Annotated in this window: 49 protein-coding genes, 2 tRNA genes and 1 riboswitch (1 of these 52 only partly in view); of the genes, 25 read left to right on the forward strand and 26 right to left on the reverse strand. The window is 69.3% G+C overall.

Annotated elements, in window-relative coordinates; genetic code table 11:
- Both AB0O28_RS16625 and purU read left to right on the forward strand, forming a co-directional pair.
- On the forward strand, nt 1–1,597 hold the 3' portion of the coding sequence (locus tag AB0O28_RS16625; RefSeq protein ID WP_363640867.1) for a tetratricopeptide repeat protein. 317 nt of this gene lie to the left of the window's left edge; only the last 1,597 of its 1,914 coding nucleotides appear in the window; the start codon falls outside the window, past its left edge; it ends in the stop codon at nt 1,595–1,597.
- Between the two features lie 93 nt (nt 1,598–1,690).
- Entirely contained in the window at nt 1,691–2,539 is an 849-nt protein-coding gene (purU, locus tag AB0O28_RS16630; RefSeq protein WP_363640869.1) for a formyltetrahydrofolate deformylase, read from the forward strand.
- Nucleotides 2,540–2,566: 27 nt separating this feature from the next.
- On the opposite strand, the gene AB0O28_RS16635 is transcribed toward purU, so the two are convergent.
- On the reverse strand, nt 2,567–4,630 hold the full coding sequence (locus tag AB0O28_RS16635) for a prolyl oligopeptidase family serine peptidase (RefSeq protein ID WP_363640871.1): 2,064 nt from the start codon (nt 4,628–4,630) through the stop codon (nt 2,567–2,569).
- Nucleotides 4,631–4,930: 300 nt separating this feature from the next.
- Between AB0O28_RS16635 and AB0O28_RS16640 the strand changes: the two genes are divergently transcribed.
- The 3 genes from AB0O28_RS16640 to AB0O28_RS16650 all read left to right on the forward strand — a co-directional run bounded on the left by AB0O28_RS16640 (nt 4,931) and on the right by AB0O28_RS16650 (nt 6,571).
- Entirely contained in the window at nt 4,931–5,440 is a 510-nt protein-coding gene (locus AB0O28_RS16640; RefSeq protein WP_363640873.1) for an HNH endonuclease, read from the forward strand.
- Nucleotides 5,437–6,255, forward strand: a complete 819-nt coding sequence (locus tag AB0O28_RS16645) for a GNAT family N-acetyltransferase (RefSeq protein ID WP_363640875.1) — start codon at nt 5,437–5,439, stop codon at nt 6,253–6,255. The genes AB0O28_RS16640 and AB0O28_RS16645 overlap by 4 nt, the downstream gene beginning before the upstream one ends.
- Nucleotides 6,256–6,346: 91 nt before the next feature.
- Nucleotides 6,347–6,571, forward strand: coding sequence for a zinc ribbon domain-containing protein (locus AB0O28_RS16650; RefSeq protein ID WP_030509608.1), 225 nt, complete (start codon nt 6,347–6,349; stop codon nt 6,569–6,571).
- 52 nt (nt 6,572–6,623) lie between these two features.
- Here the strand turns inward: AB0O28_RS16650 and AB0O28_RS16655 are convergent, their stop codons facing one another.
- Entirely contained in the window at nt 6,624–7,118 is a 495-nt protein-coding gene (locus tag AB0O28_RS16655) for a WYL domain-containing protein (RefSeq protein ID WP_363640877.1), read from the reverse strand.
- Nucleotides 7,119–7,476: 358 nt separating this feature from the next.
- Between AB0O28_RS16655 and AB0O28_RS16660 the strand changes: the two genes are divergently transcribed.
- Together AB0O28_RS16660 and AB0O28_RS16665 are read left to right on the forward strand one after the other, a co-directional pair.
- Nucleotides 7,477–9,147, forward strand: coding sequence for an alpha/beta hydrolase domain-containing protein (locus AB0O28_RS16660; RefSeq protein ID WP_363640879.1), 1,671 nt, complete (start codon nt 7,477–7,479; stop codon nt 9,145–9,147).
- Nucleotides 9,148–9,591: 444 nt separating this feature from the next.
- Nucleotides 9,592–10,065 (forward strand): hypothetical protein, encoded by a 474-nt coding sequence (locus AB0O28_RS16665; protein WP_363640881.1) that lies wholly within the window; start codon nt 9,592–9,594, stop codon nt 10,063–10,065.
- A 195-nt stretch (nt 10,066–10,260) separates the two neighbouring features.
- On the opposite strand, the gene ilvD is transcribed toward AB0O28_RS16665, so the two are convergent.
- Nucleotides 10,261–12,099, reverse strand: coding sequence for a dihydroxy-acid dehydratase (gene ilvD, locus AB0O28_RS16670; RefSeq protein WP_363640883.1), 1,839 nt, complete (start codon nt 12,097–12,099; stop codon nt 10,261–10,263).
- A 98-nt stretch (nt 12,100–12,197) separates the two neighbouring features.
- A complete protein-coding gene (locus tag AB0O28_RS16675) occupies nt 12,198–13,028 on the reverse strand; it encodes a nuclease-related domain-containing protein (RefSeq protein WP_363640885.1) in 831 nt (276 codons plus the stop codon).
- A gap of 144 nt (nt 13,029–13,172) precedes the next feature.
- Between AB0O28_RS16675 and AB0O28_RS16680 the strand changes: the two genes are divergently transcribed.
- A complete protein-coding gene (locus AB0O28_RS16680; protein WP_363640887.1) occupies nt 13,173–14,600 on the forward strand; it encodes an amidase in 1,428 nt (475 codons plus the stop codon).
- A 3-nt stretch (nt 14,601–14,603) separates the two neighbouring features.
- On the opposite strand, the gene AB0O28_RS16685 is transcribed toward AB0O28_RS16680, so the two are convergent.
- Both AB0O28_RS16685 and pepN read right to left on the reverse strand, forming a co-directional pair.
- Entirely contained in the window at nt 14,604–15,572 is a 969-nt protein-coding gene (locus AB0O28_RS16685; RefSeq protein WP_363640889.1) for a hypothetical protein, read from the reverse strand.
- 202 nt (nt 15,573–15,774) lie between these two features.
- Nucleotides 15,775–18,339: an aminopeptidase N gene (gene pepN, locus AB0O28_RS16690; RefSeq protein ID WP_363640891.1), complete on the reverse strand. Its 2,565-nt coding sequence runs from the start codon at nt 18,337–18,339 to the stop codon at nt 15,775–15,777.
- Between the two features lie 180 nt (nt 18,340–18,519).
- Between pepN and AB0O28_RS16695 the strand changes: the two genes are divergently transcribed.
- Together AB0O28_RS16695 and AB0O28_RS16700 are read left to right on the forward strand one after the other, a co-directional pair.
- Nucleotides 18,520–19,128 (forward strand): DsbA family protein, encoded by a 609-nt coding sequence (locus AB0O28_RS16695; RefSeq protein ID WP_363640893.1) that lies wholly within the window; start codon nt 18,520–18,522, stop codon nt 19,126–19,128.
- A 95-nt stretch (nt 19,129–19,223) separates the two neighbouring features.
- Nucleotides 19,224–20,630 (forward strand): aldehyde dehydrogenase family protein, encoded by a 1,407-nt coding sequence (locus AB0O28_RS16700; RefSeq protein WP_363640895.1) that lies wholly within the window; start codon nt 19,224–19,226, stop codon nt 20,628–20,630.
- A 6-nt stretch (nt 20,631–20,636) separates the two neighbouring features.
- Here the strand turns inward: AB0O28_RS16700 and def are convergent, their stop codons facing one another.
- A complete protein-coding gene (gene def, locus AB0O28_RS16705; RefSeq protein WP_363640897.1) occupies nt 20,637–21,125 on the reverse strand; it encodes a peptide deformylase in 489 nt (162 codons plus the stop codon).
- Nucleotides 21,126–21,233: 108 nt separating this feature from the next.
- Here def and AB0O28_RS16710 point away from each other — a divergent pair, with 108 nt between their 5' ends.
- Nucleotides 21,234–21,704: a ribose-5-phosphate isomerase gene (locus tag AB0O28_RS16710; RefSeq protein WP_363640899.1), complete on the forward strand. Its 471-nt coding sequence runs from the start codon at nt 21,234–21,236 to the stop codon at nt 21,702–21,704.
- A 43-nt stretch (nt 21,705–21,747) separates the two neighbouring features.
- On the opposite strand, the gene AB0O28_RS16715 is transcribed toward AB0O28_RS16710, so the two are convergent.
- Both AB0O28_RS16715 and AB0O28_RS16720 read right to left on the reverse strand, forming a co-directional pair.
- Nucleotides 21,748–21,921, reverse strand: a complete 174-nt coding sequence (locus tag AB0O28_RS16715; RefSeq protein WP_363640901.1) for a hypothetical protein — start codon at nt 21,919–21,921, stop codon at nt 21,748–21,750.
- A gap of 90 nt (nt 21,922–22,011) precedes the next feature.
- Nucleotides 22,012–23,247 carry a GNAT family N-acetyltransferase gene (locus AB0O28_RS16720; RefSeq protein ID WP_363640903.1) on the reverse strand — a complete coding sequence of 412 codons (1,236 nt, stop codon included), beginning with the start codon at nt 23,245–23,247 and terminating at the stop codon, nt 22,012–22,014.
- 117 nt (nt 23,248–23,364) lie between these two features.
- Between AB0O28_RS16720 and AB0O28_RS16725 the strand changes: the two genes are divergently transcribed.
- The gene (locus AB0O28_RS16725; protein ID WP_363640905.1) at nt 23,365–24,477 is read left to right on the forward strand and encodes a PP2C family protein-serine/threonine phosphatase; all 1,113 of its coding nucleotides are present in this window, start codon (nt 23,365–23,367) and stop codon (nt 24,475–24,477) included.
- A 53-nt stretch (nt 24,478–24,530) separates the two neighbouring features.
- Here the strand turns inward: AB0O28_RS16725 and AB0O28_RS16730 are convergent, their stop codons facing one another.
- Entirely contained in the window at nt 24,531–25,136 is a 606-nt protein-coding gene (locus AB0O28_RS16730; RefSeq protein ID WP_363640907.1) for a response regulator transcription factor, read from the reverse strand.
- 190 nt (nt 25,137–25,326) lie between these two features.
- Here AB0O28_RS16730 and AB0O28_RS16735 point away from each other — a divergent pair, with 190 nt between their 5' ends.
- Complete coding sequence (locus tag AB0O28_RS16735) at nt 25,327–26,631, forward strand: site-2 protease family protein (protein ID WP_363640909.1); 1,305 nt, start codon at nt 25,327–25,329, stop codon at nt 26,629–26,631.
- A 37-nt stretch (nt 26,632–26,668) separates the two neighbouring features.
- Here AB0O28_RS16735 and AB0O28_RS16740 read toward each other — a convergent pair whose 3' ends face one another.
- Both AB0O28_RS16740 and AB0O28_RS16745 read right to left on the reverse strand, forming a co-directional pair.
- Nucleotides 26,669–27,181 (reverse strand): DinB family protein, encoded by a 513-nt coding sequence (locus AB0O28_RS16740; protein WP_363640911.1) that lies wholly within the window; start codon nt 27,179–27,181, stop codon nt 26,669–26,671.
- 161 nt (nt 27,182–27,342) lie between these two features.
- Nucleotides 27,343–27,969: a histidine phosphatase family protein gene (locus tag AB0O28_RS16745; RefSeq protein ID WP_363640913.1), complete on the reverse strand. Its 627-nt coding sequence runs from the start codon at nt 27,967–27,969 to the stop codon at nt 27,343–27,345.
- A gap of 310 nt (nt 27,970–28,279) precedes the next feature.
- Between AB0O28_RS16745 and AB0O28_RS16750 the strand changes: the two genes are divergently transcribed.
- Nucleotides 28,280–28,708 carry a hypothetical protein gene (locus AB0O28_RS16750; RefSeq protein ID WP_363640915.1) on the forward strand — a complete coding sequence of 143 codons (429 nt, stop codon included), beginning with the start codon at nt 28,280–28,282 and terminating at the stop codon, nt 28,706–28,708.
- A gap of 307 nt (nt 28,709–29,015) precedes the next feature.
- Here AB0O28_RS16750 and AB0O28_RS16755 read toward each other — a convergent pair whose 3' ends face one another.
- Together AB0O28_RS16755 and AB0O28_RS16760 are read right to left on the reverse strand one after the other, a co-directional pair.
- Entirely contained in the window at nt 29,016–29,627 is a 612-nt protein-coding gene (locus AB0O28_RS16755) for a hypothetical protein (RefSeq protein WP_363640917.1), read from the reverse strand.
- A 741-nt stretch (nt 29,628–30,368) separates the two neighbouring features.
- Entirely contained in the window at nt 30,369–30,890 is a 522-nt protein-coding gene (locus AB0O28_RS16760; RefSeq protein ID WP_363640919.1) for a DUF5958 family protein, read from the reverse strand.
- 342 nt (nt 30,891–31,232) lie between these two features.
- Between AB0O28_RS16760 and AB0O28_RS16765 the strand changes: the two genes are divergently transcribed.
- Both AB0O28_RS16765 and AB0O28_RS16770 read left to right on the forward strand, forming a co-directional pair.
- Nucleotides 31,233–31,550, forward strand: coding sequence for a hypothetical protein (locus tag AB0O28_RS16765; protein WP_363640921.1), 318 nt, complete (start codon nt 31,233–31,235; stop codon nt 31,548–31,550).
- Entirely contained in the window at nt 31,547–31,846 is a 300-nt protein-coding gene (locus tag AB0O28_RS16770; RefSeq protein ID WP_363640923.1) for a tyrosine-type recombinase/integrase, read from the forward strand. The genes AB0O28_RS16765 and AB0O28_RS16770 overlap by 4 nt, the downstream gene beginning before the upstream one ends.
- Before the next feature lie 44 nt (nt 31,847–31,890).
- On the opposite strand, the gene AB0O28_RS16775 is transcribed toward AB0O28_RS16770, so the two are convergent.
- The 7 genes from AB0O28_RS16775 to AB0O28_RS16805 form a co-directional block, all read right to left on the reverse strand.
- Entirely contained in the window at nt 31,891–32,802 is a 912-nt protein-coding gene (locus AB0O28_RS16775; RefSeq protein WP_363640926.1) for a hypothetical protein, read from the reverse strand.
- A gap of 34 nt (nt 32,803–32,836) precedes the next feature.
- A riboswitch (cyclic di-AMP (ydaO/yuaA leader) is annotated at nt 32,837–32,975 on the reverse strand.
- Nucleotides 32,976–33,045: 70 nt separating this feature from the next.
- Nucleotides 33,046–34,104, reverse strand: coding sequence for a galactose-1-phosphate uridylyltransferase (gene galT / locus AB0O28_RS16780; protein ID WP_363640928.1), 1,059 nt, complete (start codon nt 34,102–34,104; stop codon nt 33,046–33,048).
- Between the two features lie 109 nt (nt 34,105–34,213).
- A complete protein-coding gene (locus tag AB0O28_RS16785) occupies nt 34,214–35,044 on the reverse strand; it encodes a DeoR/GlpR family DNA-binding transcription regulator (protein ID WP_363640930.1) in 831 nt (276 codons plus the stop codon).
- A 303-nt stretch (nt 35,045–35,347) separates the two neighbouring features.
- Complete coding sequence (locus tag AB0O28_RS16790; RefSeq protein ID WP_363640932.1) at nt 35,348–35,914, reverse strand: TIGR03086 family metal-binding protein; 567 nt, start codon at nt 35,912–35,914, stop codon at nt 35,348–35,350.
- An 87-nt stretch (nt 35,915–36,001) separates the two neighbouring features.
- Nucleotides 36,002–37,735: a SpoIIE family protein phosphatase gene (locus AB0O28_RS16795; protein WP_363640934.1), complete on the reverse strand. Its 1,734-nt coding sequence runs from the start codon at nt 37,733–37,735 to the stop codon at nt 36,002–36,004.
- A 161-nt stretch (nt 37,736–37,896) separates the two neighbouring features.
- Entirely contained in the window at nt 37,897–39,255 is a 1,359-nt protein-coding gene (locus AB0O28_RS16800; RefSeq protein WP_363640936.1) for a TrpB-like pyridoxal phosphate-dependent enzyme, read from the reverse strand.
- 64 nt (nt 39,256–39,319) lie between these two features.
- On the reverse strand, nt 39,320–39,817 hold the full coding sequence (locus AB0O28_RS16805; RefSeq protein ID WP_363640938.1) for a DUF2087 domain-containing protein: 498 nt from the start codon (nt 39,815–39,817) through the stop codon (nt 39,320–39,322).
- Nucleotides 39,818–39,837: 20 nt separating this feature from the next.
- On the opposite strand from AB0O28_RS16805, the gene AB0O28_RS16810 reads away from it, so the two are divergent.
- Entirely contained in the window at nt 39,838–40,260 is a 423-nt protein-coding gene (locus tag AB0O28_RS16810) for a VOC family protein (protein WP_363640940.1), read from the forward strand.
- Between the two features lie 232 nt (nt 40,261–40,492).
- Here AB0O28_RS16810 and AB0O28_RS16815 read toward each other — a convergent pair.
- Nucleotides 40,493–40,569, reverse strand: a tRNA-Pro gene (locus AB0O28_RS16815).
- 90 nt (nt 40,570–40,659) lie between these two features.
- On the opposite strand from AB0O28_RS16815, the gene AB0O28_RS16820 reads away from it, so the two are divergent.
- A tRNA-Gly gene (locus tag AB0O28_RS16820) sits at nt 40,660–40,730 on the forward strand.
- A gap of 95 nt (nt 40,731–40,825) precedes the next feature.
- On the opposite strand, the gene AB0O28_RS16825 is transcribed toward AB0O28_RS16820, so the two are convergent.
- Complete coding sequence (locus tag AB0O28_RS16825) at nt 40,826–41,002, reverse strand: hypothetical protein (RefSeq protein WP_363640942.1); 177 nt, start codon at nt 41,000–41,002, stop codon at nt 40,826–40,828.
- Nucleotides 41,003–41,017: 15 nt separating this feature from the next.
- Nucleotides 41,018–41,281, reverse strand: coding sequence for a hypothetical protein (locus AB0O28_RS16830; RefSeq protein ID WP_363640944.1), 264 nt, complete (start codon nt 41,279–41,281; stop codon nt 41,018–41,020).
- A gap of 627 nt (nt 41,282–41,908) precedes the next feature.
- On the opposite strand from AB0O28_RS16830, the gene AB0O28_RS16835 reads away from it, so the two are divergent.
- On the forward strand, nt 41,909–42,583 hold the full coding sequence (locus AB0O28_RS16835; RefSeq protein ID WP_363640946.1) for a hypothetical protein: 675 nt from the start codon (nt 41,909–41,911) through the stop codon (nt 42,581–42,583).
- Between the two features lie 54 nt (nt 42,584–42,637).
- Here the strand turns inward: AB0O28_RS16835 and AB0O28_RS16840 are convergent, their stop codons facing one another.
- Complete coding sequence (locus tag AB0O28_RS16840) at nt 42,638–43,000, reverse strand: hypothetical protein (RefSeq protein WP_363640948.1); 363 nt, start codon at nt 42,998–43,000, stop codon at nt 42,638–42,640.
- Nucleotides 43,001–43,212: 212 nt separating this feature from the next.
- Nucleotides 43,213–43,692, reverse strand: coding sequence for an ATP-binding protein (locus AB0O28_RS16845; protein ID WP_363640950.1), 480 nt, complete (start codon nt 43,690–43,692; stop codon nt 43,213–43,215).
- Nucleotides 43,693–43,967: 275 nt separating this feature from the next.
- Here AB0O28_RS16845 and AB0O28_RS16850 point away from each other — a divergent pair, with 275 nt between their 5' ends.
- From AB0O28_RS16850 to AB0O28_RS16875, 6 genes are all read left to right on the forward strand, one after another.
- Nucleotides 43,968–44,834 carry a helix-turn-helix transcriptional regulator gene (locus tag AB0O28_RS16850; RefSeq protein WP_363640952.1) on the forward strand — a complete coding sequence of 289 codons (867 nt, stop codon included), beginning with the start codon at nt 43,968–43,970 and terminating at the stop codon, nt 44,832–44,834.
- 201 nt (nt 44,835–45,035) lie between these two features.
- Nucleotides 45,036–46,430 (forward strand): trigger factor, encoded by a 1,395-nt coding sequence (gene tig / locus AB0O28_RS16855; RefSeq protein WP_363640954.1) that lies wholly within the window; start codon nt 45,036–45,038, stop codon nt 46,428–46,430.
- A 355-nt stretch (nt 46,431–46,785) separates the two neighbouring features.
- Nucleotides 46,786–47,430 carry an ATP-dependent Clp protease proteolytic subunit gene (locus AB0O28_RS16860; protein WP_363640956.1) on the forward strand — a complete coding sequence of 215 codons (645 nt, stop codon included), beginning with the start codon at nt 46,786–46,788 and terminating at the stop codon, nt 47,428–47,430.
- 14 nt (nt 47,431–47,444) lie between these two features.
- The gene (locus tag AB0O28_RS16865; RefSeq protein WP_363640958.1) at nt 47,445–48,092 is read left to right on the forward strand and encodes an ATP-dependent Clp protease proteolytic subunit; all 648 of its coding nucleotides are present in this window, start codon (nt 47,445–47,447) and stop codon (nt 48,090–48,092) included.
- A gap of 222 nt (nt 48,093–48,314) precedes the next feature.
- The gene (gene clpX / locus AB0O28_RS16870; protein ID WP_150935092.1) at nt 48,315–49,598 is read left to right on the forward strand and encodes an ATP-dependent Clp protease ATP-binding subunit ClpX; all 1,284 of its coding nucleotides are present in this window, start codon (nt 48,315–48,317) and stop codon (nt 49,596–49,598) included.
- An 82-nt stretch (nt 49,599–49,680) separates the two neighbouring features.
- Complete coding sequence (locus tag AB0O28_RS16875) at nt 49,681–52,260, forward strand: valine--tRNA ligase (RefSeq protein ID WP_363640961.1); 2,580 nt, start codon at nt 49,681–49,683, stop codon at nt 52,258–52,260.
- Nucleotides 52,261–52,736: the final 476 nt, after the last annotated feature.

Consider the following 52,736-nt stretch of genomic DNA (forward strand, 5'->3'; position numbering starts at 1 on the left):
GCACGAGGCGGATCCGGCCGATCGCGAACTGCTGCGCGTCCTCGCGCGCCGGGTGCCGGATCTGACCCTGGCCCTGGGATCCCCGCGATCCCCTTGGGAGGGGATGCGGCCGGTGGAGGCGCCGGCCCTGGGCGGCCCGCCCGACGACTACGTCGCCTCGGACTGCACCTCCGACGACCCGCGGGCCTACCGGGCGTACCTGTCGCTGCCGACGGAGGAACGGGCGCGCCGGCACGACCGGCGCGCCGCCGAGTTGCTGGCCGACGCCGAGTCGGCGGAGCACGCTTTGGGCGCGGTGCCGTACCACCTGGAGCACGGCGCGGACCTGGACGCCGCGGCGCGGGCGCTGTGGACGGCGGTGGACCACTGCGTCACCGAGGGGTTCCTGCACGCGGTCGTGGAGTTGGGCTCGCGCGGGCTGCGGCTGGTGAAGCCGGGTTCCGACCTGTGGTGGCGCTTCACGCAGCGCACCGCGACGGCCCTGGCCGGCCTGGGCCGCCGCGCGGACGCGCAGGAGCTGTACGACCAGGCCCGGAGGGTCAGCGTCGATCCGGCCGTCCATGCCGCCGCCGCGTACGGCACGGCGATGCTCGACGCGCGCGACCGCGATCCCGCCCGGCGTGACCTGGTCAGGGCCAGAGCCTGGATCAACGAGGCGATAGCCATCTCCACGCTGCTGCCCGACCGGCGGACGCGAGCCTTCAAGCTCGGGTTCGACCAGAACGGCCGTGCGTTGATCGAGCTGCGGGAGGGACGGGCCGACGAGGCGCTCGGCCTGGTGCAGTCGGCCATCGACCTGGCCGAACGCGACCTCGAGCCGGACGCCCACCCCGTGCACCGGATGGTGCTGTTCGCCAACCGCGCGCAGCTTCTCGCGCGCCTGGGCCGCACGGAGGAGGCGCTGGCCGACTTCGACCGGGCCATCGCGATCGACCCCGGCTTTCCCGACCATTACCTCGACCGGGGCAACCTGCTGTTCGAGATGGGACGGGCGGACGAGGCGCTGGCCGACTACGAGACCGCGATGCGGGTGAGCCCGCCCCTGCCGGAGGCGTACTACAACCGGGCGGAGCTTCGCCTGGCCGCGGGGGACCTGGACGGCGCCCGGGCCGACCTCGACCACGTGCTCGACCTCGACCCCGGCTATCTCGACGCGTACGTCAACCGGGCCGGCGTGCTGGAGATGCTCGGCGAGCACGAGGCCGCCAGGCGCGATGTCGAGGCGGGGCTCGCCCTGGACCCCGGCAACGCGCACCTGCACGGCGTGCTGGGACAGCTGGAGACGGAGGCCGGCCGCCACACGGAGGCCGCCCTGGCCTTCGACGCCGCGCTGGCCGCCGACCCTCGCCTGGCCTCCGCCTGGGCGAACCGCGCGACCCTGCGGTTCGAGACCCGCGACGCGAGCGGCGCGGTCGACGACCTGACGAGGGCGCTCGAACTGGGCGAGGACGCGGCCCTGTACTTCAACCGGGCCACCGCCCTCAACGCGCTCGGCCGCGGCCGGGAGGCATTGGCCGACCTGCGTCGCGCGCTGGCCATGGCCCCCGGCGACCCCGACGTACGCGCGGCGTTGGAGCGGCACGAGAAGGAGGGGTGAGGGGAGGGCGGTGGACGCCGCCGCCTGCCCTCACCTTTCCACTCTCTGGCCCTACCCTTGAACCCGACACCGTCACCCGACGAGGATTCGAGCATGAGCGCTGAATTTGTGCTGACCCTGTCCTGCCCGGACCGGCCCGGAGTGGTCGCGGCCGTCTCCGGCCTGCTGGCCGGGAAGGGCTGCAACATCATTGAGAGCCAGCAGTTCGGCGACCCGGTCGAGGAACGGTTCTTCCTGCGCGTGCAGTTCTCCGGCGGGAGCGCCGCCGACGAGCTGCGGGCGGAGTTCGCCTCGCTCGCGGCGGAGTACGCCATGGACTTCCAGCTCTTCGACCTCGCGGTGCGGACCCGGGTGCTGGTGCTCGTCAGCCGGTTCGACCACTGTCTCAACGATCTGCTCTACCGGGTGCGCTCGGGGCTGCTGCCGATCGAGATCGTGGCCGTCGCGTCCAACCACCCCGACTTGCGCCCACTCACCCAGTCGTACGGTGTGGACTACCATCACCTGCCGGTCACCGCGGAGACCAAGCCGCGGCAGGAGGCGGAGATCCTCACGCTGGTCGACCACTACCAGGCCGACCTCGTCGTGCTGGCGCGGTACATGCAGGTGCTCTCGGAGGAGATGTGCGCCAAGCTCGCCGGGCGCGTGATCAACATCCACCACTCGTTCCTGCCGTCGTTCAAGGGCGCCAAGCCGTACCACCAGGCGTACTCCCGGGGCGTGAAGCTGATCGGCGCGACGGCGCACTACGTGACGCCCGACCTCGACGAGGGGCCGATCATCGAGCAGGAGGTCGCGCGGGTGAACCACACCCACTCGCCGGAGGACCTCGCCGCGATCGGCCGTGACCTCGAATGTCAGGCGCTGGCCCGGGCCGTCCGCTGGCACGCCGAGCACCGCGTGCTGCTGGACGGCCACAAGACCGTCATCTTCCCGCGCTGATCTGCGCCTCAGCCGAATCTGCGCGCCTCAGCCGACCTTCAGGCCGGTGTGCCGGGCCAGGAACGCGAGCTGGTCGGCCGAGAGCTCGACCGACCGGCTCACGGCCCGGGCGCCGTGCCCCACCTCACTCTCGTTGCGCAGCAGGATCGGGCGGTCGCCCGCCTGGGCGTGCTGCAGGGCCGCGGCCATCTTCCACGCGTGCAGCGGGTGGACGCGGGTGTCGGAGGCGAACACCGCGAACAGCGTGGCCGGGTACGACACCCCCTCACGGACGTGGTGGTACGGCGAGTATCCCCACAGCCAGGCGAACTCCTCCGGCACGTCGGCGGAGCCGTATTCCACGTTCCACGTCGCGCCGAGACCGAACTTCTCGTACCGGACCATGTCGAGCAGCGGGGCCGAGCACACGACGGCCGCGTACAGGTCGGGACGCTGGGTGAGCGCCGCGCCGACGAGCAGGCCGCCGTTGGAGCCGCCGGAGATGGCGAGCCGGTCCGGGGTCGTGACGCCGGTGGCGATGAGGTGCTCGGCCGCGGCGTGCAGGTCGTCGAAGACGTTCTGCTTGTTCCCGAGCATGCCGGCCCGGTGCCACTGCTCGCCCTCCTCGCCGCCGCCGCGAAGCTGGGCGACCACGTAGACGCCGCCCGCCTCGACCCACGCCAGCGTGGTGGCGGAGAACCCCGGGTTCATCGGGACCCCGAAACCGCCGTAGCCGTACAGGATGGTGGGGCGGGGCCCGGAGCCGGGGCGCGAGGTGATCAGCATGCGCACCTCGGTGCCGTCCTTGGACCGGTAGACCACCTGCTCGGTCGTCGCCTCGGGCACCTCCACCGCGCCGGGAGGGGCCTCCCAGAGCGTGGTCTCACCGGTGAGCGCGTCGTAGTGGTACACCGCGGTCGGGGTGATGCCGTCGGTGTAGCTGAACCAGGCCTCGTGCCCGCCCTCCGGGCGCTCGAAGATCCCCCCGATCGAACCCAGCCCCGGCAGCGGGACCTCGCCGATCCGCTCGCCGGACTCCAGGGCGTGGACGGAGATCTCGCCGATCGCGTGCCGGGTCCAGCCGACGAGCAGGACCGGCTCGGCCATGCCGTCGAGGATCGCGAAATCGGACAGCACCGCCTCGGCGTCCTCGGGGATCAGGTCGCGCCAGTGCTCGGGGCCGGGTGTCTCCGGCGAGGTGACGCAGACCCGCCCGCGCGAGGCGTCGAGGTCGGTGAAGACGTAGAGCCGCCCGTCGCGGCCGAAGTGGAGCCCGGTCTGGGCGTCGACGTCCTGCTGCACGGTGATCAGTTCCGGCGCCTCCGGCGACGAGGCGACCAGGTCGGCCATCCACAGGTCGTTGCGCGGGGCCGTTCCCCGTGAGGCGGAGACCGACAGCCACCTGCCGTCGAGGGAGACCGACACCCCGTAGTAGTTGGTCTTCTCCAGGCCCTCGCCGAAGATCAGCACGTCGTCGTCGGGAGAGGTGCCGAGACGGTGCAGGTAGACGCGACGGTGGAACTGCTCCTCGCCGGCCGGGAGCAGCGAGGGCGCCAGCCTGCGTACGTAGTAGAACGCCTCGCCGCCGGGCAGCCAGGCCACGGGGGAGTAGCGGCAGCGGTCGATCGGCCCGTCGACGATCTCTCCGGTCGCCACGTCGACGACGTACAGGCGTGACTCCTCGTCGCCGCCGACGGAGATCTGGTACGCCAGCCGGTTGCCCTCCTTGTCCGGCTGGTAGGAGTCGAGCGTGGTCAGGCCCGAGGGGTCCAGGGCGGTGGGGTCGAGCAGCACGCGCTCGCCGCCCCCGTCCGCGACGTACAGGACCGGGTGCTCCTGATCGGGCGCGCGGCGGGTGAAGAAGCGGCGCTCGCCGCGCCAGGAGGGCGTCCCGACCGACCCGGAGCGCAGCAGTTCGGCGACGCGCTCGCGGAAGCGGTCGCGCCCCTCGAGCTCGGCGGACCTGAACAGGATTTCCTGCGCGTCCAGCCACTCCTTCGTCGCCGGATCGTCCGGGTCCTCCAGCCACCGGTAGGGGTCGGGGACGGGCGTTCCGTGGAGATCGTCGACGATGTCGTCACGGCGGGCTGGCGGGTACGGCACTCGGCTCATGCAGGCACTTTAAAACAGCCGGACGACTGCCATGGTCCATCGTCCGTACCCGGCCAAGACGGGAATAAAGGGATGATCGGCTGGGCATAGAAGCAGCAGGCGTTCCCGTCGTTCACCTCCACGACCCTTTTATGGGTGGCGAAGGGGGCGCCGAAAAGGCCACACTTTTGCTGGAGGGCGGTGCCGTGGTGACGATCCGCTGGGCCGTCCGGCGGAGGTCCCTGTGACGGAAGCACCAGGGTCCCAACAAACGGGGCCACAACCCAGGCGCACAGCCGAGACCGCTGTGGAGGCCGGCTGATGCGCCAAGTCCTGCTACTGAACGCCACATACGAGCCACTGACCACACTCTCCCTGCACCGGGCCGTCATCCTGGTGCTGAGAGAGAAGGCGGACGTCGTCCACCGGGACGGTCGGGGCGCGGTCCTGCGCTCGGCCACCCGCACGCTCGACGTCCCGTCGGTGATCAGGCTCCGGCGCTACGTCCGCATCCCCTACCGGACGCGCATCCCGCTCACCCGGGCGGCGCTGATGCGCCGGGACAACTTCCGCTGCGCCTACTGCGGCCAGCGGGCCGAGACCATCGACCACGTCATCCCGAGGTCCAAGGGAGGCCCTCACACCTGGGAGAACTGCGTCGCCTCGTGCATGCCGTGCAACCACCGCAAGGCCGACAGGCTGCTGGAGGAGCTGGGGTGGGCGCTGCCTGTGGCTCCCGCGGTGCCGCACGGCGCGCACTGGCGGCTCATCGGCGCCCAACTCGACGGTGATCCGCAGTGGGCTCCCTACCTGTCGGAGACCGCGGCGTGATCTGGTCGTTGACCGCCGACGCCGCGGAGTTCGCGGCGTCGGCGGAGTCCTGGCTGCTCCGGGATCCGGTGCGCAACACGGTCATGCTGACCGTGCTGCGCCGGCTGCGGAGCGGCCAGTTCGCCGAGGACCCGCTGTTCGGCTGGGCGACCACCGGCGACGGTGCGGTCGTGGGGGCGTTCTGCCACACTCCGCCGTACCCGCTGACCCTGGGCGAGGTCCCGCCCGGGGCGATCGCCCCGCTGGTCCGGGAGCTCATCGAGGCCGACCGGCGGCTGACGGCGGTGCGCGGACCGGTGAGCGCCGTCGAGGCCTTCGCCGCCGCCTGGTGGCGGCCGGAGAGCGGGCGGCGCGCCGAGCGCCTCTATCTGCTCGATACGCTGCGGCCTGCTCCGGCGCCGGGAAAACCCCGGATCGCCGGGCCCGGCGACATGGATCAGGCCGCCCGGTGGTTTCGGGAGTTCGAGGCGGAGGCGCACATCGAACGCGCCGTCGACGTCACTCCGCTCGTCTCCGCGCGGATCAACCGCGAGGAACTGGTCTGGTGGGAGGACGAGGGGCGGCCGGTGTCACTGGCCGGCGTCTCCGCGCCCATCAGTGGCATGTCGCGGATCGGCCCGGTTTACACCCCGCCCGCCCTCCGCGGGCGCGGGTACGGCAGTGCCGTCACGCACGCGGCCACCAGGAAGGCGCTCGACGACGGCGCCACCGAGGTGTTGCTGTTCACCGACCTGAGCAACCCCACGTCGAACTCCGTCTACCAGCGGCTCGGCTACCGCCCCATCGCGGATCACGCCACGGTTCATTTCGCCTGACCACGTGTGGCGCCCGGCCTCGGGGCGACGCGCAGCAGGGCCATGACTCGCCGGGCAGACCCAGGTCGCCGCGGAGTCGTAATCTGGACGCATGCCTCGCTATGACTACCGTTGCCGCGCATGCGGATCGACGTTCGAGCTCAACCGTCCCATGGCCGAGGCCGGAGACCGGGCGGTGTGCCCCTCCGGCCACGACGACACCGTGAAGCTGCTGTCCACCGTGGCCGTCACGGGGAGGGCGTCCGGAGCTCCCGCCGCCCGTCCGTCGGGTGGCGCGGGCGGCGGTTGCTGCGGCGGTGGCTGCTGCGGCGGCTGAGCCGATCTGATCGGTGTCCGGCCCCGGACGGGCGTACGAACGAGGGCAGAGGTCAGGCGGCCGACGGACGCCTGACCCGGGACCGGCGCTGGAACGGCAGATAACGCTGCGGCAGGTGGGGACGGGCCGGCAGGTCGGTCGGCTCGACCGCCAGGATCCGGTCGAAGCGGAAGGCCCTGATCGACCGGCGCATTCGGCACCAGCCGACCAGGTACCAGAACTCGCCGTGGACCAGACAGGTCACCGGCTCGACGTCGCGGACGGTCACCCGGCCGGCGGCGTCGTGATACTGGATGCGGATCACCAGGCGCGCGGTGATCGCGTTGGCCACCGCCCGCGCCCGGCGGGCGACGTCGGTGGGCAGCGGGGTGGTGAGGGTGGTCAGGGTCGTGGCGATGACGTCGTCGTCCAGATCGAGGTGCTCGAAAGCGTGGCGCAGGCCGCGCCGGGCGGTGACCGACTGAGGGCCGGCACCGAGGTGAGCGAGCGACAGGGCGAGGGCGGCGAGTTCCTCGGCGGTCAGCGAGTGCCGAATGACGTTGGCCATACCTCGACAATAATGACGAGGACTGACATTTTTCCGAACGCTCGCTCGGATGGTCACCCTGATGTGGCTATCATGTCAGCCATCACTTCCCTGTTCGGTGGCCGCGGGCGGTTGCCGGGGCTTCGACGCGCCCGCTCGGTGACGCCTCAGCCTTTCGCCGTTTATGGCGAAAGTTCGGCGCTTACGACACTATCTTTCGCCTGAGTTGGCAGTTAGTCTCTGCGGCAGAGACAGCGCGCTGATCCGGACGATTCCTCCCACCCCCCGGCCTTTCGCAGCGAGGTGAAGCTTGCCCGCCCTCCTTCCGTCTCTCCGGAATGTTCACAGAAAACTCGTCGCGTTCGGTCTCGCCGGCACGTTGACCGTTCCCCTCTGGTTCGCCGCTCCCGCGAACGCGTCCGGACCCGCCCGGGCCGAGGCCACGCCCCGCCCGTCCACCGCGACCGGCGCCGGCGTCGCGAACCCCGCGCTCACGGGACCGATCGCCCGCACCACGCCCGTCGGGGATCCCGCGCACGGCTACCCGTTCCTCGCCACCGACGTCGACCTCAAGGCGGCGGGCTATGTCGAGCAGGAGTTCTTCATCTCCGGCACGGCGACGGGCTACGCGACCCGCGGCACGGACACCGCGGCGGTCGTGAGCACCGGCAGCCCTTACACCACGCGCATCGTCGTGCGCCGCCCGGTCTCGGCCCGCACGTTCAACGGGGTCGTGATCGCCGAGTGGTACAACGTCAGCAACCAGTGGGACCAGGAGGTCGACTGGTTCCAGTCGCACGAGCACCTGATCCGCGAGGGGTACGCGTGGGTCGGCGTCTCCGCCCAGCGCGCCGGAGTGCACTCCGCGACCGGGCTCAAGGCGTGGAGCCCGGACCGCTACGGAGCCCTTGACGTGACCGCGGGTGGGACGATCAACGACGACAGCCTGTCCTACGACATCTTCAGCCAGGCGGTGAAGGCCGTCCGCGCTCCGGCGGGCACCGATCCGCTCGGCGAGCTTCCCCCGCCCCGGTACGTGATCGCCACCGGCCACTCGCAGTCGGCCGGTCGCCTCGCGAACTACTACAACGGCGTCCAGCCGCTCGCGAACGTCCTCGACGCGGTCGTCCTGCACGGCGGCGGCGGCGTGCTGCGCACCGACCTGACGACGCCGGTGTTCCGGATCAACTCCGAGGGCGACGTGAGCAACGGCATCCTCTCGGCGGCGGCTCGTGCTCAGGCCGACTCGGCCGTTCTGACCAGCTGGGAGGTCGCCGGCGCGTCACACGGCGACTGGAAACTCATCCGAGACTACGGTCCGTTGCGCAAGCGCGACATCGGCACGTACCCCGGAGGCTATCCGGGCGAGCCGCAGACGTGCACGCTGCCCTCCTTGTCCCACATTCCTCAGCACATGGTGCAGAACGCCGTCTACGACCACACTGTCGCCTGGGTCGCCTACGGCGTGCGTCCTCCGGCGGCTCCCAAGATCCGGATGACGGACACGACTCCACCGCAGGTCGCGCGTGACGACCTCGGTGTGGCGCTCGGTGGCATCAGGCTCGCCCAGCAGGAGGCGCCACTGCGCGTCAACAGCGGCAGCAACACCGGCCCCGGCTTCTGCTTCCTCGACGGAAGCTCGGTGCCGCTGGCCGACGCGCAGCTCGCGAAGCTCTATCCGACCGTCCGCTCGTACGCGGACAAGGTCGTCGCGACGACGCTGGCCGATGCCGAGGCGGGGTACATCCCCCGGTCGTTCACCCGCGACCCCGCCTGGTACTCCGGCATCCGCGACCTCATCGGCGAATACGTCGCCGCCGGTCGTATCGCCGAACCTGTGGCGTCTGCTCTGGAGGACCGTCTTCAGCACGCCGAACGGTCCGGTCTCGCAGGAAACGAGCCTCCCGCGATCGCCCACCTGCGGCAACTCGCCGAGCGGGCGGACGGACGCATTCGGGACGATGCGGCCAGGGCCGGGGTGCTGCGGGTGACCCAGGCGCTCATCGCGCTCCTCACCGAGGCGCAGAAGACGGAGCACAAGGGCCGCTAGCGGGGCATCCACGAGACCTTGGGCGGGTCGGTCACCACACCGGAGGAACTTCGGTCCTCGCTCCCTTCCGCTCCGCTCCCTCGACCCCGGTGAACATGAGCGGAACCGCAGGCGTGTCGCACGCGCCTGCGGTTTCGCGCACCCGTGCCGGGTGCTGAATCTTTCACCGAGCCGGTTCTGCTTTAAATCCCGCCGGGTTTCGCATTCGCGGTATTTCGGCGTAGCGCCGGCATGGACGTCGCGATTTCCGCTGCGTAGGGAATCGCGACGACCGGGCCCGGCCGTTTCCGGGTTTCCGGCCCCCGGTGGTGTGCGGTTTTCGCCTGCCGGGAGGCCCGGCCTTCCGGTCCCGCCGAAAACGCCGGTCATTGACGGCGTCCTGGTGAGGTGATGCATTCGCTGTGGCCGGTGTCGGAGGCGGGAGAGGGGATACCCATGTTCGCGGTGAATTCAGCCAGACGGGTGCTCGCGATCGGTGCGACGCTCGTTACGACCGGCGTGCTGAGCATGGCGCTCGCGCCCAGCCCCGCCGCGGCCGACGCCGTCACGCTGCACGCCACCGTGGATTGCTCCAACTACAACTCTTTCGGAGACACCAGGGACTGGTACCCCATCGGCCCGAGCGTCGGCGCCTCGCCGTACGGGGGAGGGGGAGCGGTGTCCTACGCCAACATGACCGCGGTCCCGGCCACGCACTCGTGGCAGTTCACGCAGACGCTCCCCAGCGGGACGACGTCCGTCAGCGTCTCCGCCAAGTGCAGCGAGGGCCATCAGTACGACCTCTCCGGCTCGGCCGGCGGCGTCACCGTCCCCGCGGGCACCACCACGGTGACGGCCACCTGGAGTTGCTACACGGCCCCGGTCTACCCCGGCCCGTGGATGACCGACTGCAGCGTGCAGTCGGTCTCGTACAGCTGATCGCTCGTCCGCCGGTAGGCCAAATCACTGTAGTTTCTCCGGTGTGCATCCCCCCATCGAGCCCTACAACAGGGCCGGGCGAGCGGGCGGCGACCGCGCCGTACACCCCCGGAGAGCCTCCGGCTCCGTAGGGCCGCGAAAACGCCTGACGGGCCGCCGCGCCGGGTGTGGCCGCGGCGGCCCGTCATGAACCGATCATCGCGAGAGCTGGGAGAGATCCCGCGAGGCGCCGGTCGAGGCCGAGGTGGTCAGCGCGGCGTACGCCTGCAGGGCGGCCGACACCGGGCGGTGCCGGTCACGCGGCCGGTAGCCGCCGAGGTCGGCCAGCAACCGCTCGCGGCGGGCGGCCAGCACGTCCTCGGCCACCTTGAGCTCGATCGAACGGCCGGGGATGTCGATCTCGATGATGTCGCCGTCCTCGATCAGGGCCATCGTGCCGCCCTCGGCGGCCTCGGGAGAGGCGTGGCCGATGGACAGGCCCGACGTGCCGCCCGAGAAGCGGCCGTCGGTGATCAGCGCGCACGCCTTGCCCAGGCCCTTGCCCTTGAGGAAGCTCGTCGGGTAGAGCATCTCCTGCATGCCCGGGCCGCCCTTGGGGCCCTCGTAGCGGATGACGACCACGTCGCCGGCCTTGACCTTGCCGCCGAGGATGCCCTCGGAGGCCTCCTCCTGCGACTCGAACACGACCGCCGGGCCGGAGAAGCGCCAGATCGACTCGTCCACGCCGGCCGTCTTGACCACGCAGCCGTCCTGCGCGATGTTCCCGTACAGCACGGCGAGGCCGCCGTCCTTCGTGTACGCGTGATCGAGGTCGCGGATGCAGCCCTCGGCGCGGTCGAGGTCGAGCGACTCCCAGCGCGCGTCCTGGGAGTACGCCTTGACGGTGCGCACGTTGCCGGGCGCCGCGTGCCACAGTTCGACGGCCTCGTCGGTGACCTCGGGCGACTTGGGGTCCCACTTGGCGATGTATTCGGCGATGGACGCGGAGTGAACGGTCGGCAGGTCGCGGTGGAGCAGGCCGGCCCGGTCCAGCTCACCGAGGATGCCGGGGATGCCGCCCGCCCGGTGCACGTCCTCGACGTGGTACTTCATCGTCGCGGGGGCGACCTTGCACAGGCACGGCACCCGCAGCGAGATCTCGTTGATCTCCTTGAGCCCGAAGTCGACGCCCGCCTCGCGCGCGGCGGCCAGGATGTGGAGGATCGTGTTGGTCGAGCCGCCCATCGCGACGTCGAGCGCCATCGCGTTCTCGAACGCCTCGCGGGTGGCGATGCTCCGGGGCAGGACGGACCCGTCGTCCTCCTCGTAGTAGCGCCGGGCGAGGTCGACGATCTGCCGTCCCGCGTCCTCGAACAGGGCCTTGCGGGCCTTGTGGGTCGCCAGTGTGGTGCCGTTGCCGGGCAGCGCCAGGCCGATCGCCTCGGCGAGGCAGTTCATGGAGTTGGCGGTGAACATCCCGCTGCACGAGCCGCAGGTCGGGCAGGCGTTCTCCTCCATCTCCAGGAGGTCGGCGTCCGACACGCTCGCGTCGGCGGAGGCGATCATCGGGTCGATCAGGTCGAGCTTGCGGCCCGGGATCTTGCCGGCCTCCATCGGCCCGCCGGACACGAAGATCGTGGGAATGTTGAGCCGCATCGCGGCGAGCAGCATGCCCGGCGTGATCTTGTCGCAGTTCGAGACGCAGACCAGCGCGTCCGCGCAGTGGGCGTTGACCATGTACTCGACCGCGTCGGCGATCAGCTCCCGGGACGGCAGCGAGTAGAGCATGCCGCCGTGGCCCATCGCGATGCCGTCGTCCACGGCGATCGTGTTGAACTCCCGCGGGATGGCCCCCGCCTCGCGGACGGCGCCGGCCACCACCTCGGCGACCTCGCGCAGGTGCACGTGGCCGGGCACGAACTGGGTGAAGCTGTTGGCGATGGCGACGATCGGCTTGCCGAAGTCGCTGCCCGCTACGCCCGTGGCCCGAAGCAGCGCACGGGCGCCGGCCATGTTTCTGCCGTGAGTGACAGTGCGGGACCTGAGAGCGGGCATCGAGGGACCCCCATCCGGAGACTACTGAGTCTTCAAATGGTACGGCCAGTGCCCGGCTGCCGAGACCCGCTGTCCACGTCTCGGGACGGCGCGTCGCTCTACTCGGGGTACCGCGCCGGCAGGACGCGTTCGGCGGCCCGGTAGATCGCGTCGATCTCGGCCGTGGTGAGCGACCTCTCCCGCTTGGTGATCCACTTGCGCACCAGTCCGCCGGAGAAGACGTCGACCTCGCGGATGTTGAGGATGCGCCAGGGGATCGGCGGGCCGTAGATGGCCAGGGACGGCACCACGGTGATCTCCCGGCCGAGCGCCTTGCTGATCAGGTCGCTGGCCTGCGCCGCCTCCCACCGGGCCTCGTCGAGCCGCGGCTTCTGGTTGAAGGGGCCGTGGAAGAGCTTGCGGTGCGACTGGACACGTACGGGCAGCCGCTTGTCCCACTTCTCCGAGTCCACCGCGTACACGCCGGTGGGCCCGACCACCAGGTGGTCGATCTGGGCCTCGCTGCCGGGGATGGCCCGGGCGTGGAGCGTCTTGTAGCCGTTCCGCTCCAGCTTCTTGAGCTGGGCCTCCGTCTGGCGCTCCGCCGCGGAGGCGCGCCGCCACGCGGGGATGGTGGAGACCGTCCTCGCCCGGTAGACGGCGTCGGCGACGCATGCGAGGATCGCCGCGGTGAGCCCGAGCCGCCAGCTGCCGAAGACCACGCCGAACACCACGCCCGCGACGACCGCGATCACGGCCCGGCGGCGCAGGTGGCGGTATCGCGTGTCCTGCCACAGGCTGCTCAGCGACGTGCGCTGGACCGGAGCGTACGTGGGAGACGCCGGCGCCTCAGGGGGCGCCGAAGGGCGTTCCGCCTGCTCCGATGATTGGTCACCGACCCAGATGGGTGACGTATCGTGACCGTCTTCTGGCGCTAGACCGGTATCCACATCACTCACGGTAGTTGAGCCGTCAGCGGCTTGCCTAGTGTTGGATGGTTCATACTTTTGTGGCCTGCTTGCGCTGATTCGTTGCGCGGAAGTGGGGGTATCTTCTCTAGATATCCGCGGTCCGGGGGCCTACCGTTCGGTAGCGTGGCGCACATTCACGATCTTACCGCCCTCGAGCAGGCGGCAGCCGTACGTACGGGTGAACTTTCTCCCGTCGAGATCACCGAGCACTACCTGGAGCGCATCGAGCGGCTCGGCTCCGGCCTGGGGGCGTTCGTCACTGTGACGGCCGAGCGGGCACTCGGCCAGGCCCGCGAGCAGGAGGCCCGGATCGCCGCGGGCGACACGGAGGACCTGCCCCCGCTGCTGGGAGTGCCCGTCCCGATCAAGGATCTCAACCTCGTCAAGGACGTGCCGACTTACTTCGGCTCGGCCACGTACGAGGGGTTCGTCGCGCCCGCGGACGACAGCGTGGTCGAGCGGTTGCGGGACGCGGGCACGATCATGCTGGGCAAGACCTCCACCCCGGAGTTCGGCCTGCCCTGCTACACCGAGACCTACCTGCACGAGCCGGCCCGTACGCCGTGGGACACCACGAGGTCGGCCGGCGGGTCGAGTGGGGGAGCGGCGGCCGCCGTCGCGGCCGGCCTCGCGCCGGTCGCGCAGGGCAGCGACGGCGCGGGCTCGATCCGCATCCCCTCATCCGTTTGCGGCCTGTACGGCATCAAGCCCAGCCGCGGCCGGATCTCGTTCGCCCCCATCGTCCCGGATCTGGCGGGTCTGTCGACCAACGGGCCGATCGCGCGGAACGTGGCGGACGCGGCGGCGCTGCTCGACGCGATGGCCCACAACAACCCCGGTGACATGTACTGGGCCCCGCCGCCCGCGCTCGGGTCGTTCTCGGCCTACGCCGGCCGGGAGCCCGGCCGCCTGCGGATCGCCAGGTTCGCCACGCCCGCCGTGCCCGGCGCGGAGGTCCACCCCGAGGTGCTCGCGGCGTACGAGAGCGCCTCAGCGGTGCTGGAGTCGCTCGGCCACGAGGTGGAGGAGATCGCGCCGCCCTTCGGCCCCGACGTCGTGCCCGAATTCGTCAAACTGTGGTTCAGCTTCGCCTGCATGCACCCGGTGGCCAAGGAACTCGAGCCGAAGATGCGCCCGCTCACCGCCTGGCTGCGTGAGCGGGGTCATGCCGTGTCGGCCCCCGAGTTCCTGCAGGCGCAGTCGGCGCTCCAGCTCGCCACGCGGTTCGCGCTCCTCGTCACCGACGCCTATGACGCGGTGCTGTCGCCGACCGTCACGCAGCCGCCGGTGCCGGTCGGCTGGTTCGAGGACGCCGAATCGCCCGAGGAGACGTTCGAGCGCATGATGCGTTTCGCACCCTTCGCGGCCATCTACAACGTGAGCGGCCAGCCCGCGGTGAACCTCCCGCTCCACTGGACGCCAGAAGGCCTGCCCATCGGAGTGATGCTGGCGGGCAGGTTCGGCGACGAGGGGACGCTCATCTCGCTGTCGTCCCAGGTGGAGGCGTCCGTCGGCGGCTTCTGGGGCGACCGCAGGCCGGCCATGTGGTGACGCCTACCGCATCAGTTCCACGACGTGCGCGGCGACGTCGGCGAGCAGCGTGGCCGGTGCCAGCGGCGCCGCCGCCACGGCGGAGAACAGGGCGGGCAGGCCCGGCAACGGGAAGCCGTCGTCCGCGGTGACCGCGGCGGCCGCCTCGTGCTTGGACAGCGCGGCGCGGCTGCGGTCCCACGCCTCCAGCACCTCCTCGGGTGACGGCACGCCGAAGCCGTGCCCGACGGGAGCGGCGTGACGCAGCCGTACGAGCGGGGTCTCGGCGAACGCCAGCGCGACCCGGCAGCGGGCGGACAGGTCGTCGAGGTCCGGCACCCAGGCGAGGGCCTGGCAGGGGGTGCGGCACCGGCCCGCGCAGGTGGCGAGGGCCCCCGCCACCTGGCTGTGCTGCCGGTCGAAGTAGGCCCGCCAGCCCGGCGGCGGCTCCACGGCCACCCGCAGGGTCCGCTGGGCCGCCGACCGCTCCGCCCTCGTGTGGTCGCACTCCCGGTCGGGCATGACCCCGAACCGGCTGCCGGGGGCGCGCAGGCCCTCGGGCCAGCGGACCGGGTCGCCCGCGTGGCCGAGCGCGGGCTCGAAGGCCAGCAGCGGGAGATACTCGCTGCAGATGTGGACGGCCGCGATCATCGGGCTGAGCTCGCGCCGCCGCCAGCGGACCTCGATCACCTCGAGGAGCAGCGCGTACGCCGGCCGCAGTGTGTCGAGTGCTCCTCGCGGCTGCTCCTTGGGTGTCTGCGGCATGTGGCACGCGCGGGCTCGCCTGCGCAGGTCGCCGGGCACCGTCTGGGCGTCGATCTCGGCGGCGAAGTCCTCCGCGTCGAGCGTGAGCAGCCGCTGGCCGAACTCGCAGACCGACGCCACCCGCGCCGCGTGCGCGCCCTCCCCGAGCACGTCGGGCGCCAGCGCGCCGACGTCGCCGAACGAGTACCTCCGGGCCAGGGCGATCAACAGGTCTCGGGCTGAGTGCACCCGACGACCTTACTGACCCGGGCGGGCGGCGGTCGTGCGGGCGAGCTCGATCAGCGGGGCGGGCGGCGACGGGCCCGGCGCCCGGGCACGATCCGTACCCCGCCGAGATTCCGTGAACGCCGCGGGCTTCCGCGAAACGCCCGAGGGCCCCGGCGGTGTGCCGGGGCCCTCGGGATCGTGCGTGGTGCGGCCGGGAGGCGGATCAGGCGGAGGCGTCGCGGGCGCGGGCGCGCAGGGCCCGGCTGACGCCGTCCGCGCCCTCCAGCAGCAGGCGCCGCAGCGCGTGCGGCGGCTGCCTGTCGCTGATGTGGTCCTGCGTGCGGGCCACGGTCTCCGGACGGATCAGCAGCGCGGGGTAGCAGCCGATGGCGAAGTTCTGCGCCATGTCGGAGGTCCACTCGCTCCAGATCCGCCCGACCTCCTCGAAGTACCGGTCGCCGTACGGCTCGAGCAGTTCGGGGTGGTGCGGGTCCACGAAGCCGAGGATCGTGGAGCGCAGGAGCGCGCCGCTGAGCTTTCCGCCCACGATCGTCGTCCAGGTCTCGGCCTTGGCCTCCGGAGTGGGGATCGCGGCCCGGCTGGTCGCGGCCGAGCGCTCGCCGGTCGCCGTGGCGTCCCTGGCCAGCTCCGCGTCGATGTCGGCGGCGCCGAGGACGCCACCGGAGACGAGCGCGTGGATGAGCGTCCAGCGCAGGTCGGTGTCGACGGCCAGGCCCCCGGGCGCCTCGGTGCCGTCGAGGATGCCCTTGAGGAACGCCAGGTCCTCGGCCGAGGTGGCGGTCGCGGCGAAGGCGTTGACGTAGGCGAGCTGGTGATCCGAGCCCGGCTCCGCCGCCGTGATGAGGCGGCGCAGGGCGCCGGCCAGCTCGGCCAGGCCGGTGGCCCGCCACGTGGGGTCGGCGTACTGCTGCACGGCCTGGCGGGCCTGGCGCAGCACGGTCTGCAGGACGGTGATGTCGCGCACCGAGTCGATGCCGGAGACGACCAGCCTGACGTAGTCGCGGGTGGCCATCTCGGCGTCCCGCGTCATGTCCCAGGCGGCCGACCAGCACAGGGCGCGGGGCAGGGACTCGGCGAACGCGGTGATCCCGCCGCCGACGAGGGTGCGCAGCGACCGCTCGTCGAGCCGGATCTTCGCGTAGGTGAGGTCGTCGTCGTTCACCAGCACGAGGTCGGGCTGCACCTCGCCGACCAGCTGGGGCACGGCCGTACGCGCCCCGACGACGTCGAGCTCGACCCGCTTGGTCCTGGTCAGCACGCCGTCGCGCAGGGAGTACAGACCGATGGCCACCCGGTGCGAGCGCAGCGTCGGGTGCTCCTGCGTGGCCTCCTGCAGCACGTCGAAGCTCGCGAACCGGCCCTCGTCGTCGACGGTGAACGACGGCCGCAGCGTGTTGACGCCGGAGGTCTCCAGCCACTCCTTCGACCAGGAGGACAGCTCGCGCCCGGAGGTGCGCTCCAGCGCCGACAGCAGGTCCTGGAGGGTGGTGTTCTTCCAGGCGTGCTCGTTGAAGTAGTCGCGCACCCCGGCGAGGAAGTTGTCGAGCCCCACGTACGCGACGAGCTGCTTGAGCACCGAGGCGCCCTTGGCGTACGTGATGCCGTCGAAGTTGACCTCGACGGCCTGCATGTCCGGGATGTCGGCGGCGATGGGGTGGGTGGAGGGCAGCTGGTCCTGCCGGTAGGCCCAGGCCTTCTCGACGTTGGCGAACGTCGTCCACGCGCCCTGGCCCCACCGGGTGGCCTCGGCCTGGCACAGGACGGACATGTAGGTGGCGAACGACTCGTTCAGCCACAGGTCGTCCCACCAGCGCATGGTGACCAGGTCACCGAACCACATGTGCGCCATCTCGTGCAGGATCGTCTCGGCCCGGCGCTCGATGATCGCGTCGGTGACGCGGGAGCGGAAGACGTAGTCCTCCAGGAACGTCACCGCGCCGGCGTTCTCCATGGCGCCCGCGTTGAACTCGGGCACGAACAGCTGGTCGTACTTGCCGAACGGGTAGCGCAGGCCGAAGACGCGGTGGAAGAAGTCGAAGCCCTGCTTGGTGACCTCGAAGATGTTGTCGGCGTCGAGGTACTGCGCGAGCGAGCGCCGTACGTAGATGCCCAGCGGGATCCCGTCGTGCTCGTCCCGTACGACCGCGTACGGCCCCGCGATGAGCGCTGTGATGTACGTCGACATGACGGGGGTCGGCGGGAAGTGCCAGCGCCTGGCGGCCTGCAGCGTGCCGTGCCGCCCGCGGTGCTCCTCGAGCGCCTCGACCGCGTCCGGGGCGGCGTTGGACACCACCTCCCAGTCGGCGGGGGCGAGGACGGTCAGCTCGAAGGTCGCCTTGAGGTCCGGCTGGTCGAAGCAGGCGTACATGCGGTGCGCGTCGGCCGTCTCGAACTGGCTGTGCAGGTAGACCTGCTGGTCGACGGGGTCGACGAAGCGGTGCAGGCCCTCGCCGGTGCGCATGTAGGAGCAGTCGGCGTCCACGCGCAGCTCGTTCTGCTCGGCCAGCCCGTGCAGCGGGATGCGGCCCTTCTCGGCGTCATAGGTGCTGACGTCGAGCTCCCTGCCGTTGAGAACGACCTTCCGCACGTGCGCGCCGTGCAGGTCGATGAACGTGTCCGCCCCCTCGCGGTCCGATCTGAAATGGACCGTCGTGATGCTTTCGAACCGTTCCTCGCCCTCCGTCAGATCGAGCTCGACCTGGTAGGACTGGACGGAGAGCAGCCGAGCGCGCTCCCGAGCCTCGTCCCGTGTCAGATTCCCTGCCACACCCGCTCCTCATCGCATGATCAAGCCCCCGATCCCCGCCGCCCCGTCGCGTCAGGGATGCATGAATCCTGCCACGCCGCGACGACATGGCGGATTCGGGACCGCTCCTATCTGGAATAGCAGCTTTCCTGTCCGGGTTGAGGACCGAGGGAACCATAGTTCGTTCGAGAGGGTGCCACAGTGTCCGATCGCAAGCTTGCCGATTTCTGGTTCGACCCCGCCTGTCCGTGGGCGTGGATCACCTCACGGTGGATTCACGAGGTGGCGGCGCTCCGCCCGATCGACGTGCGCTGGCACATCATGAGCCTGGCGGTGCTGAACGAGGACAAGGACATCTCCGACGACTACCGCGAGCGGACGAGGCGCACCCTCGGCGCCGTACGGGTGCTGGCGGCCGCCTCGGCCAAGTACGGCGAAGAGGTCCTCGGCGACCTCTACACCGAGATCGGCAGGCGGTTCCACGACGAGGGGCGCGACCGCGACCAGGCCACCATCGCCGAGGCCCTCACCGCGGCCGGACTCGACCCAGCGCTGGTCGCCGCGCACGACTCGGACGAGTACGACGAGGCGATCCGGCGCTCGCACGGCGAGGGCATCGAGCTGGTCGGCCAGGAGGTCGGCACGCCGATCATCGCCGTCGAGGGCACCGCGTTCTTCGGCCCCGTCGTCTCGCCCATCCCCAGGGGCGAGGCCGCCGCGCGGCTGTGGGACGGAGTCCTGCTCGTCGCCGGCACCGACGGCTTCTTCGAGCTGAAGCGGTCCCGGACCCGCGATCCGATTTTCGGCTGACACTTCACAGGCTCCTTCACTCTCCCGCGAATTGAGCGGAAAGGTTTCGGCCGGAAGGCTCGCCATCTGACAGCCGAGACGCAAGGATGAGTGACATGCGTCACCTCTACGTGAACGGAGCCTGGGTCCCCTCCTCCTCCCGTGAAGCCGTCGACGTCGTCAATCCCGCGACGGAGGAGGTCGTCGACCGGGTGCCCGCCGGGTCGCCGGCCGACGTCGAGGCCGCCGTCGCCGCCGCCCGCGCCGCCTTCCCCTCCTGGGCGGCCCTGGAGCCGGCCGAACGCGCAGAGTTCCTTGGGGCGGCGGCCGGGCTGCTCAAGGAGCGCGCCCAGGACATCGCGGCGACGATCGCCACCGACATGGGCGCGCCGCTCACGCTCGCGTTGAAGGTGCAGACGCTGATGCCCGCCGAGGTGCTGGCCTCCTACGCCGATCTCGCCAGGCGGTACGAGTTCGACGCCGGCCGCGTGGGCAACTCGCTCATCGTGCGGGAGCCCGTCGGCGTGGTCGGCGCGATCACGCCGTGGAACTACCCGCTCCACCAGGTCGTGTGCAAGGTGGCCCCGGCCCTGGCGGCCGGTTGCACGGTCGTGCTCAAGCCGAGCGAGGTCGCGCCGCTCGCCGCGTACGCGCTGGCCGGCATCCTGCACGAGGTCGGCCTTCCGCCCGGCGTGTTCAACATGGTCAGCGGCCACGGGCCGGTGGTCGGCGAGGCCGTCGCCGCCCATCCCGGCGTGGACCTGGTGTCGTTCACCGGCTCCACGAGGGCCGGGCGCCGGGTCGCCGCGCTCGCCGCCGAGACGGTCAAGCGGGTGGCCCTGGAGCTGGGCGGCAAGTCGGCGAACATCATCCTGCCCGACGCCGACCTGGAGGCGGCGGTGAAGAACGGCGTGGCCGGCGCCTACCTCAACTCGGGACAGACCTGCTCGGCGCTGACGCGGATGCTCGTCCACTGGGACCAGTACGACGACGCGGTACGGCTCGCCGTGAAGGCCGCGGAGAAGTACGTCCCCGGCGATCCGTTCGCCGAGGGCACGAGGCTCGGGCCGCTGGTGTCCGCCGCCCAGCGCGACCGGGTCGTGAGATACATCAACCGCGGTCAGGAAGAGGGCGCCCGCCTCGTGCTCGGCGGAACCGACAACCCCATGGATCGGGGCTACTACGTCGAGCCCGCGATCTTCGCCGGTGTCTCGCCCGGCATGTCCATCGAGCAGGAGGAGATCTTCGGCCCGGTTCTGTCGATCATCCCGTTCGCGTCGGAGAACGAGGCCGTCGAGATCGCCAACGGCACGCCGTACGGGCTTTCGGGGGCGGTGTGGGCGGGCACCGAGGACAAGGCGCTCGCGGTGGCGCGCCGCCTGCGCACCGGGCAGGTGGCCGTCAACGGCGGCCGGTTCAACATGATGGCGCCGTTCGGCGGCTACAAGCACTCCGGGGTCGGCCGCGAGCTCGGCGAGTTCGGCCTGGAGGAGTTTCTGGAGGTCAAGGCCATCCAGCTGTGAACGGGGTCAGGGCGCCTGCAGGAGGATCCTGCGGCGCTCGTCCTTGCCCAGCCGGTCGACGTACAGCGTGCCGTCGAGATGGTCGAACTCGTGCTGGAAGCACCGGGCGAGCATGCCCCTGGCCTTGACGGTGACGGGCCGGCCGAGCTTGTCGACGCCGCGCACGGTCACTCCGGCGGCGCGGGCGGTCGGGGCGTACAGCGGCTTGCCGGTCTCCTTGCCCGGCACCGACAGGCAGCCCTCCTCCTCGACGACCTGCTCGGGGTCGTCGATCGTGAGCTCGGGGTTGATCAGGTGACCCTTGCGGTTGCTGATGTCGTAGACGAACAGCCGCCGGCCCACGCCGATCTGCGGCCCGGCCAGCCCCACGCCGTCGGCCTGATACATGATCGCGAACATCTCGTCGACCAGGCGGCGCAGCTCGCGGTCGAAGTCCGTCACCGGTTCCGCGGGGGTACGAAGGATCGGGTCGCCCACGTAACGAAGCTCGCGCATGACACTCCTGTCAGGTCGGAGGGTGTAAGGGACGCGGACCCCTTTCGCTTATTACCTTAGTGGAGCCCGGGGTCGTCTCCGCCAGAGGCCTTCTGGGAAACTTGTGCCGTGCGTGTCTACATCGGTGCCGACCATGCCGGCTACGAGCTGAAGAACTACCTGGTCTCCTGGCTGAAGGAGCAGGGCCATGAGGTGGAGGACTGCGGCCCCCACGTCTACGACGCGGAGGACGACTACCCGCCGTTCGTGCTGCGCGCCGCGCAGGGCGTGGCCGGCGACGCCGGCAGCCTCGGAGTGGTGATCGGCGGTTCTGGGAACGGCGAGCAGATCGCCGCCAACAAGGTGCGGGGGGTGCGCGCGGCCCTCGCCTGGAACGAGGACACGGCGAAGCTGGCCCGCGAGCACAACGACGCCAACGTGATCAGCCTGGGCGCCCGGCAGCACACGCCGGAGGAGGCCGCCCGGTTCGTCGGGCTCTTCCTGGCCACGCCGTTCTCGGGGGCCGAGCGGCACGCCCGGCGGATCCGCCAGCTCGCCGACTTCGAGACCACCGGCGAACTGCCGCCGCTGCCCGCCTAGTCCAGCCCGCCCAGTCCAGTCCGCCCAGCCCAGCCCAGCCCGCCTAGGTCTGCGCTCGGCGGTTGTCCTTGTCGCGTCCCCGGCGGGGCTCCCGCCGGGGCGCCTCGTCGCGCAGCGGCCGCTGGTCGGCCGCCTCCTGCTGCTCGGACGTCGGCCGGGACACGTCGCGGGCCCGCATGGCCGTGATCGCGGTGATCTGCAAGCTCTGCAGCGCCATGCCTGCAGCCTACGCGCCGATCACCGATCGCGGAGCGCCGAACGTGGCGGAACCGGGCGGCAGGGGGCTCCGGCAATGGCCGGCGCCTGCTCAGAAGATCCGGCAGCTCCAGGGCGCCGGATCCCACATCATGGCGGCCGACAGCTCGCGCAGGGCCCCCGGCCGATGCTCGCGCACCAGTCCGGCGTCCGCCGCGGCCCGCATGGGCCGCCCGCCGAGAAACGCCGCGCCCAGCACGCCGACCGGCAGGGTGAGGTCGGCGGGCGCCTCGCTCCGCTCGCACGACGACTCCCCGCCGGTCGTCCTCAGCCGCCAGCGGCCGGCGTTCCACGGGCAGAGCTCGTCGTCCACCTCGACGACCAGGTCGGCGGGGGCCGCGTACGCGCGGGAGACCAGGGCCCGGTCCACGTCCACCAGGCGGACCCACAGATCGTCGATCCAGACGGCGTTGAGCTGGCGGGGTTCGGCCAGCAGGTGCATGATCGGGTCGTCCATCGGCCGCCGCTCGGCGTGGACGACCGCGCACAGGTCCCGGTCGAGGACGCCGCGCCAGACCAGTGCGTACGCCGCCGGGTCGGAGGCGAACAACTCCAGGAGCCGGACCTGCCCGTCCGGCACGCCGTGCTCGTTCCAGCCGGACTTCGCCCGGAACAGCGCGTAGCCGCGGGGGCCCGCCGCGTCCTCCGCGATCAGGCAGCGCAGCGGTCCCATCCCGCCCCGATCGTGCTCGGTGTCCGGGAGGATCTCGGCCCGCCAGTACGTCTCGGACCTTCCATACAGGCCGGGACGGCTGGGCTGTACGGCGTCGTAGACGTGCCGAAGGCCGGCGAGCGCGTCGGCGGGGGTGGCCACGCGCAGGCGCAGCGCCGGATCGACGGGGGCCGAGCGTGTGAAGGCCGATCCGTGTGTGGGGATACGGAAGTTCAGAGTGTCGGCGGCCCTGCCGTATCCGAAACGCCCGTAGATGCCGGCCTGGCTGGCGGAGAGCGCGGCGACGGCCTCACCCCCGTTCTCGTGCAGGTCGTGCAGCTGACGGGTCATCAGTGCCGTCAGCACGCCGCGGCGGCGATGCGAGGGGAGCACGCCCACCGCGGTGACGCCGGCCACGGGGATCGGCCCGCCGGGGACCGTCATCTCGAAGGACAGCGCCGCGGCGCAACCGACCATCAAGTCGTCGTCGAAGGCGGAAATCTGGCGGTCGATCTCCAAGACCTCACGCCACCGGTCGGCGATCTCCACGGGGAAGGTGTCGCTGAACGCCTCGTAGTCGACGGCGACGAAGTCCGGCCACTCGGATTCCTTGATGGGACGCACGGTGATGCTCATCGAGCCACCGTAGAAGTGGGCCGCTGCGCGGGGCGACCCAATATCCGTGCCGGGTGATCTAGACGTTGGTCAAGCAGGTGCCGCCACCTGGGATGTCCGGATACAGTCGAGGCCATCATGACTTCCCGTCCGGCGCCGCTGATCCCTCCTCGGCTGCGCGCGCTCCTGGCGCGCGTGCCGTTCCTGGTGCCGTTGGTCCGTTTTGTTCGGAAAGTGTGGTCGAAGGACCGATACCTCCTCATCGCTCTCGTCATGGTCACCATCGTGATCGGCGTGCTCGACGCGGAGGTGTCGGCGTACTGGTTCTCGCCCTCGTTGCTGATCCTCTTCACGCTTATCGGCGGCCTCCAGCTCCGGCTGCGCAGCCTCGCCATCCTGCTGTGCGTGGTCGTGGCCTCCCTGGCGTACATGGGACCGATCGCGGACGTGCCCAGCGTCGGACCCGGTCTGCTGATCACGATGGCCTTCACCGCCGCGCTGGCCTGGACGATGGCGCGGACGCGGGGCAAGCTCGGCGTCCAGGGCCTGCGCGGCGACGCGATGCTGCTGGAGTTGCGCGACCGGCTGAAACGGCAGAGCGAGCTGCCGCCGCTGCCCAAGGACTGGGGCGGCAAGGTGGTGCTCAAGCAGGCCGGGGGATCCTCGTTCGGCGGCGACTTCGTCGTCTCGATGCGGGAGGGCGACCGGGTTCGGGTGGCGGTCGTCGACGTGTCCGGCAAGGGAGTGGACGCGGGAACCCGTGCGCTCATGCTGTCGGGCACCTTCGGCGGGCTGCTCGGCTCGGTGGACGACTTCCTCGTCGCATGCAACTCCTACCTGCACCGTCAGCTCGGCGACGAGGGGTTCGTCACCGCCGTCCACGTGGAGCTCGACCTGTCGACGGGGGCGTACACCATCACCTCGGCCGGGCACCCTCCCGTGGTGCGGTTCGACTCCGGGTCGGGCACGTGGCGGGTGTCCACGGCGAAGGGCGTCGTGCTCGGCGTGGTGCCGGACCTGGCCTGCGAGACCGACAGCGGGATCCTGCGCAAGGGCGACGCGCTCATGCTGTTCACCGACGGGCTGATCGAGCAGCCCGGCCGGGACATCGACGCCGGGCTCGACCGGTTGCTGGGGGAGGCCGAGCGGCTGCTGCCGTCGGGCTTCCGGGACAAGGCCCGGCAGCTCGTGCAGTCGATGTCCTCCGGCCACAACGACGACTGCGCGCTCGTCCTGATCTGGCGCCCGTAGGCCGTGTCCGGCCGATCACGCCCTGCGGCGTGTGGGGCCGGCTACTCCCGAGCTCACAACCAGCCGGAGTCCGTGGCGATTCTGACGGCGTCGACCCGGTTGCGCGCCCCGGTCTTGACCAGGATGCGCGACAGGTGATTGCGCACCGTGCCGACGGACAGGCCCAGCTCGGCGGCGATCTCCTTCGGGCGCGCGCCTCCCGCCGCGAGCCGCAGCACCTCGTGCTCCCTCGGCGTCAGCGGGCAGTCGGCGGCCTCCAGCGCGGCGACCGCCAGCTCGGAATCGACGACCCGGCGCCCGGCCGTGATCCGGCGGATGCCGTCGGCGAGCTGCTCGGGGCCCACCTCGATGCTCAGGTAACCCAGGACGCCCGCCGCGAAGGCCCGCTTGACGTGACCCGGGCTGGGCTGCGCCGACAGCAGCATCACCCGGCATCGCGGGACCTTCTCGCCGAGCCGTGCCGCGGCGCTGAGCCCGTCCACCCCGGGCAGGTCCGCGTCGATGACTGCGGCGTCCGGCCGCACGTCCAGGGCCGCGGGCACGATGTCCTCGCCCGAACCGACGTCCGCGACCACCCGCAGGTCGCCCTCTCCGTCGAGGGACGCGACCAGGCCTCGCCGTACCAACGGAAGGTGTTCGGCCACCAGGATCCGGATCAAGATGCTCCCCTCTGGACGTCTCTCAAAGGGTGATCGACCAATTGCGTACTGTCAACGAAGTGTCCCCAATCGGTCACAGGCGGGCAAGCCGAACCCGCGCCGGAAAAGTCTTCGCTCTCGTGCGGGTGGGCTACGCTCGAAAGGTGCTTCATCTGCCAGAGCACCTTCTCCGACTCGGGGGTACGCGCTGATGAGCTGGCTCTCTGTGGCCGGGTTCGTGATTTTCTTCGTCGGTTTGCTGCTCTCGATCGCGCTTCACGAGATCGGGCACCTCGTGCCCGCCAAGCTTTTCGGCGTCCGCGTGACCCAGTACATGGTCGGCTTCGGGCCCACCATGTGGTCGCGCAGGCGGGGCGAGACCGAGTACGGCGTGAAGTGGATCCCCCTCGGCGGCTACATCCGCATGATCGGCATGCTCCCGCCGCGTCCCTCCGACGAGCCCGGCAAGCTGCGCAGCGTCTCCACCGGTCCCTGGCAGGGCCTCATCGAGAACGCGCGGGCGGTCGCCTCGGAGGAGATCCGGCCGGGTGACGACAACCGGGTCTTCTACCGCAAGCCCTGGTGGCAGAAGGTCATCATCATGACCGGCGGCCCGGCGATGAACTTCGTGCTGGCGTTCGCGCTGTTCGCGGTCGTGATGATGGGGTTCGGGGTACGTGAGCAGACCCCGGTCGTGTCCTCGGTGTCCAAGTGCGCCATCCCGGCCGCCGAGGCGGAGCACCGCGACTGCCGGGACAGCGATCCGCTGACGCCCGCCGCCAAGGCCGGGCTGCGGCCCGGCGACCACATCGTCGCCATCGGCGGCGCGCCGGTCACCAACTGGGCGACGGCGCAGCGGCTGATCCGGGAGCACGGCGCGGGGGTGACGACGCTCGGCATCGAGCGGGGCGGGCGGCGGGCCGACGTGCGGGTCGACCTGATCGCGCAGGACATGCCCTCGCTCACCGACCCGGGCAAGGTCGAGAAGAACGTCGGCTTCCTCGGCGTGAGCCCGACCACCGTCGTCGAGAAGAAGGGCCCCGGCTACGTCGTCGGGCAGATGTGGGACCTGACCGAGCGCACCGCCATCGCGATGGTCAACATCCCCAAGAAGATGGTCGGCGTGTGGAACGCCGCGTTCTCGGGGGACAAACGCGACCCGAACGGGCCGATCGGCATCGTCGGGGCGGGCCGCATCGGCGGTGAGATCGCCGCCTCGGACCTCTCCGTCGAGAACAAGATCGAAATCTTCATCAGCCTGCTGGCCGGGATCAACCTCGCGGTGGGCATGTTCAACCTGATCCCGCTGCTGCCGCTGGACGGCGGTCACATCGCCGGCGGGCTGTGGGAAGGCGTCAAGCGGGCTTTCGCGCGGGTGCGCCGCCGACCCGTCCCCAGCTATGTGGACGTCGCCAAGGCGCTCCCGCTGACGTACGTCGTGGCGGCCCTGCTGGTCGTGATGGGCGGCCTTCTCATCTACGCCGACCTCGTCAACCCGGTCCGCCTGTCCGGCTGAGCCGCGCCTGTCCGGCTGGGCTCCGCCGGCAGCCGGGCTACTCGCCGGTCACGCCGTCGACGCGCTCACGCAGCAGGTCGGCGTGTCCGTTGTGGCGGGCGTACTCCTCGATCATGTGGCACATGATCCAGCGCAGCGAGTTGTGGCGGCCGTCGCGGGTCGGGGTCCGCGCGATCACGTCCAGGTCGGCGCAGGCCGCTTCGGCCGCCCGTGCGTGCTTGATCTCCTCGCGCCAGGTCGCGAAGGCCTCCTCCGCGGACGCGGTGTCCACGTTGTCGAACTCGCCGTCGGGGTCGTCGTCGCTGTAGTAGATGCCGTCCAGGTCCTCGCCGTTCAGCCGCCGCCGGAACCAGGCTCGCTCGACGTCGGCCATGTGCCGTACGAGGCCGAGCAGCGACATGCTGGAGGGCGGCACCGAACGCAGCCGGAGCTGTTCCTCCGTGAGGCCCTCACACTTCACCGCGAGGGTCTCGCGATGCCAGTCCAACCAGGCGCGCAGCATGGTGCGCTCGTCCGCGGCGACAGGGGGATCGATACGTGTGTCGGTCATCAGGGCATCCTGCCCGGCCGGTGGCGCGTAGTCACCTCAATTAGAACTCGCCGGCCAGGAGGTTCCCGGCCGTGATTCGAGCAGGACGAGGCGCGAGACGAGGACCCCGGCCGGTTCGAGCCCGGCCTGCCGAGCATGCGGCTGTCCGCGCGTCGCGAAGATCACATATCGGTGAAGGGAACCAGGCGGGTGCCGGGCCAGGCCGGGCAGTGCCAGTCTTCGCCGTCCCAGCCGACGGCGAAGGGGACGGCGTGTGGGAGGGGAGCGCCCCAGACGTCCGCTCCGAGGCGGCACAGAGTCGTCAGGGCCGCGGTGAGGCTGGCGACGTGACCGACGACCGCGACGGTCTCTCCCGGATGCGCTCGCGCGATCACCCGGAACGCCGCGGTCATGCGGCCCACGACCTCATGACCCGTTTCGCCGTCCGCGACCTTCCGCTCAAGGTCATGGTCCACGACCCAGGCACGCAGCACTTCCGCTGTCAGGTCGTGGACGGCGGGATCGGTCGTCCCCTCGTGCCTGCCGATGCCGACCTCGGCCAACTCGGGCATCTCGACAATGGTGACGCCCGGCGTGAAGGTGAGGATTTCCGCGGTCTGCCGGGCCCGTAGCGCCGTGCTGCAATAAACGCCGGTGATCGGCTCGCCGGCGAGAACCCGGGCCGCCACGGCCGCCTGCTCACGCCCGCGTGCCGTCAGAGGCGCCGCAGGAACAGCCCCGGCAAGACCGGCGGTGACGTTCTCGGATTCGGCATGGCGCAGACACCAGACGCGCACCCCATCGCTCATCACCGCACGGGCCCGATCACGAGAATTCCCGCCTCTGCTCTCCTCGCGTGCCGGCGCTCAATCGAACGACGCCCGGCCCGTCGGTCGGCTGCCGGTGAGAGATCACCGTTCACGTAAGGACAATAGCTCGATCCGTACGAGCGCCGAGAACAAGTTGACCGGGTTCATTGGTGAAGGGCGGAACGTGACCGGATTGACTCGAATATGTACGAATTTCCTACTTGGACTTGTTCATAAGTGGCAAGCGAGTAAGAATCAGTTCACCCTTCAACTACTTGGTCGGAGGGTCACTGCACGGATGAGGAGAGGCATGAAGCGCACCATCCCCGTTCTCGCCGTCGCCGCCGGCGTCCTCGGCGCCACGCTCACCGGCATCGGTCCCGCGTCCGCAACCCCCGCAGTCGACTGCTCCACCGGCGGGTACACGCGGGTTGTGAATAGTTACGTCCCCACCAACGTCGAGCGGCCGGCGGTGGACGGTCACAGCTACAACATCGGCGGTCCGTTGGCGTACACGTACGAGGTCTGCCTCGACATCCCGGACACCTCGACATTCACGATCGAGGTGCGGATCTGGAATAACGGAACGCAGAGCGTGTTCGTGGACGACCGGCCCGGGGACAAGGTCTTCCGCTACTCGATCGGCGCCAACAGCTTCTGGCAGGTCTACGGCACGATGACCGGGCCCGGCAGCACGTACATCTACTACACGTGGAACGAGAAGCAGCTCCCGGCCTGACCCGGAACGGGCCGGCCGCCTCGCTCGGCGAGGGGGCCGGCCCAGAAGCGGCTGAGAAGTCCGGCAGAGGCCTGGAACCGGCGGTTCGGTACATCGAGACCTGATCCGTCCCCCTGAGCCTTCCGTGCCTGCCGGCGCATCACCCATGAGGGCCTGCGTGCGATCGGGAGCCGGACACTATGGGGGCAACTCCGCGGCCTGCTCGGGCGTGTGCTGGTGGGTGCCGGTGTGAAGGGCTGTGAGGTCCTGTTGCTGCGCTTCGCTGCCGTACCTCACGTACCCGAAGCTCGGCGGAGGCGATGCCGGGTCAGGACAACACAACTCTGGCGTCCGGCGGCAGGCCGAAAGTTCTGCGCGCCTCAGGGTAGATGCTGTTTTCCATGTCCCACCCGGCGCCGGCCAGCTCTATTGCCCGGGGTGCGCCCTCCGGGGAAAACAGAGCGCGCGTCGAAGACGCGTACTCGGCGCCGTCTGCCGGCTCATCGACGTGCCGCACGGCGAAGCGCCCGTTCACCGACTCCATCGTCAACAGCAGCGGCACGCCGTAGCCGGTGCCGCTGACGAGCTTGTCACCTGATCGGGCCAACTCCTCGCACCGGGCCACAAGTCCGACCAGAAGGCGAGCATCTTTCCGGCGAACCTCGATGAGATCCTCCTCGCAGAACATACGGGGATGCAAGGCCGACTGAGCAGCGGCCAGATAGTTGCCTTCGTTGCGGACGGAGTCTGTCTCCAGAAAGTGGTCGGCCGTTGCCATGAGCGCCGTACGCGTCGAAGAATCGACCGAGATGACCTGTTCTGAGGCGGTGCCCGGCAAATCCGGCCCGGACAGCCGCGGGATCAACACGACGCCTCCGGCGACCGCGACAACCAGTACGAGGATCGCCCACGCAAGCGGTCGTCTGCTCAGGCGCGTCACGGGCCTCTCTCACGATCATCAAGCTGAAACACCGGAATCGTAGCTCCTTGACGGTTCTGTCCGCCTACATCACCCACAATGATCCCTGCTCTCGTTCGTTGTCGTAGCGTGCCGGCGTTCCCACCGTCATGTGCCTCCAAAGTGTCCCGGCCCGCACATACAATCCGGACGTGTCGGACCCCCGCATTCGCCGCCGCGCTTTGATGCGTCTCGCTCTGTGGTGGGCTGCTGGTTACGTCGCCACAGCGGGAGCGCACCTCCTCGCCGACAAGGCGTCCCTCGCGGACTCCTTACTGACGAGCACGGGTACGTTGATCTTCGCCGTTCCATTCGGCATCGTCATATGGTGGCCCGAATTACGCGGCCGAGAGCTTGATGAAAAAGGCCGTTCCTCCGGCGGAGACGGTGAAGATCACACGTCGTAGGTCTGATCCGCCCTGCTGACCTGCGGCGGCTGATCCGCACGCGCGTTGAGCTGCCCTCGGAGTGCTCGCCGGTTCTCATCGTCGCGTTGCTTCTCGCGTTCATGTGCCCTGGCTGTGCCCTGGAGCCTCCCGGTACCCGCCCGCGTCTGCTGGCGCGTCACCCGTGACCGCCTGCTTGCAAACGGGAGCCGAGTCACGACGTAGAGGGCTCGTCGCTCTGCTGAAGAGGCAGTTACGGGGCCGGTGGTGTGTGGTCGAGTGAGGCGGCGTTGCTGTGGCGGTTGCTGTACGCAGCACCAGGCCGACCAGGTTCATCTCATTCAGGGGTCGTCACCCCTTCATGATGCAGTGGCCGTTCCGTTTCGCGCCGGGTCCTCAGTTGGTGCCATTCGTGGCTGCATCCGCCGACGCAGTAACGCTCACGTCGGCGCCCGTCCGCGACAGCCAGAAGCGCGATCAAAAGACGGAATGCCTTGGCGCGCTCGTTTTGTGGCAGATTGATAATCTTCGCCAGTTGCCCAGCCAGTCGCCCCCGCGTTATCAGTACCGCCGGAGTGTGGGTGAGCCGTATCCCCGCCAAGAGGACACTCTCCGGCCCATCCTCGACGACGGCACCAGCCTGAATGCAGTAGTTGGCGAGATTGCGTAGCACGACCAACTGGTCCTCAGCTGTTAGCCCCTCGAACCAGGCGACACCCCACGACACCGGACGAAGGTCCTGTGCCAATTCATTCAGAATGACCGTATGCTCGTGCACATCACCCTGACTATCATGACCAGCCCGATCGCTGTACGCGGCCCCCTCACTGAGCACCGGTTTGGGCACGCAGTTGGTCACGCATCCGAGGTAGGCGGAGCGCGGTGATGCGGACCAGTCGGTCTGTAGGCCGGGTTCAGATTTCGCACGCTCCCTACCTGCGGCGAATCGCTCCGCACCAGAAGCTACCTGCGGGAACGCTTCCGTTCGTTGCCATCGCTTGCCAGCGATTTCGGAGTGCGTGTGCCCCCGATTTGCCCCCAGCCGGGCGCGCCTTCGAGCTTCAAGCTCTTGCGAGTGAAGGTGGGCGAGTCGCCGCCCGCTCCGGGCTCGGTCAGCCATTCAGCCTACGGCTCAACTAACCTGTAATCAGAAAATGTCACGCCCCACTTATCGGGCTTTACGTCACCCTCGTAGAGGGCCGTGGCCGACGCGATCACTCCCCGATATGAGGCCCTGGTGCTCACTGCTGCGGGACTGGGCATCAGGCGGGGGGAGGCGTTCGGCCTGGCCGTTGAGGACATCGACTTCCTGCGGGGGATCGTCCATGTCCGTCGTCAGGTGAAGGTGTTCGGCGGGCCCAAGCTCGTCTTCGCTCCTCCGCAGGGCGGCAGGCTGCGGGATGTGCCGTTGGCTGAGTCCGTTGCCCTTCGGCTCTCGGCCCACCTGGCGGCCTACCCGGCGGTTGAGGCGGATCTGCCGTGGACGACGCCTGACGGACCGCCGCACTCTGAACCGTGATCGTCCGCAATGAGTTCAACCGCTTCGCGTGGAAGACGGCCCTAGAGAAGGCGGGCATCCCGACTGCGCGGGAGAACGGCTTCCACATGTTGCGGCATCACTTCGCCTCGGTGCTTCACGAAGACGGCGTGTCGATCAAGGCGGTCGCCGAATTCCTTGGCCACGCCGACCCCGGCTTCACCCTGCGGACGTACGCGCACCTGATGCCCTCCAGCGAGGACCGGATGCGCGCGGCCATCGAGAGCGCCTGGGCCAAGGGGCCGGCAGACGGTTCAAGTGCCCTCGATGTGCCCTGAGCCGTCCTGCCAGGACTGAACATGCAGGTAGACGGCTTGCGGGCTCAGTACATCGAGATGTGGACGTGGTCGTAATGGTTGGCGGTGATGCCGCCGCGATCGGACATGGTCCGCCAGCCCGGATGGCCGAGGTTGTAGATGCGCTGCTGCCAGATCACGTACATGACGCCGAGTTTCGGTCCGTTCTTGATGGCCCAGGCGGCGAGGCTGTCGCCGAGCGCCTTCATCTCGGGGGAGGGCATGGCGCCGCCCGAGCTCATCATGAAGTCGCAGGCGCGCCCCAGGGGATGCTCGCCGCTGTCCTCGGCGCGGTAGCAGCCGACCGGGAACCGCAGATCGAAGTACTTGCCGACCTCGGTACGCATGAGCCGCATCCGGGGCGTGATGTTGTCGGAGCCGCCGGGCAGTTCCGGCGCCCACGAACCACCCGACCGCTTGCCCGGGGCGACGGGGATCAGGGCGTCGAGCTTGTCCTTGATCTCGTCGATGAGATCCTCGGCGTCCTCGCGCTGTCCGGCGACCTCGGCGGCCTGCGACTTGAGCTGTTCGGTCAGCGTCTCGGCGGCCTCGGCGGCCCGTTGCCGTTCGGCGCGCACCTGGTCGAAGCGCGTGAGCCTGGCGGCCTGCTCCTCCTTGAGCTGGTAGTTCAGTGCGGCGGTGTTCATGTCGGGCAGCACCATCGCGCTCTCGGCCTGGTAGCGCAGCCCCGCCATCTGCCGCACGGCGTCCCTGGCGGCGCTGTAGTCGGCCTCCGCCTTGGCCAGCCGGCCGCGCGCCGCCTTCTCCTCGACGCGGGCCTTGGCGAGTGCGACACGTTTGGCGTTGTAGTCGCCGATCAGCCGGTCGACCTTCTTCCGCAGGTCCGACAGCTCTTTCTTGAGCTGCTTCTCCGTCGGTCTGGGATCGGCGGCGCCCGGAGCGGCCGCGCCGAACATGAAGACGGCGGCGCTGAGCACGCCGGCAGCCAGGGGGAACGCGCGGGGCAGAGCCCACTCCTCTCCATCCGCCGACCGGGTTAGCTGACGGGTTCGGGCTGGAGGAGCCCGGGCAGGCGACTGCCTTGACCCCAGGTGCGTGGTTGGGTCCCCGGTTCCCGGGCGGGGCGCCCGGGATTAGGCCTACCGGCTGTGACAACCGGTGCCAGGGATACTAGTGGTAAAGAAACAGCGCTTGCCACCCAAGTCGCAACCATCCGGAGATCAAGCCGTTACCACCTCACGGAGCATCCGGGCGGCCTCCTCCGGGAGCACGTCGTTGACGAAGGCGCCCATGGCGCTCTCCGACCCGGCGAGATACTTCAGCTTGTTCGGCGCGCGCCGGATCGTGAAGAGCTGGAGGTGGAGGTAGGCCATGTCGCGCCGGAAGACGACCGGCGCCTGGTGCCAGGCCGCGACGTACGGCATGACGACGCCGAACAGCCCGTCCAGGCGGCGCAGCACCTCGATGTAGAGCGGAGCGAAGGCCGAGCGTTCCTCCGGCGACAGGGCGGGGATGTCGGGCACCTGACGGTGCGGGTAGAGGTGCACCTCGAACGGGTAGCGCGCGGCGGCAGGGACGAAGGCGGTCCAGTGCTCGTTGGCGGCCACCACCCGCGGTCCTCTCCGCTCCGCGGCCAGGACGTCCGCGAACAGGTTGCCGCCCTGGTGGCGGGCGGCGGCGTCCAGCATCTGGCGCGTGCGCGGCGTGACGTACGGATAGGCGTAGATCTGGCCGTGGGGGTGCGGCAGCGTGATGCCGATCTCGGCGCCGCGGTTCTCGAAGCAGAAGACCTGCTCCACGCCGGGCAGCGAGGACAGCTCGGCCGTGCGGTCGGCCCACGCCTCGACGACCAGCTCGGCCTGCTCGTAGCTCAGGGAGCTGAACGACGCGTCGTGGTCGGAGGTGAAGCAGACCACCTCACAACGCCCGATTCCCGGCCGCACCTCGCTGAGGCCGCCCACCTGCTCGTACGCGCCCGTGTTGAAGCTGAACGACGGGAAACGGTTCTCGAACACCGCCACCTCGTACGGCGAGGGGATCTCCGAGCCGGGATGACCCGGGCAGAGCGGGCATTCGTCGGCGGACGGCAGATGGGTGCGGGTCTGGCGGTGGCGGGCGACGGCCACCCACTCGTCCATCAGCGGGTCGTAGCGCAGTTCGGAGGCGAGCGGACGCGGCGGCAGGTCCCGGGGGTCGGCGGCGCTGTGATCGGCGTCGTCACGCCGGTCGAAGTAGATCAGCTCACGGCCGTCGGCGAGATGGGTGATGGTGCGCTTCAAGAGCGGTCTCCAGCTTCACGGTGCGGTGTCGGTGTCCCGATGGTGTTGGTGTCGCAACCTGCTGCCGGGCGTCCGGTGAGCGTGTCCGGTGTCGTGGTTCGGCCCGGTGTCACAGTGCGGTCTCCAGCTCGGTTCCCCCGGTCTCACCGGTCTCCCCGATTTCGCCGGACGGATCGGCGAGGAGGAGCTCGCCGGCGTTCTCCGACAACGCGGTGCGTGCCTCCTCGGGCAGGCTCACGTCGCTCACGACCACGTTGGCCTCGCCGAGAGCGGCGATCGTGCTGATGCCGATCGTTCCCCACTTGGTGTGGTCGGCCAGGACCACGAGCTGCTGGGCGGCCGCGACCAGGGCGCGGTCGGTCTCCGCCTCCAGCAGGTTGGGCGTGGTGTAGCCGGCCCGGACGCTCATCCCGTGCACTCCGAGCATGAGCGTGTCGACGTTCAGGGAACGGACCGCCGCCACGGCCACCGGGCCGACCAGGGCGTCGGACGGGGTACGGACGCCTCCCACGAGCACCACGGTCTGGTCGGGCCGGCCGGCGCGGTGGAAGACGTCGGCCACCTGGACGGAGTTGGTGATAACGGTCAGTTCGGGCACGTCCACCAGGTGGTGGGCCAGTGTCCAAGTGGTGGTCCCGGCCGACAGGGCGACGGAGCTGCCCGGCCGTACGAGCATGGCGGCCCTGCGGGCGATGGCCTCCTTCTCGGCCTGCTGCCGGACCGACTTGACCGCGAAACCCGGCTCCTCCGTCGAGCCGGTGCCGGTGGCGGTCGCCCCGCCGTGCACCTTGACGATCAGGCCGCGCTCCGCGAGGACCTCCAGGTCGCGGCGGATCGTCATGTCCGAGACCCCGAGGTCGCGTACGAGCTGCGCGACGCGCACCCCGCCGGTTCTGCGCACCCTCTCCAGGATCGCCTGCTGCCGTTGCTGGGCCAGCATCCACCACTCCTGTCAACAGATTCAAACAAATTATGCCCCAGGCGCGTGGGGACATGTTGAGTTGGGGTCCCGGTAACCAGTGGGGCCGTTTTTCGGCCTCGCGATACATCCGCCCGGCCGAGGGCTCGCGCGGCAAATGATCACGAGGCATCCCTTGCCGCTCGCGGCGCGGGGGAGGACAGTGAGCGAAAGCCGTACTCGACGGAAGGCGGTCGTCATGGGCAGACGCGCACGCAAGTCGAAGGCACGCAAGAAGAAGAAGGCCAACCACGGCAGGCGGCCCACGGGACGGTAGACCCGTTCCTAGGGGTTCCTCCCCCATGCGGCGAGCAGTTGAGTCTGCTGATCGGCGCCGGCCGGAACGCCTCGTTCGTCCCCGATAACCCCTGCCTCGCGGTAGTCCTCCCGCGCCTTCTCGAACCATTCGGAGCAGGAGGCGACCAGCTCGGGGTCGAGCCGTTCCGGTCCGCCGATGGCACGCGCCAGGTCCCAGGTGTGGATCAGCGCGTCGGCGAACAGTTCGGTGATGTACTCCTCGCCCGGCACGTCGCCGAAGGACAGGTGGGCGACGCTGGTCAGGGCGCCCTCGGCGTACACCGCCTGGACGGCGCCCTGCGCGGACGCCTCGAACGCCTTGAGCGGGTCCTCGCCGAGCACGTCACCCTCGAAGGCGTCCCCCACCTCGGCGACCGTACGGCCGGACAGCAGTTCGGGGGCCCACAGGTTTTCGGCCACGACGTGGTTGACGAGCCCCCGGACGTCCCAGTCGACACAGGGGGTCGGCAGCTCCCACTGTCCGCGGCGGACGAGATGGAGGCGGTCCCCGAAACCGTCCAGCGCCCTGCGGTACGCGTCACGGATGTCGATCATGTCCCCTCCTCGCCACGAACTCCCCACTCGAACGTAACTCTTCTCAACGATCAGTCATACACGCTCGCATGGGAGGAAACACCCGGGTCAAGGGAGGTGCTGCTCGACCCAGACGATCTTCCCGTACGAGGTGGGCCGGGTGCCCCAGCGGTAGGCGAAGCGTTTGATCAGCTGGAGACCGCGGCCGGTGTCCTCGTCGGGGGTGGCGGTGCGCGGGGTGGGGGTGGCGGGGGACCCGTCGGCCACCTCGACCACCAGCGTGTGGCCGCGCAGCAGCCGCATCTCGATCGGCGGCCAGCCGTGCTTGAGCGCGTTGGTGACGAGTTCGCTCACGATGAGCTGCGTGCTGTCCACGAGACCGTCCAGGCCCCACCTGTGCAGGGTGCCGCGGACGAATCGCCGCGCGTGCGAGACGAACCGCGGATCGGCCGGCAGCGGGCAGGTCGCGACCTCGTCCGGATCGAGGTCGCGCACCCGGGCGAGCAGCAGGGCGATGTCGTCACGCTCGTGGCTCGACCGCTGGCTGCTGATGATCACATCGCACTTGTCCTCCATGTCCTCCACCGGACCGGCGAGCAGGCGGCGCAATCCCATGATCCCCGCGTCCAGGTCCCGCTCGCGGCTCTCCACGAGGCCGTCGGTGTAGAGGGCGAGCAGGGTCCCGGTCGGCAGGACCAGCTCACGCGACTCCAGCGGGTCGCTGCCGATGCCGAGCGGCAGTCCGGAGGGCAGCTCGATGATCTCCGTGGACCGGTCGGGGTGCAGCAGGACCGGCGGCACGTGCCCGGCCCGGGCGAGCGAGCAACTGCGCGTGACCGGGTCGTAGACGGCGTAGATGCACGTCGCGATCTGGCTCGGGTCGAGGTCCTGGCTCATCAGGTTGAGCCGGAACAGCACCTCGTCGGGCGGCAGGTCGAGGCTCGCCAGCGTACGCGCGGCCGTGCGAAGCTGGCCCATGGTCGCCGCGGCCCTGGTCCCGTGCCCCATGACGTCGCCCACCACCAGCGCCGTACGGCAGCCGGGCAGGGCGATCACGTCGTACCAGTCGCCCCCGACGCCCATGAGGTCGCTCGCCGGCAGATAGCGCGAGGCGATGTCCATGCCGAGGGGCTGCGGCAGTTCGACGGGCAGCAGGCTGCTCTGCAGGGTCAGCGCGGTCCTGCGCTCCCTGGTGTAGAGCCGCGCGTTGTCGATGCACAGGGCGGTGCGGGCGGCCAGGTCCTCGGCGACCACCACGTCCTGCTCCTCGAACGGCAGGCTGCCGGGGCGCCTGACGAAGACCACGCAGCCGAGCACCCGTCCCCGCGCCCGCAGGGGCACCGCGAGGAACGAGGAGTCGGTCAGGAGCGAGGCGACCGCCTCCTCCCGGTCCAGGCTGGCGCCGATCATCCGGGCGCTCTCCTTGTCCAGCTCCGGATACATCAGCGGCTTCCCGCCCGCCATGCACTGGGCCTGCGGAAGGATCGCCGGGTAGACCGTCGTCTCGTCGACGGGGAACGCCTTCACCCACGCGTCCGGGTCGGCGCCGGCCACGCCCAGGGCCACCCGGCGTACGAGGGTCGTCCCGTCCACCGGCCGTGACGACAACTCGCCGTCGGCCATGAGGCGGTCCTGCACCATCACGCCCGCCGCGTCGGCGAAGCGGGGGACCGCGACGTCCACGAGCTCCCGGCTCGTCTCGGCCAGGTCGAGAGTGCTGCCGATCCGCCGGCTCGCCTCGTTCAGGAAAGCCAGCCGCTCGTGCGCGGACGCGGCGCTGCTGCGGCGCCACTGCGCCCGGTTTCCCGGCGCGGGATCCTTGATGACGCAGTTCCGGTTCAACGAAATCTCCGGAGAGAGCGGATGGTGTTCCAGCATCGTATGGAGCTGAACCGCGCATTTCAGCCGTTTGACATGAGTGCTCCGGTCGGTATGACGGCGCGATGGCGCAGCCGTACCCGCCGGTCAAAGGACGAAACGGATATCAATGGGCAGGCGTCGCATCAGACGGCGGGCAGGTGCGCGAGGGCCGCGTCGATTCGCTCCTGCGGGAGCGTGAAATCCTCCAGGCGACCGGCGAGACGGCTCTCGTAGGCGGGCAGGTCGAAGTGGCCGTGCCCGCACAGGGACATCACGATGACCTTCTCCTCGCCGGACTCCGCGCACCGCAGCGCCTCCGCGATCGTCGCGGCCACCGCGTGAGCGGGTTCGGGGGCCGGCACGATCCCCTCGGTCCTGGCGAAGCGGATCCCCGCGTCGAAGCACTCGGTCTGCGTGACGGCCTCCGCCTCCACCAGCCCCAGCGCGTACACGTGCGAGAGCAGCGGTGACATGCCGTGGTAGCGCAGCCCGCCGGCGTGGATCGGGTCGGGTACGAACGTGTGCCCCAGTGTGTGCATCTTCATCAGCGGAGTGAACCCCGCCGTGTCGCCGAAGTCGTACGCGTAGGTGCCCCGGGTCAGCGACGGGCAGGCGGCGGGCTCCACGCTCCGCAGCACCGGGTTCATCCGCCCCGCCAGCTTCTCCCGCAGAAACGGGAAGGCCAGCCCGGCGAAGTTGGAGCCGCCGCCGGTGCAGCCGATCACCACGTCGGGGGTCTCGCCGAGGGCGGCCAGCTGCTCCAGCGCCTCCTCGCCGATCACGGTCTGGTGCAGCAGGACGTGGTTGAGCACCGAGCCCAGGGCGTACCGCGTGTCGTCGTGCTGCCCGGCGACCTCGACGGCCTCGCTGATCGCGATGCCCAGCGACCCGGTGCAGTGCGGATCCTCCGCCAGGATCCTGCTGCCCGCCGTGGTCACCGCCGACGGGCTGGCGTGCAGGGTGGCGCCGTAGATTCTCATCAGCGTGCGCCGGTACGGCTTCTGCTCGTACGACGCCCTGACCATCCAGACCTCGCAGGCCAGGCCGTACTGGGCGCTGGCGAAAGCCAGGGCGGAGCCCCACTGGCCCGCGCCGGTCTCGGTGGTCAGCCTGCGTACGCCCTCTTGCGCGTTGTAGTACGCCTGGGGGACCGCCGTGTTCGGCTTGTGGGAGCCGGACGGACTGCCGCCCTCGTACTTGTAGTAGATCCGCGCGGGCGTGCCGAGGGCGCGCTCCAGGCGCCGGGCGCGAACGAGGGGCGTAGGCCGCCAGAGGCGGTAGACGTCGAGGACTCCGTCGGGGATCGGGACGAACCGCTCGCCCGACACCTCCTGCCCGATCAGCGCCGCCGGGAAGAGCGGGGCGAGGTCGTCGGGGCCGACCGGCCGCAGCGTCGCCGGATGGAGCACCGGTGGGGGAGGCGCGGGCAGATCGGGGACGATGTTGTACCAGTTCCGGGGGATCCGGGACTCGTCGAGAAGCACCCTGGTCGGCTCGCCCATAACTCCCAGTGTCCGCGCTGGCGGCCCATCGGGAAAGGGTGTCCGCCGAGATGGCCGGACCCGGTCAGACCGTGCCTCCGGAGCGCCAGTAGACGTTGGCCTCCCGGCTGAGGAATCCCTCGTCGACCAGGTAGCGGCGCAGCGCGGCGTAGTCGTCGTGGAACGCCCGCAGCGCCACGTCGACCTCCTTCTCCGGGTAGCGCACGCCCACCTCGAAGACCTGCACGATGTAATCGAGCACCATCAGCCGTTTGGCCCTCTTGGCCGGAAGGGAGACGAGCCGCCCGTCCACCAGGAACGCGTCCATCGGGTCCGCAGGCGTGGAGGGGAGCGCGCGCAGCAGGTCGCGAAAGGTCTCGGGCCGCGCCCGCCAGTCGTCCCCCTCCCGTACGGCGAGGCCGCCCCTGGACAGCCGCTCCAGGGCCTTGGCCGCCGTCTCAGGGTCGAGCCCGGTGACCTTGTCGAGCGGCTCACCGGGACGCAGGACCAGCGCGGCGAGGACGCGAAGCGTGGCGTCCTGCCCGAGCAGCCCGAGCACGCGGGCGATGTGCTTGTCGATCACCCGTCCACGGTATTGGGTGGGTGAAGACCGTAGGAAACCTGGAGGGCGCCGTGCCCGCTCAACTGGACCACACGATCGTGCACAGCAGCGACCGATTCGAGTCCGCCCGGTTCCTGACCGGGTTGCTCGGCGAGCCCGAGCCCGGCACGTTCGGGCCGTTCGCCACGGTCCGGGTCGCCAACGGCGTGACGATCGACTACGCCGACTCGATCGTCGACAGGGACCGGATCGTCATGCAGCACCTCGCGTTCCTCGTCTCGGAGGACGAGTTCGACGCGATCTTCGCCCGCATCGCCGAGCGGGGCCTGCCGTACTGGGGCGGCCCCCACCATCAGGAGCCGCAGCGGATCAACCACCGCCACCACGGCCGCGGGGTGTACGTGGACGACCCCGACGGCCACGCCATCGAGTTCCTCACCCATCCGTACGTCGAGGAGGAGTGACTCAGCGGTTCCGCCTCCGGCCCCGGCCCGGCACCGCGCGCCTGCGGGCACCTGCGTCCCGGCCGGGCTGGGCATGCCGAGGCAGGGACCGTTGCCTGTTGGAAGGCCCCGGCCGCGGTGGCGATCGACCGCTTCATCTCCGCTCGCCGGCGTACCACGTCGGCGTATACGGCACGAGGAACGGACAAGGCCTCTCCGGTGATCGGGGGCGGCCTCCGCGATGTACGTACGCTGGTCGGGGCGACAGGATTTGAACCTGCGACTTCTTGCTCCCAAAGCAAGCGCGCTACCAAGCTGCGCCACGCCCCGTCTCGTCGGGTACGCGAGCGGTCCGAGACTCCGGTACGCTTACGCCCTGACGACCGGATGAAGTCTAGACCAGATGGACACCGGGCGCGCGCGGACGTAGCTCAATGGTAGAGCCCCAGTCTTCCAAACTGGCTACGCGGGTTCGATTCCCGTCGTCCGCTCTCACCGCGAAAGGCCAGGTCACCCCGCACGGGGAGCCTGGCCTTCGTGATCTCAGGATGATGTTTCCGATTTTCCGTGCCGCACACGTGCCACTTCAGTTCTCGATCTTCGTTCCGGCCGCCGTCACGAGCGCCTGCCTGAGCGCTTTGGCGATCGCCTGATCACGGTCCTGCGTGGGGTGCAGGTAGATCAGCGCTGTGGGATCGCGACGGGTCGACGGCAGACGAGAGATCAGGACAGGGCGCGCCTGTGGGCCATGAACGAGAATCAAGGGTGAGACTGTCACTCAATCCCAGTAGTTGAAGAGCAGCTCGCCGAGGGTTTGAGGCTTCCAATAAGCGATCTGGTCGCGTTCTGCCCTGTCGAGGTTTGACATATCGATCAAGCCGATAGGGGTGTTCAGCTCGGCCGAGGTCAGAACCCGGAAAGCTCCCAGGGTTTGTAACGCTACTTCGATGGCATCACAGCTCTCGCCAATGATCACGCCGTCAGCCAAAACCTGAGCGCTCGCAAGGACCGGTAGGTGCAGGTGACCGAGTACTGCGGCCATGGACTCGCCGTGCCGAATCACTGCTGTGCGGAAGTTGGGCGTGACCGTCGGCTGCCTGATCTCTAGAACCCTGCCGCGCACAAGCCGAGCAGCCTCGTAACAGACTGAGGCGAAAACCCGCGCATCTGTCAAGGGCGGCGGCTCGGATCTGCAATTTCGGAACCCCGTCGCACCTCGCGGCAAGGGACTCAGATCGAGACCTCTCTCAGCCGCCATCGACGCTCCCGCTTGCCTGACTGGTGTAGTCCCTCATCGTAGGTACAACCCACGGCGTGCTCGTGTACAGCTGTCCCGTACAGCCTCACATGATCACCCGCCGCCTGCCCGTAACTACCTACTCAGCAGGGTGAGGAGCCCTCTACGGCGTCACTGGCTCCTGTTTGCAAGCAGGAAGTCAGAGGTTCGAAGGCAGGCGAGAGATCAGGACAAGGCCAGGCCGGATGTTCCGGCGGGGAGCTCGCTTGCAGCGGTACCTCGAAGCAAAGCGATGTGAGCGATGCGGCACCGCACAGTCATTGACGGTTCGCGTAACCGGTGGACGAGTTCTCCCTCTCTCTCATATTCGGTCCCCGGCCACAGCGGAAACAAGACTGTGATTACGCGCGATACCTCAGGACACTTGTGCGCATGATGTCTCCCTTTGCCGCGACGGGCAGCGATAGGACGCTCATCGAGCAGCTGGCGCACGTACGGTGGATCGCCGGAGGAACAGGGACCGGCAAGAGCACCGTGGCCGAGGCGCTGGCGCGTCGGCATGATGTCCGGACCTACAACGGTGATCGGGCGGAACACGACTGGTTGGCACGGAGCACTCGGCGGCGGCATCCTCACCTGCACGCCTTGTCGGGCGCCGCCCCCGGGCAGGCCTGGGCGGGACGGTCGGCGCAGGAGACCTTCCAGTCGATGGCCGGTCTGCACGGAGAGACGATCGATTTCCTCGTCGAGGACCTTCTCGCCCTTCCTGATGACCGGATCGTCCTGGTCGACTACTTCGGCGTCCTGCCCCGGGACATCGCGCCACTGCTCGCCGGTCCTCATCAGGTGGTGTTCTTGCTGCCTTCTCCGGAGTTCCGCCGGCGTGTTCTGACCGCGCGCTATGCCGACCCCCTCCGAGCACGCGCCACATGGGGATCCCATGCACTTGAGGAGGTGCTGCACAAACGCCTCGCCCGAGACGCGCTATGGGATGAGGAGATCCGCCGTCAAGCGGCCGTCCGCGGGCTGCGCACGGTCGCGGTGGACGGCTCCCGTCCCGTCGAGGACCTCGTCACCGAGGTGGCCGCCCATCTCCGCCTGTCGTGACGCCCGGGCTGTTCCGGCACTCGCGACGGCCGCCTCGTGGCTGTGGCGGAGGGCCTACCGCCGCAGCCACCGCAGAGCCGCATCGGCGCAGTCTTCGGGGCTGCTGTTGAAGGCGATGGCCGCGTCGGGCGCGTGCCGCCGGACCAGGTTGACCACCTTCTCGAAGAGTTCGAGCAACGGCTCATGCGTGCGGATGCCGCCCCCGATCACCACGCAGGCGTAGTCACCGCGCGTCAACGCATCCGCGATCACTTTTTCGGGGTTCTCGCCGGGTGCCACCAGGCACCAGTCGGCCTCGACACCGTGATCCTCGAAACGGGCCCGGCCGCGTGCCAGCGCCGCCTGAACCGGCTCCGGGTCCCAGCCCTCAATCTTGGCGGGATCGAGACCGACCACGAGCACCTGTGCCTCTGTCATGCGTCCTCCTCGCAGAACGTGTCCACCCGGCGTGGCGGTCGAGGGTGACGCTTGAAGTCCATCGGACCCGATGCGGCGTCGCAACTCGGCCACGACGTCTCCGGGCCCGGGTGAATCGGCGGCGGGCGAGGCCGTTCCGACAAGGCGTCGAAGCACTTCGCGTCACGCGCGCCCGTGTCCCGGCCCGTAGCGGCAGCGCCAGACGCGACGTGTCAGTCGCCGGTGCCGAAGAGGGCCCAGACCGCCTTGCCGCCTTCGTCGAGCGCGTCCCAGCCCCAGGCCTGGCTGTAGGTCTCCACGATGTAGAGGCCGCGCCCGTGCTCGGAGACGAAATCAGGCTGCACGGGCAACGGCGCCTCGTCACTCGGATCCGAGACGGCGAGCAGCACGTGCGGTGCGAGGCGCAGGAGCGTCAGCGTTATCGGGTGGCCTCCGGCGCCGCTCGCGGGACACAGAGCGTAACGGACCGCGTTCGTCACCAACTCGCTCACGACCAGTGCCGCGTCGTCGCCCAGTTCCGACAGCCCCCACCGTCGCAGAGTCGTCCGGGTGACATCTCGTGCGGTCTTGACCGAGTCGGCCTGCGGGGCCAGGGGGCACATCGTCGTATCGGACGCGTCTGCCGCCCTCCGGAACCAGCCGAATCCCACGTCGCGGGTCAGCTGGCCGCCGGATTTGGGCTCGTCCGACATGGTTGCCCATACCTCCCGCTGGCCTGGATCGAGGACTGGTGCACATTTGGCCCAATATGCACCTAGACATGATGGAACAGTGGCTCCTGCTGCTGCAAGACCCAAATGCACGTGCAATTGTCATGTGCAGACGCACAAGGCGGGAGTGCTAGCCCTCAGGGACACGTAGATCAGACCTTGTCATCAGAGCCCGAAGTGGTGACACTGTGTGGGCTGGGGGTGTCGTGCGGGTCGTCCCTTGGCGGCACACAGGGCCGAGGTGAGAGGGAGGCGCCGTGATACAGATCCAGGCTGGATCGGGTCCGACGGCTCTGCGCATCCTTCTCGGTTCCCAGCTCCGCAAGCTCCGTGAGAGCAAGGGCATCAGCCGTGACGAGGCCGGCCAGTGCATCCGGGCGTCCGAGTCGAAGATCAGCCGGATGGAGCTGGGCCGGGTCGGATTCAAGGAGCGCGACGTCGCCGACCTTCTCGTTCTCTACGGAGTGGAGGACGAGGAGACGCGCGATGTCGTGATGAACCTGGTCGAGAGGGCCAACGAGCCCGGGTGGTGGCACAGGTTCAACGACCTGCTGCCCTCATGGTTCCAGGCGTACGTCGGCCTGGAGGAGGCCGCCGAGCGCATCCGTACCTACGAGGTGCAGTTCGTTCCCGGTCTGCTGCAGACCAAGGAGTACGCGCGGGCCGTCATCATGGCGGGCGCGGTCGGTGCGGCGCCCGAGGAGATCGCCAGGCGCGTGGATCTGCGGCTGGAGCGTCAGCGCATCCTCGACGGCGAGAACAGTCCCAAGTTCTGGGCTGTTATCGACGAGGCCGCGTTGCGCCGTCCGATCGGTGGCGTCGAGGTGATGAGGGGTCAGATTCAGCACCTCATCGACCTGATGAACCAGCCCAATGTGACGATTCAGGTCATCCCGTTCAGTTACGGTGGACACGCCGCCGAGGGCGGTGCCTTCAGCATCCTGCGGTTCGCCGACCCCGACCTGCCCGACATCGTGTACGTCGAGCAGCTCGCGAGCGCTCTCTACCTGGACAAACGGGAAGAGGTCGACCGTTACAGCGAGGTCATGGAACGCCTCTGCGCGGTGAGCACCACCCCGACGGAGACGGTGGACCTGCTGCGGCAGATCATGGCCGACCTCTGATCAGTCGCTACCGGGCCTCATCTGCTCTAGACTGCCCTTGGCGTTGGACACCCGCCACAGTCGAGCATGCCCGGACAGGTCGCGTGCAGGCGAGACGGTGATCCTGCGCCTCTCACGTGGGCGCGGCGCGCGTTACTGTGCCGCGGTTGCCGTGCACGACGTGCCCGCGATCACCAGATGCTGGATCAAGGAGACCACCCCGTGAAGACCGCTGTCGAGGAGCTCAGCCCTACCCGGGTCAAGCTCACCGTCGAGGTGCCGTTCAAGGAGCTCGAGCCGAGCCTGCAGGCCGCGTACAAGAAGGTCGCGCAGCAGGTGCGCGTGCCCGGCTTCCGTCCTGGCAAGGTGCCGGCCCGGATCATCGAGCAGCGCTTCGGCCGCGCGGTGGTTCTCGAGGAGACCCTGAACGACGCGCTGCCCAAGCTGTACGGCCAGGCCGTTGACGAGACCGAGGTCTTTCCGGTCAGCCAGCCGGAGATCGAGGTCACCAAGATCGAGGACGGCGAGCAGGTCGAGTTCACCGCCGAGGTGGACATTCGCCCCGCCTTCGACATCCCGGACTATCAGGGTGCCGAGATCGTCGTCGACTCCGCCGAGGTGACCGACGAGGACGTCACCGCCCAGCTCGAGTCGCTGCGCCAGCGCTTCGCGACGCTCACCGGGGTGGAGCGGCCGGCTCAGAACGGCGACTACGTCGTGATGGACCTGCGTGCCGAGATCGACGGCCGCAACCTCGAGGAGCAGCAGGCCGCCGACGTGTCGTACGAGGTCGGCGCGGGCTCGGTCCTGGAGGGCCTGGACGACGCGCTGCAGGGCATGGCCGCCGGCGACGAGAAGACCTTCCGCACCACGCTCGTCGGCGGCGAGAACGCCGGCGAGGAGGCTGACGTGATCATCAACGTCAAGTCGGTGAAGGAGAAGGTGCTGCCCGAGCTGGACGACGAGTTCGCGCAGCTCGCCAGCGAGTTCGACACGCTCGACGAGCTCAAGGACAGCATCCGCCAGCAGGTCCGCCGCAACAAGCTGGTGGACCAGGTCATGCAGAGCCGTGAGAAGGCCCTCGACGCGCTGCTCGAGAAGATCGACATTCCGCTGCCCGAGAGTGCGCTCCAGGCGGAGATCGACGCGCGCAAGCACAACCTCGAGCACCAGGTCGCCGAGAGCGGCCTGAGCCGCGAGGCGTACCTCCGCCTCCAGCAGACCACCGAGGAGGAGCTGTTCGCCGACTACGAGGCGACCTCGGCCAAGGCGTTGAAGTCCGGCTTCGTGCTCGACAAGATCGTCAAGGCGGAGGAGATCGGCGTCAGCGAGCAGGAGCTGACCGACTTCGTGGTGCGCCGCGCCATGCAGATGGGCGTCGCGCCGAACACGCTGGCCCAGCACCTCGCCGACAACAACCAGCTCCCGCTGGCGATGATGGAGATCGTGCGGGAGAAGGCCAAGACGGTCCTCGGTGACGCGGCCAAGGTGACCGACAGCGAGGGCAACGAGGTGGACATCAAGGCCATCTACGCCGAGCTCAACCCCGAGCAGGAGGCCGTGGGCGTGGAGGAGGCGGGCGCGGGGGAGCCTGCCAACGAGGCCGAGGAGAGCTGATTCCCGGCGCTCTCGCCTGACTTCTGCCGCCGGTCGGCCGGGTGGTCCGGCCGGTGCGGCGGTGACGACGAAACCCCCGTCGCACTCGGGTGCGGCGGGGGTTTTGGTTATATTCGGGCAAATCACTGCAAATTTGTTTGTCGCCGCATGCGGGGGAGTAGCCGTACCGCTGAGATCCGCGCGTCCCCGGCCTCACACCATGGGCGGCGAACACGGGCGATACGCCGCCCGGGGTCAGTCGCGGCCGGGCATGCGCCGTCAGCGAACAGTACGGCGCACGGGCATGACCTGTCTGCGTCGCGCGTTAAGGTCACAAGCAAAGCCAATCGATTACGACGCATCGGAAGGTGACGCTGTGACCAGCCCGCCGACCTTCTTCCCGACCGGTGGTTCCGGCTTCGAGGCCCGGAGCCCGGAGGGTGGCCCCTCTCGCCTCGAGGACCAGCTCTACCAGCGCCTGCTGCGCGAGCGGATCGTGGTGCTCGGCACCCAGGTGAACGACGAGGTGGCCAACCGGCTGTGCGCTGAGCTCCTGCTCCTCGCCGCCGATGACCCCGAGCGCGACATCTGGATGTACATCAACTCCCCCGGTGGCTCGGTGACCGCCGGCATGGCGATTTACGACATGATGGAGTACGTGCCGAACAACGTCTGCACGGTCGCCATGGGCCTGGCCGCCTCCATGGGGCAGTTCCTGCTCTGTGCCGGCGCTCGTGGCAAGCGGTACGCGCTTCCACACGCCCGGATCATGATGCACCAGCCGTCCGGCGGCATCGGCGGCACGGCGGCCGACATCGCGATCCAGGCCGAGCAGATGCTCTACGTGAAGAAGACGCTCGCGGAGCGGATCGCCTACCACACCGGGCAGCCGCTCGACCAGATCGAGCGTGACTCCGACCGGGACCGCTGGTTCACGGCCGAGGAGGCCAAGGACTACGGCTTCATCGACCACGTGGTGCGCAGCGCCCGCCAGGTGCCCTCCGAGGGCGCCGTCTCGTGACTGGAGCTTCCCAGATGAGTGAGCTGATCCGGCCGGGTGACATCAACGGCCGCTACGTCCTTCCCTCCTTCGTCGAGCGCACGTCGTACGGCGTCAAGGAGATGAACCCCTACAACAAGCTGTTCGAGGACCGCATCATCTTCCTCGGGGTCCAGATCGACGACGCCTCGGCGAACGACGTGATGGCGCAGCTGCTCACGCTGGAGTCGCTGGACCCGGACCGCGACATCAGCATGTACATCAACTCGCCCGGCGGCTCGTTCACCGCGATGACGGCGATCTACGACACCATGCAGTTCGTCCGGCCCGAGATCCAGACGGTCTGCCTGGGGCAGGCGGCCTCGGCCGCCGCGATCCTGCTGGCCGGCGGCACGCCGGGCAAGCGGTTCGCGTTGCCGAACGCCCGCGTCCTGATCCACCAGCCTTACACCGAGGGTGGCGGACAGGGCAGCGACATCGAGATCCAGGCTCGTGAGATCCTGCGTATGAGGTCGCTGCTCGAGGATCTCGTGGCGAAGCACTCGGGCAAGTCGGCCGACGAGGTCCGCAAGGACATCGAGCGCGACAAGATTCTCAGCGCTGAGGAGGCGAAGGCGTACGGGCTGGTGGACGACATCATCCCGTCGCGGAAGAAGCGTGCGGCGGCGGTCGCAGCTTCCTGAGGAGGTTGCCGCACCGGAACGGTGCCCATTTGGGCACGTTCCGGTGCGACTCACCGCTAGGGGGCTCACTGAGGGCCCGAGAGACGGTAACGTCGAAACCTGAGCGGGATGACGTTTTCGCACCGGATCGCGATCACCGGATCATTAGTCCGGATCGTGAACAGGGTGCGGACGGAAGCGACCGCGGCGGCAGGGGCGGTCCCACGCAAAGGAGTATCTGGGGTGGCACGCATCGGCGACGGGGGAGACCTGCTGAAGTGCTCGTTCTGCGGCAAGAGCCAGAAGCAGGTCAAGAAGCTCATCGCCGGACCAGGCGTCTACATCTGCGATGAGTGCATCGATCTCTGCAACGAGATCATCGAGGAGGAGCTGTCCGAGTCCTCCGAGCTCAAGTGGGACAACCTCCCCAAGCCCCGTGAGATCTACGAGTTCCTCGACGCGTACGTCATCGGGCAGGACAAGGCGAAGAAAGCGCTGTCGGTGGCGGTCTACAACCACTACAAGCGCGTCCAGTCCGGGGAGCGGGGCCGCGACGACGGCCTGGAGTTGGCCAAGTCCAACATCCTGCTGCTCGGCCCCACCGGGTCGGGCAAGACGCTGCTCGCGCAGACCCTCGCCAAGATGCTCAACGTGCCGTTCGCCATCGCGGACGCGACCGCGCTGACCGAGGCCGGCTACGTCGGCGAGGATGTGGAGAACATCCTCCTCAAGCTGATCCAGGCCGCCGACTACGACGTCAAGAAGGCCGAGACCGGCATCATCTACATCGACGAGGTCGACAAGATCGCTCGCAAGAGCGAGAACCCGTCGATCACGCGAGACGTGTCGGGTGAGGGCGTGCAGCAGGCCCTGCTGAAGATCCTGGAAGGAACCACGGCGAGCGTGCCGCCCCAGGGCGGGCGCAAGCACCCCCATCAGGAGTTCATCCAGATCGACACCACCAACGTGCTGTTCATCTGCGGGGGCGCCTTCGCCGGCCTGGAGAAGATCATCGAATCCAGGGTCGGCAGGAAGGGCATAGGCTTCAACGCGATCATCCATTCCAAGGAGGAGATGGACTCCTCCGACATCTTCTCGGACGTCATGCCGGAAGACCTCCTGAAGTTCGGCATGATCCCCGAGTTCGTCGGCCGGCTTCCTGTGATCACGTCGGTGCACAACCTCGACAGGAGTGCGCTGATCCAGATCCTCACCGAGCCGCGCAACGCGCTCGTCAAGCAGTACCGGCGCCTGCTCGAGCTGGACAACGTCGAGCTGGAGTTCACCGACGACGCGCTGGAGGCCATCGCCGACCAGGCCATCCTGCGCGGCACCGGCGCCCGCGGGCTGCGCGCCATCCTGGAGGAGGTCCTCCAGTCGGTGATGTACGAGGTGCCCTCCCGCCAGGACGTGGCCCGCGTCGTCATCACCCGCGAGGCCGTGCTGGAGCACGTGAATCCGACCCTCGTGCCGCGTGACCAGCTGCAGGCCAAGCAGCAGCGGACGCCGCGGGAGAAGTCGGCCTGACGCGCGACCTCGCCGGCGCGTTGTCCACAGGGTGGGTGGTGACGGCTCGGTTGGCGTCCGGACGTCCCTAGAATTGGGCAGCGTGACTACGTCTGAGCTGCCCACCCAGTACGCCCCCGCCGATGTCGAGACCCGAAGCTACGAGCGCTGGGTATCGGCGGGCTACTTCACCGCGGACCCGGGCAGCGGGCGCGAGCCGTACAGCATCGTGCTTCCCCCGCCCAACGTGACCGGGTCGCTCCACGTGGGTCACGCGCTCGATCACTCGATCCAGGACGCGCTGACCCGGCGGGCCCGCATGCGGGGGATGGCGACGCTGTGGCTGCCCGGCATGGATCACGCCGGCATCGCCACGCAGAACGTCGTGGAGCGCGAGATCGCCAAGGAGGGCCTGTCCCGCCACGACTTCGGCCGTGAGGCGTTCGTCGAGCGCGTCTGGCAGTGGAAAGAGGAGTCCGGCGGCAGGATCCTCGGCCAGATGAAGAAGCTGGGCGACGGCGTGGACTGGTCCCGCGAGCGCTTCACGATGGACGAGGGGCTCTCCCGGGCCGTCCAGACGATCTTCAAGAAGCTGTTCGACGACGGGCTCATCTACCGTGCCGAGCGGATCATCAACTGGTGCCCCCGCTGCCTGACCGCTCTGTCCGACATCGAGGTCGAGCACAGCGAGGACGACGGCGAGCTCGTCTCGATCCGTTACGGCTCGGGCGACGAGGAGATCGTCGTCGCCACCACCCGCGCCGAGACCATGCTGGGCGACACCGCGGTGGCCGTCCACCCCGCCGACGAGCGCTACGCGCACCTGATCGGCAAATACGTCGAGGTCCCGCTCACCGGGCGGCGCATTCCGATCGTGGCGGACGAACACGTGGACCCCTCTTTCGGCACGGGCGCGGTGAAGGTCACCCCCGCGCACGACCCGAACGACTTCGAGATCGGGCGCCGCCACTCGCTGGAGTCGCTCGTCATCATGGACGAGCGAGGCGTCATCACCGCCCACGGGCCCTTCCAGGGCCTCGACCGGTTCGAGGCCCGGCCCGCCGTCGTCGCCGCGCTCCGCGAGCAGGGCCGTATCGTCGCCGAGAAGCGGCCGTACGTGCACTCGGTCGGGCACTGCTCCCGCTGCAAGACCGTGGTCGAGCCGCGGCTGTCGCTGCAGTGGTTCGTCAGCGTGACACCGCTGGCCAAGGCCGCCGGCGACGCCGTGCGCGACGGCCGCACCCGCATTCACCCGCCGGAGCTGGCCAAGCGCTACTTCGACTGGGTCGACGACATGCACGACTGGTGCATCTCCCGGCAGCTGTGGTGGGGACACCGGATTCCCGTCTGGTACGGCCCGGACGGTGACATGGTCTGCGTGGGGCCCGATGAGGAGCCGCCGGCCGGTTACGAGCAGGACCAGGACGTTCTCGACACGTGGTTCTCCTCCGGTCTGTGGCCGTTCTCCACGCTGGGCTGGCCGGACGCAACGCCCGAGCTGGCCCGCTTCTACCCGACGACCGTGCTTGTCACCGGCTACGACATCCTGTTCTTCTGGGTCGCCCGGATGATGATGTTCGGGTTGTACGCGATGGACGGCCGGCCGCCGTTCCGCACGGTGGCGTTGCACGGCATGGTGCGCGACCAGTTCGGCAAGAAGATGTCGAAGTCGTTCGGCAACGTCGTCGATCCGCTCGACTGGATCGAGCGGTACGGCGCGGACGCCACGCGCTTCACGCTGCTGCGCGGTGCCAACCCCGGCTCCGACGTGGCGATCAGCGAGGACTGGGCGGCCGGATCCCGCAACTTCTGCAACAAGATCTGGAACGCCACCCGCTTCGCGTTGATGAACGGCGCCGTCTCCGACGGTCTGCCCGAGGACCTCACCGCGGCCGACCGGTGGATCCTGTCGCGTCTGCAGGAGGTGGTCACAAGCGTCGACGCGGCCTTCGAGGAGTTCGAGTTCGCCAAGGTCTCCGACGCCCTCTACCACTTCGCCTGGGATGAGGTCTTCGACTGGTACGTCGAGCTGGCCAAGGTCCAGTTCGCCGAGGGCGGCGCGGTGGCCGAGAACACCAAACGCGTGCTGGGCCACGTCCTCGATGTGCTGCTGCGGTTGCTCCACCCGTTCGTACCGTTCGTGACGGAGGAGCTGTGGCGGGCTTTGACCGGTGGGGAGTCGATCGTGGTCGCTCCCTGGCCGTCACCCTCACCCGGACTCCTCGACTCCGCGGCCGTGCGAGAGATCTCCGCACTGCAGAACCTTGTGACGGAGGTGCGCAGGTTCCGCTCGGATCAGGGCCTGAAGCCCGGCCAGCGCGTGGCCGCACGGCTCTCCCTGTCCGGTACGGCTCTCGCCGACCATGAGGACGCGATCCGTGTCCTGTTGCGCCTGGACAACCCGGCGGACACCTTCAACGCGACAGCACGGCTCACCGTCGGCACGGTGCTCGTGGAGATCGATACGGCCGGTGCCATCGACGTCGTCGCCGAGCGGAAGCGGCTGGAGAAGGACCTGGCCGCGGCGCGCAAGGAACAGGCGCAGGTCACGGCGAAGCTCGGCAACGAGCAGTTCATGGCCAAGGCACCCGAGGACGTCGTGGCGAAGGTGCGTCGGCGAGCCGAGCAGGCTGCCGAGGACATCTCCCGTCTCGAAGCCCAGCTCGCCGCGCTGCCGGCGTAGATGCGCCAGATGAGGTTTGGAAGTGCTGGAGACGGGGCAGGACTGTGAAGTTGCGGAAGTTGTCTCCAGCACCTCCCGGCTGGTGCTAGTCTTTTCAAGCGCTGAGGGTCCGGCGAGTCGGAATACCCCAAGGGGTTCGGCTGTTAGACTCCCAGTCACTCCCTCTTTCTGACCCGATCTTGGGATGTCTCGTCACGATTCGACGAGGTGCCGAGGATCAGGTAAGTTCGAGGGGTTGCCCCGGAAACGGGGCGGCCGAAATTCTCGGCAAGGAACGGAATTCGATTCAAATCGAGTTGATTTGACACGAATAACGAAACCGGCCAGAATAAAGGCACAACGAACGAAACGAAACGCCCCGGAGCGTGGGACCTTCTCGGAAGGTTTCGGGTGATGGTGGTCGCGTCCGTTTCTTGAGAACTCAACAGTGTGCTAAAAGCCAGTGCATGAATCATGCATGACCCCGTCATAGCGGC

Source organism: Microbispora sp. NPDC088329, from assembly GCF_040685655.1.
Lineage (GTDB): Bacteria > Actinomycetota > Actinomycetes > Streptosporangiales > Streptosporangiaceae > Microbispora.

Coding starts and splice junctions, on each gene's coding strand:
- purU (WP_363640869.1), top strand. CDS start 1,691: ATGAGCGCTGAATTTGTGCTGACCCTGTCCTGCCCGGACCGGCCCGGA.
- AB0O28_RS16635 (WP_363640871.1), bottom strand. CDS start 4,630: ATGAGCCGAGTGCCGTACCCGCCAGCCCGCCGTGACGACATCGTCGAC.
- AB0O28_RS16640 (WP_363640873.1), top strand. CDS start 4,931: ATGCGCCAAGTCCTGCTACTGAACGCCACATACGAGCCACTGACCACA.
- AB0O28_RS16650 (WP_030509608.1), top strand. CDS start 6,347: ATGCCTCGCTATGACTACCGTTGCCGCGCATGCGGATCGACGTTCGAG.
- AB0O28_RS16655 (WP_363640877.1), bottom strand. CDS start 7,118: ATGGCCAACGTCATTCGGCACTCGCTGACCGCCGAGGAACTCGCCGCC.
- ilvD (WP_363640883.1), bottom strand. CDS start 12,099: ATGCCCGCTCTCAGGTCCCGCACTGTCACTCACGGCAGAAACATGGCC.
- AB0O28_RS16700 (WP_363640895.1), top strand. CDS start 19,224: ATGCGTCACCTCTACGTGAACGGAGCCTGGGTCCCCTCCTCCTCCCGT.
- def (WP_363640897.1), bottom strand. CDS start 21,125: ATGCGCGAGCTTCGTTACGTGGGCGACCCGATCCTTCGTACCCCCGCG.
- AB0O28_RS16715 (WP_363640901.1), bottom strand. CDS start 21,921: ATGGCGCTGCAGAGCTTGCAGATCACCGCGATCACGGCCATGCGGGCC.
- AB0O28_RS16720 (WP_363640903.1), bottom strand. CDS start 23,247: ATGAGCATCACCGTGCGTCCCATCAAGGAATCCGAGTGGCCGGACTTC.
- AB0O28_RS16725 (WP_363640905.1), top strand. CDS start 23,365: ATGACTTCCCGTCCGGCGCCGCTGATCCCTCCTCGGCTGCGCGCGCTC.
- AB0O28_RS16735 (WP_363640909.1), top strand. CDS start 25,327: ATGAGCTGGCTCTCTGTGGCCGGGTTCGTGATTTTCTTCGTCGGTTTG.
- AB0O28_RS16740 (WP_363640911.1), bottom strand. CDS start 27,181: ATGACCGACACACGTATCGATCCCCCTGTCGCCGCGGACGAGCGCACC.
- AB0O28_RS16745 (WP_363640913.1), bottom strand. CDS start 27,969: ATGAGCGATGGGGTGCGCGTCTGGTGTCTGCGCCATGCCGAATCCGAG.
- AB0O28_RS16750 (WP_363640915.1), top strand. CDS start 28,280: ATGAAGCGCACCATCCCCGTTCTCGCCGTCGCCGCCGGCGTCCTCGGC.
- AB0O28_RS16785 (WP_363640930.1), bottom strand. CDS start 35,044: ATGCTGGCCCAGCAACGGCAGCAGGCGATCCTGGAGAGGGTGCGCAGA.
- AB0O28_RS16790 (WP_363640932.1), bottom strand. CDS start 35,914: ATGATCGACATCCGTGACGCGTACCGCAGGGCGCTGGACGGTTTCGGG.
- AB0O28_RS16800 (WP_363640936.1), bottom strand. CDS start 39,255: ATGGGCGAGCCGACCAGGGTGCTTCTCGACGAGTCCCGGATCCCCCGG.
- AB0O28_RS16830 (WP_363640944.1), bottom strand. CDS start 41,281: ATGGCCGCAGTACTCGGTCACCTGCACCTACCGGTCCTTGCGAGCGCT.
- AB0O28_RS16835 (WP_363640946.1), top strand. CDS start 41,909: ATGATGTCTCCCTTTGCCGCGACGGGCAGCGATAGGACGCTCATCGAG.
- AB0O28_RS16840 (WP_363640948.1), bottom strand. CDS start 43,000: ATGACAGAGGCACAGGTGCTCGTGGTCGGTCTCGATCCCGCCAAGATT.
- AB0O28_RS16845 (WP_363640950.1), bottom strand. CDS start 43,692: ATGTCGGACGAGCCCAAATCCGGCGGCCAGCTGACCCGCGACGTGGGA.
- AB0O28_RS16865 (WP_363640958.1), top strand. CDS start 47,445: ATGAGTGAGCTGATCCGGCCGGGTGACATCAACGGCCGCTACGTCCTT.